The organism is Pseudoalteromonas sp. SG41-5 (genome assembly GCF_014164495.1).
In the GTDB taxonomy this organism is placed as follows: domain Bacteria; phylum Pseudomonadota; class Gammaproteobacteria; order Enterobacterales; family Alteromonadaceae; genus Pseudoalteromonas; species Pseudoalteromonas rhizosphaerae.
This window is the reverse complement of sequence record NZ_JACJFH010000042.1, coordinates 1-41809: the sequence shown is the minus strand read 5'-3', so window position 1 is coordinate 41809 and position 41809 is coordinate 1. Positions and strand designations below refer to the sequence as shown.

The following is a 41809-nucleotide window of genomic DNA, read 5'->3' as shown; positions in this document are numbered from 1 at the left end:
GTGAACATGTAGCTAAAGATAATCACTCATTAGTATGCAGCGATAAAATCGCGCATGCTGGTTATCAAGAGCTTGTAGAGATAATGGCACCATTTGGTTTGCAGCCAGATAACCGCGATTTGCTGTGGGAAACACCATTTGGCAAGCAGGCGTTGCTCACTGATCGCAGTTATACCCAATGCGCGCAGAATGACCAATCACGTTGTAAGCAAGTACCCGATACCAGCTATTTAGTTGAACCTGTTGCAGGACTTTGGTTATTGGCTATTGATGCGAACGTGTATATCCCAAAACTGGAAAATGGCCATTTGATCTTTCAAGGCTCGGGCAATGCAGGCTATAACAAAGTGCTGACTGAAAAGCCTTATTTATTAAAGTGGATCACACAAGTAGTGCAAAGGGCAAAAGCACAAGGTAAAACCTTAGTCGCGTTTAGCCATTTTCCGATGGGGGAGTTTTACGATGGCCAAACGCAGTCGATTAAATCACTGTTTGGTGATACGGCTTTTCAGTTAGCCAGAGAGCCTAGTCGTGATACTCGGAAATTACTCGCCGAAACTGGTTTGAAACTGCACATTGGCGGGCACATGCACATGAACGACACATCGGTCATTGAGAGCGAGCATAACACCCTATTTAATATTCAAGCACCTTCTATCGCGGCATACCGCCCTGCTTATAAGTTAGTCACACTTAATAAACTGTCAGCAAAGGTGGATACGATTACGATTGATAACGTTGCCCAGTTTGACCAACTGTTTAGCGCCTATCAAAAAGAGTATGACTATCTAAACAAAAATGCCCCAGAGCAGCTGTGGAATAACCGTATTTTGACAGCCAAAAGCTACCACAGTTACAGCAAAATGCACTTACAAGCTTTGGCAAAGTGGCGGTTTATTCCTCGTGAGTGGCCACAAGACTTTCGTGAGCAAGTATTGAATATGTCGTTATTAGAGATCACGGCTCTGTTTAACAATAATAGCCAGCTATCTAAAGTACAGCGCCAAGGCTTACAGGCTAAAACAGTGCTCGATTTTATCGCCGACTTTTACTTAGTGCGTAACGCTGGAACGCTTGCGTTTGCTGATATTAGCCAAACAACTCAGCAAACTTATCAAACAATGGCAAACTTATTAAATAACAACACAAGGTGTGTTGTAAGTAGTGACAATAAAGGTAAAAACATTTGTCAGCTAAAATCAGCCCTAACTCAAGCATTTAGTATTTACGATAACCTTAATCATGCGCTGCCAGATAAATGCTTGATTATTGATATGTCAGAAAATAAGTCGTTGCAAAACTGTGCCGCGGATACTGCATCACAATAACTTAGGCGTTAATAATTTGTATTATGTAATGGGGGTTTACAGCGGCTAGACAGCTCAGTAGTTGTATTAGTTAGATAAAAGCGCGAGCATAAAATATGCTCGCGTCTTCTAGTGCTTTACTTAAATATCAAAGCGGTCGGCGTTCATTACTTTAACCCATGCATTTACAAAGTCTTGCACAAAACGCTGTTTGTTATCGTCTTGAGCGTAAAACTCGGCAAGGGCTCGTAAAATAGAGTTAGAGCCAAATACTAAATCTACGCGGGTTGCGGTCCATTTAGTATTACCAGAGCTGCGCTCAACAATGTTGTACGTGCTTTTACTTGCCGGTTCCCAGCGATAGTTCATATCGGTTAGGTTAACAAAAAAGTCATTGCTTAATGTACCCACGTTATCGGTGAATACACCATGCTGGCTGCCACTGTGGTTAGTGCCTAGTACACGCATCCCACCAAGTAGTACTGTCATTTCAGGGGCTGTTAACCCCATCAGTTGTGCTCGCTCTAAAAGTAGCTCCTCGGCTGAAACAGCATAATCTTTTTTCTGCCAGTTTCTAAAGCCATCATGAATTGGTTCTAATACATCAAACGACTCTGCATCGGTCATGTCGTCGCTCGCATCGCCGCGACCTGCTGCAAATGGTACGGTGATATCGACACCCGCAGCTTTTGCTGCCTGCTCAACGGCTGCTGTACCGCCAAGTACAATTAAGTCCGCTAAACTCACCGGTTTGCTTAAACTTGCTTGTGCTGTTTCAAGGGCCGTTAACACCTTAGCAAGTTTTTCAGGCTCGTTACCTTGCCAATCTTTTTGCGGGTTTAAGCGAATGCGTGCACCGTTGGCACCACCACGGTGATCAGAGCCACGATAAGTACGGGCGCTATCCCATGCAGTGCTGATCAAGTCACTGGCGCTAATGCCTGCATTTAGCAGTTTGTCTTTAAGTTCGCTAATTTCAGCATCAGATAATGTGTAATCTACGCTTGGGATGGGATCTTGCCAGATCAAATCTTCGCTTGGTATATCTGCACCTAAATAGCGAGATTTAGGGCCTAAGTCACGGTGAGTGAGTTTAAACCAAGCCCGTGCAAACACATCAGTGAAATAGTCAAAATCATTATAAAAACGTTCAATAATTTTGCGATAGCTTGGGTCCATCTTCATTGCCATATCGGCATCGGTCATAATCGGGTTTAAGCGAATTGATGGATCTTCAACATCAACAGGTTTATCTTCCTCTTTAATGTTTACCGGTTCCCATTGGTTTGCACCCGCTGGACTTTTGGTAAGCTCCCATTCGTAATTTAACAGTAGATAGCAATAACCGTTATCCCATTTAGTTGGGTGAGTTGTCCACGCACCTTCAATGCCTGATGTCATAGTATCGCGGCCTATCCCGCGCGTTTTATGGTTGTTCCAACCTAGGCCTTGCTCAAATACATCTGCGGCTTCAGGCTCTGGGCTAAGATTCTCTTCGCTGCCATTGCCATGGGTTTTACCCACCGTATGGCCGCCCACCGTGAGCGCTGCTGTTTCTTCGTCATCCATCGCCATGCGAGCAAAAGTTTCGCGTACTTGTGCCGCAGTTTTGAGTGGATCTGGTTGGCCGTTTACGCCTTCTGGATTAACATAAATTAACCCCATTTGCACTGCAGCTAACGGGTTTTCCATGGTGTCTGGTTTTGCTACGTTGTCGTAACGTTCATCACTTGGCGCAAGCCATTGCTTCTCCGCGCCCCAATAGACGTCTTTTTCTGGATGCCAAATGTCTTCACGCCCGCCGGCAAAACCAAAGGTTTTTAAACCCATTGATTCATAAGCCATATTGCCGGCTAAAATAATTAAATCGCCCCACGATAACTTATTACCGTATTTTTTCTTGATAGGCCAAAGTAAGCGACGTGCTTTATCAAGGTTAGCGTTATCAGGCCATGAGTTCAAAGGAGCAAAGCGTTGGTTACCTGTACCGCCACCACCACGGCCATCAGCTAAACGGTATGATCCTGCTGAGTGCCACGCCATACGGATCATCAAGCCACCATAATGACCCCAATCGGCAGGCCACCAATCTTGGCTTTGTGTCATCAGATTTTTTAAATCGGTTTTAACGGCTTCAAGATCTAATTTTTTAAATTCTTCAGCGTAATTAAAGTCATCGCCATAGGGATTAGGTTTAGTATCGTGTTGATGAAGAATGTCTAAATTTAAGGTCTTTGGCCACCAATCAGTATTGGAATTAGACGATTGTGTATTGCTACCATGCATGATTGGGCATTTACCCGCACCTGAATTGCTCATTTTTAGCTCCTTTATCGGAATATAAAACTCGGTCTATAAATCGCTATGTTGAAAAGCTTAGTTCATAACAATTAACTTGCTACTGAATGTAATACTTTGATTGATAAACCTTGTTGAAGTTCACCCCTTATACCAATATAGAATATTAACGATTAAAAACTAGATCTAGATCAATACTTTAAAACGATTGCAGCCATCTATAAATTAGATGCAGTTTCCTAAAGTAAGTTAGCTACAGCCATGCAAAACCCTTTTTTAATGGTGGGCCCTTTTGAAAATTAACATCAGTACTTAAGCTATAAATATAGCGCGCTAATCAACTGTGGCAGTTTGCTTATAAATATTTAAAATTAATCCAATTGTTTAAATTAAAATGTTACTTTCTATACAGCTGTTAAAATAGGGTGGAAAATGCATGATTGACTTTATTGCTGTTTTTATTACTTTTTTTGCTGTTATTGACCCCATAGGCACGGTGCCAGTATTTGTTGCCGTGACCGAAAAGTACGATGCAAAAACGAAACGGCGCATTGCACTAATGGCTACATTGGCTTCGGCCGCAGTGCTGATATTTTTTGTCGTGATTGGCGAAATAATCTTAAAAGCCTTATCTATTCCCTTACCTGCGTTTCAAATTTCAGGGGGAATTGTTTTATTTTTATTTGCATTGAGTATGATATTTGGTGATAGCAAACCCGAAGAAGAGCTCAAGCTGCTTGTTAAATCGGATAAAGAAACCGCTATTTATCCGATTGCTGTTCCCTCGATTGCCAGTCCTGGCGCTATTTTAACGGCTGTATTGTTAACAGAAAACGCTATTTTTAGTATTTGGGAACAACTGCAAACAGCGTTAGTTATGCTATCTGTTTTGATTGTGGTTTATATATTAATGCTGTTATCGGGCTATATCAGTAAAGTGATTGGCAGTAGTGGCGCCAGCGTTATTAGCCGTGTGATGGGGCTAATTTTATCGGCAATTGCTACAACAAATATACTCACAGGGTTTACAGAGTATTATAAATCGGTGGTAGTTTAATGTATGGTTGATATTAAAGTGTAACATGGACTTATTGTGTACAAACTATTTTATTACCCGCTCAACGCCAGTATGGTGCCGCACTTTATTTTTGAAGAACTGCAAACCGATTTTGAATTAATTTTAGTGGATAGAAAAAACGAGGCTCATAAAGCAGCCAGTTATTTATCCTTGAACCCCGCTGGGCGAATACCTACATTATTGGACGCTCAACAAGTCGTTTTTGAAAGTGCCGCTATCTGTATTCATCTTGCTGAAGCACATCCTGCTAAGATGCTTATTCCGCAAATAGATTTGCTTTACTGGATGCCCAGCTGGAAAATCAAACATTCTTAGTTGGTGAGCAACTTAGCATCTGCGATTTTTACTTGTTTATGCTTGCGATATGGGCGGATGAACTAAAACAACCACCGCTTTCTTTTGAGTACCTCAACAAGTATTTACGTCGCTTAGCTAAGCGAGAGTCGATTATTAACGTGTGTAAAAAAGAAAATCTCAGTTTGGTTGATTATCAATAATAGGAATTACAATGAAAGTTTATGGAAGAACAACCTCGTTTAACGTGCAAAAAGTACTCTGGTTTCTGGATGAGCTGGGCATGAGTTATCAGCATATTGAAGTGGGTGGTCGTTTTGGCGGCCTTGATAGTGATGACTTTTTAGCATTGAACCCGTTGCAAAAAGTGCCGGTACTTGTGGATGGCGATAATGTTATTTGGGAGTCGCACAGTGTACTACGCTATTTGGCGGCAAGTTATGGCACTACAGATTGGTATTATGCATCGCCCTATCAGCGTTCGTTATATGAGCGCTGGATGGATTGGTCACAGGTGATTTTTCAACCTGCTTTTATGGCCACATTTTGGGGCTATTACCGTAAAACGCAAAAAAACCGTTGTATGGAGCAAATCACACGGAACATACAAGAGTGCGAGCAATGCTTACAGATAATTGAACAACAGCTAAGTCATGCCCCCTATCTTGCCGGTGGTAAAATGACCCTGGCTGATATTTGTGTGGGAGCCATTTTACATCGCCTAACATCTCAGGGGTTAGCAATAACATTGCCGGAGCGAGTGACTCAGTGGTTTGAATTACTAAAAACCAGAGCTGGCTATCAAAAATGGATTATGAGTGATTTTACTGAGCTCCAAGGGCGTGAAGACTTTTAATTTTGTTTTAACGCTTTTAACTAAACAAGGATTATAGTGAAATATTTATTATTAGCTGCGATGCTACTTATCACTTTTAGTAGCGCGGCCGAACAGGCATTTGAAATACCCAGAAGCTCGGTGGTTAAACTTATCGATCAGCAAAGCAAGCTGAGCTATCCAGTATTTATAAAGCTCCCGCGAAGCTACAGTCGAAATAAGGATAAAACATACCCTGTTGTTTACTTGCTCGATGGCTCGTATGCGTTTCAAGTGGCATCGGGAGCGACACGTTTTCCTATGAACAGCGGTAAAATGGATGAAGCAATACTCGTTGCCATTGGTTATTCGCAAGGATCTAAAGGCTCATCAAGCCGAATACGTGATTTCACCCCAAGTAAAGCCAAAGATTGGCAGTTAGAGACCGGTAAAGCCGCGCAACATATCGATTTTATAGCTGATGTGGTGTTTGAACATATGAAAGCTAACTACCGAATAAAGCCAAAGCAACGTACTTTAGTGGGAAATTCTCTTGGCGGTTTATTTGCCGCTTATGTGCTTTTTACTCAGCCTAATATGTTTGAAAGTTACATTATCGGTAGCCCGTCGGTGTGGTTTGATAATGAGAGCATACTATCTCAGCCGATTACTAAAGCTAAGCAAAACGTTAGGGTTTACTTATCGGTAGGTAGTAAAGAGACACCTGAATTTGGCGAAGGGCAAGATATGGTAACGGGAGCGAACAAGCTTGCTGACAAAATACGGCAAAGTAATGATCAGCAGGTGCAATTGCAGTTTTCTATAATAGATGGCGCAAAACATGCGACGGCATTTCCAACCACGCTGATCCAAGGTTTAGATTGGCTTTATGCAAAATAGCGCAGACATTAAAAAGCCCACTGATAAATTAATATCAGTGGGCTTTTAATACGTTAAAACGTATTAACTAAAACAATCGTTTAGATACAAACGATGTTTTCAGCTTGTGGGCCTTTTTGACCTTGAGTAACAGTAAACTGTACACGTTGGCCTTCAGCTAGAGTTTTGAAGCCGTCACCGCTGATAGCGCTGAAATGAGCGAAAACGTCAGGACCTGACTCTTGCTCGATAAAACCAAAACCTTTTGCTTCGTTGAAAAATTTAACTGTACCAGTTGTAGTTGTAGACATAATAGATATCCTAGATATTAATAAAAGTGTGCCTAAAATCAGGCGGTTTAGCTGAAAAAACAAGTATTTAACTGAGGATAACGCGATGAATTATTACTAATAACAACGTGGTACGTACAAATAAACAGAATTTCTTTCAAACTTATAGTGCATTAACGGGTTATTACTAACCCATTAATTAAAAATTAGATGCTAACGATATTTTCAGCTTGCGGGCCTTTTTGACCTTGAGTAACAGTAAACTGTACACGTTGGCCTTCAGCTAGAGTCTTAAAGCCATCGCTTGAGATTGCGCTGAAATGAGCAAAAACGTCAGGGCCTGACTCTTGTTCAATAAAACCAAAACCTTTAGCTTCGTTAAACCATTTTACTGAACCAGTTGTTGTATTAGACATAATAGTATCCTAAGAATTAATAAAAGTGTGCCTTAATTTAGGCAATTTAACAGGAAGAAAACAAGCATTTAACTGAGGATAGCGCGAAGGATTATTACTAATAACAACGTGGTACTTACAAATAAACAGGGCTTTCTATCAACCCGATGCAGAGCAGGATAACAGTAACTTAAACCATATAACAAGCTTTATTTACTTTTCTTTTTAAAGCCAAGTTAATTTTGTGAACATATATTGATTAAATAAGAAGAGTCGTAGCCATGCTTACCGTCTCTGCATTCGCTTTGTTAAAGTGATCTAGGTATGGAGTGTAGACTTATTTTTAGTGGGATTAAATTTAGTTGAATGAGATAATATTTTTAATTGGGGAAGTGCGAAATCCCACACTCCCCCCCACGAAAAAAAGGAACTCAGCGCTCATTTGAACAGCGACAGACTCCTTATTTATTCAGCAATTGCGATCGCTATTTCTACTTCAGTTGCGGTTTTATAATATTCATAGTCGCTGGTATAAGTACGAGTGTAACGACAATCATCTGAGCTAAAGTATTGCCAAATTTCACCCCATAAATCAATTATAGCGTCGGGCATTTCGCCTTCGCCACTAAAGACTAAATAACTCCCTGCGTGCGTTGTAACTGTTACTGAATCACGAAGGTTAATTGATTGCTCATCGCTACAGGCAATGACATCAAAATCACCGGTCACATCGCTCTCGTAGTTAGTGTAAACACCAAAGACTTTACTGTCTTTTGTGAGTTTTGAGGTATATTTTTCGCCAAATTTTTGCCAAAGCTCAGCTATCTTTGCTGTGCCAGTATTCATTTCATTGGCATTGCATGTTCTTACTTTTAAGCCGGTTAAGGTCTTACTTGCTAGCTGTTTTACTTCCATTGAGACTATCCTTTAGCATTAATACTCAGTATTAACTTAACAGAAAAAGCATGAAGTATTTAATAAATACGCTATAAAAAAGGTTTATTTTTTGTTGGTGATTAAACCTTTTGTTGCAACGACTTCACTTTTTTGCAAACAGTTACAGCCCAGCTTTGATCACCTCGATCACTTTACTCATTCGTTTTGCCAAAGGCCGATTACGGTGATAACACACATAAATAGATTCGCTGATCGGGTGCTGTAATGGATGGACGTTAATCAACTGTGGTTTACTAAATGCACTCACAGCATGTGCTGGTAGCACAGTAAAACCTAGACCAAGGCTGACAGGTTCAAGAATTAAATTAATTTGGTTTGAAAAACCAGAGCGCTTTATTTGCTCAAGGTGTTCAAATTCCGCGTAGTTTTCGCTTAATAATAATTGCGCATGATGCTTTGCATCAGGGTGAGCAATGAAGCCAAGTTCGCATAAGTTTTGCCAGCTTGGAGTTTGGTAATCGATTGGTGTAATTAATAATAGTGCATCTTGGCCGATTTTATGGCTGGTAACCTCGCTGAGTGTTGGGGCTTGAGTTAAAAAACCAATATCAGCATTGTGATTAGCAACGGCCTGTTCCACGCTTTCGTTTGGGGCAAAGCGATAATCAATAGTGAGTGCTTTATGTTGCCCTTGTAAATCAAGTAATTGATTATAAAACTTAAGCCCGCAACTGCCTGGTGATTGAATCTTTATATTGCCACTGTAGGGTGAGTCGTCATGCAGTTGTTGCTCTAAAAACTGCCACTCTTTTAGTAACTGACTTCCTTTTTGATATAAGCCTTGCCCTTGTGCGGTAAGGGTAAACTGCTTGCCATGGCGTTCAAGCAATGCGCAATTAACCTGCTGCTCTAACTTTTTAATGTGTTGGCTTACGCCTGACTGGGTCATATAAAGGCGTTCTGCAGTTTGGGTAAAGTGATTTACTTCCACTAAGGTGCAAAAGGTATGTAACCATGTAGGATTTATCATTATAAAACGTACTCAAAATGATGATTAATGATAATTTTACTTAATACAGGTCGGTTCGTAAACTAACTCCATCAACTAAGCATAGTTAAACAGGAGCATTATTATGAGTCATACCTATCCACGTAGTTTTTCGCACATTGGAATTTCGGTCCCCGATGTTGAAAAAGCCGTTGAGTTTTACACCAAAGTAATGGGTTGGTACACCATTATGGAGCCGACTTTAATTACCGAAGACAAAAGCCCAATAGGCGAAATGTGTACTGAAGTATTTGGTGAACAATGGGAAAAATTTAAAATAGCGCACCTTTCAACAGGTGATCGTATTGGTGTAGAAATTTTTGAGTTTAAAAATCAAGAAAACCCAGCTGACAACTTTGAATACTGGAAAACCGGTATATTTCATTTTTGTGTTCAAGATCCAGATGTAGAAGGCCTTGCTGAGCGTATTGTTGAAGCTGGCGGTAAAAAGCGTATGGAAGCACCCCGTTACTACTATCCAGGTGAAAAACCGTATCGCATGATCTACATGGAAGACCCGTTTGGTAACATTCTCGAGATTTACAGCCACAGTTATGAGCTTATTTACAGCGCAGGTGCATACTAAATTAATTGGCATCAGTGTTAAATTGTAACAGCCGCAGCTTAGTTACTGCGGCCTCTGATACCGAAAATGCACTACTGGGTTAGTAGTGCTAAGCGTTATAACCACACATGTGATTCATTTGTTTTCTTATGCTGGCTCTTCTATGCTATTGCGAGCATTTGTGGTTAAGGCAACAAGCGCTTTTCGCACTGCTTGTGGTGTCTCGCACACGTTTTCAAAGCTAATAAAATAATTACGTTGTTGGCTTTGAATATAAAACCCCTGTGGCAGTATGCCACTCATAACCGGTGCATTATCTGATACGCAATAATGCTGAGCTAATATTAGCGCCATTGCATTTTGATGATCTTCATTCATGTGGGTGATCATGCTTTGTTCTTGATCTTCGTCCCAGCTTTTAGCAGCGCTTTGCCACTCATCTTTTTCAAGCCAAAATATTTTCCCAAAGCCGCCAATAAAGCGAACTCGCACAACATCTAATTGCCATAATTTAAAGTCGTGGGCGTTCCGATAACTGTCAGCTTCTGGGTATAACGCTATGTATTTGTTAAGCAGTATTTCGGCCTGAGGGCCTGCAACTTCACAACCATCGCCCACCAATGTGACTCGGCCATGCTCGTTTTGGTCGCCACGGTCAGCGGCATCAAAAATAGTTAAGCTCATTCGAGAATCGTGCTTTAAGTTTTTAGTGTGTTGGGCTATATCGCTAATAAAAAAGTAGATGCGGCCTTGCTCATCACACATATAAGGGGTTACCGAACCAAACGGATAACCTCTTAAGTTGTAAGAAATAGTCGACATAACACCAGCATGGGTTTTAAAAACCAGCTTTTGTGCATCGCTTAATGCTTGCTCTCTCATGAAAACTCCTGACGTTGAGAAAAAACCATGGGTGCATTGTTATATGGATGAGAATTAACATGCAGTTTCATGGCGTACATTTGTTGTAAATTAGATTCTGTAAGTACTGTGTTTATTGGCCCGCTATCGAGTACTTTTTGATCGTGTAATAAAATAGCGTCGGTTGCGTAAAGGCTGGCCAAATTTAAATCGTGAATGGCTATAATGGCACTGTTGCCCTGCTCTACAAATGCTTTAACACAACTCAATAAAGCATGTTGATGGCGCATATCTAGTGCTGATGTAGGTTCATCAAGCAGCATCAATTTAGGCTTGGTATGAGTAGAAAAAGCATCTAATTGAGCCAAAGTACGCGCCATATGAACGCGCTGTTGCTCACCGCCTGAAAGCTTACTGACACGGCGGGATAAGTACTGGGTTAAGTCCATGAGTGCGGCATACTTGTGGACTTTTTCAGCTTGCATTTTAAGAGACTCGGCATAGGGGTAGCGTCCCATTGCAATGAGCTCAAATACACTAAAATCAAAGCCAACAAGATTGCTTTGCATCATTACTGCTCGTTGAGTGGCTAAGTGTGCTTGAGACAATGTACTCAGAGGATAATTGTTAAACCGTACTTCGCCTTTAAAGTCATAATGCCCGGTTAAAGCATGCAGCAGTGTTGATTTTCCTGCGCCATTTTCGCCTATCAGTGCTACTAGTTGAGCTTTTGCAATGTGCCCACTTATGTTTTTTAAAACACTGTGATTGCCAAAACCAACACTTAGGTTATTAAAAGTAATCATCATTACCCTCGCTTAGTTTTAATGGTCAGATAAATAAACAAAGGTGCGCCAAGTAGCGCGGTAATAATACCAATGGGTAACTCTGCAGGCATAACAACTAAACGTGCTAACCAGTCAGAAAGCAGCAGCACAACAACGCCTAATAACATGCACAGCGGTAACATTTTACGTAAATGCGGGCCAACCATTAAACGGGCAATGTGTGGCACAACTAAGCCAACAAAACCTATCAAGCCAGTAAGGGCTACAACGGCACCAACACCTAATGCCACGAGTATAATTACATACAGTTTAAGCTTGTCTGTGTTGACACCTAAATACTGTGCTTGAGACTCGCCAATCAATAGTAAGTTCATCGGTTCTTTGAGTCGCCACAGACCAAGAATACTCAGTAGCAATAATGGTGTTGCTTGAGTTATGGCATCCCAATTGGCACCACCTAATGAGCCCATCGTCCAGTAGTTAATTAATCTAAGCGCACTATCGTCAGCGAAATAGCTTAATAAGCCAATAACAGCAAAGGATAAAGAATTGATCGCAACCCCCACTAAAATTAGTGTGGTTATATTGACCTGCCTATGCTGCTTAGCAATTAAATACACTAAAGAGGTCACTAACAATGCCCCTAAAAATGCGGCATAAGGTAAATAGTATTGAGCATTAAAATTAAACTGGGCGCTAAATGCTATAAAGGCGACCGCGACCATCGCTGCGCCTGCGCTAATACCAATAATTGATGGATCAGCCAAAGGATTACGACACAAAGCTTGCGTTGCAGCGCCAGTTTGGGCAAGCACTAAGCCAACCAATACAGCTAGTACAAATCGAGGTAGACGTATTTGCGTGACCACATTGATTTGTAGCGCATCAAATTGATTAAAATACTCTGGGGCAATCCATGCGATGGCTAAACGCCAATCCCAGCCTGCGGGGCCATATCCTATGCTCAGTAGTGCTAGAGCAAAAATACACACAGTAATTAGCAGCATCCACTTTTGGTTTGCAGTTATAGAAACAGGCTTAAAACGGCTCAAAGTTAATGTGTTCATAAGGTAGCTTTATAGTCGCTTAATTCTTTAATACCCGTGGCTATGCGCGGCGACATTCCCAGTGATAGCAGGCTATCCATCACCAATAATCGGCACTGCTTTGCAGCTGTTAATAAGCGCAGTGTTGGTTGATTACAAAAAGCCTCTTTACCGCCAAGGCTATAAACAACATGGGCTGGTGCGATTAAAAAATCGGGCTGTTTTACGGCAAGTACTTCGTTATTTATTACTTTAAAACCTTTGTGCGTAGCGCCTAAATTAGTGACTCCAGCATAATCAAGTAATAAGTCAGCAACCGTGTCAGTGCCCGCAGCAACAAGCCCGCGCTCATTAGCTGAGAGTAAAAATAAAGCGCTGTGTGTTTCGGTGCTCGCTTTTGGAGGGAATGAATTTTTTATTTGTGCTACGAGGGCTTGGGCTTTGTCGTTCGCATTTAAGTCTTTACCAAGGCGTTTAACAAGATTTAGTAAGTCATTAATTGAGTTGGGTTTTTTATAGTGGATAAGCTCTACACCAGTGGCTTCTATTTGTGCAAGCGCTTGTGCTCGTCCTGCTCCTTCAAGTGCTAAGAGTTTAGTTGGGCGCACCGAAAGTACACCTTCTGCGGCTAAATCACGGTAATAACCAATTTGATCGAGCTGTGTCGCTTGTTTTGGATATAGGCTCGATTGATCCACCGCGACAAGGGTATTTTGCTTATCTAAGGCAAAAATAATTTCAGTTAATGTACCGCCAGCACTCACTATACGCTCCTGCGCGCTTAGGGGGTGAACAGTCAATAAAATCAATATAAAAAGGTATCTCATAAAAAACTCCAATTATTATTTTCGATTATTATACTCAACTAAATGCAAATGAAAATGATTATCATAAATAATTGATCTTGTTTTTAGTTAGTTGTAACATCCCTTTCCTACTAAATAACAACAATTATCATTTGGAGTTAATGTGAATTTTCCTTCTTTTCAACTTACTGCTTTAGCAACGTTACTACTTGGTTCGGGCTCTGCCATTGCCGAGGAGATAATTGGTGAGCATATTGTTGTCAGCGGTTCTCGGTTTGAACAAAAACTTGAAGACGTAACAGGCTCTGTAACTGTGATTACAGGGCAAGACATAGAACGTAAATTGGCTGTTGATTTACAAACAATGTTTCGTTATGACCCCAGTATATCAAGCACGGGCAGTGGTTCTGCGGCTCAAACGCTTTCAATTAGAGGAGTCGGTGGTAACCGCGTGGTGTTTATTAAAGATGGCCGTCGAACTAACGATGGTTATGCTGGCGGAGATGGCTATTTGGTTGGTCGTAGCTATTTTGATGTCGCTGGGATAAAGCAAGTTGAAGTCGCCAAGGGAGCCGCGTCTTCATTGTATGGTTCAGATGCACTGGGTGGTATTGTGGTTATCACCACTAAAGATCCGAGCGATTATTTATTAAACGAAAATAGTTTTGCTCAAGTGGCGCTTGGATATCAAGGTCAGAGTAATCAAATGTCGGTAGATATTACTGCGGCTAAAGATTTGGGAGATTTAGGTGTTAGTGCCGTTTATAGCCACCGAGATAGCGAAGAAGTACAAAACTTTACTGAAAACCTACCTGGTTATGATGCTAAATCAGATTCGTTATTGGTTAAACTAGAGCAGCAACTTGATGAAAAGCGCACGTTAAAATACACCTTAGATTATTTTAATCAAACTACTGAACAAGTAATCACCAAAGCGAGCCAAGAAACTAAAGACGAAAATACTAATTGGTCGCTAGCACTGGATTACGACTCAAAAGCGGCCACAGCAGCGTTTGATCAATGGCATTGGCAAGTATCGTTTAGTCGTTATGAGCAGCAAAGTGATCAAATTAGTGCTACAGCAGCGCATACCGATTACAACGACTATGGCTTTGAACAAGATATTTTAGGGTTAAGGGCTGTATTTAATAAAAAAATAGCCTTACAAGATGCGACCCACAACTTTGTTTATGGTGCTGACGTAGATATATACGATACAACACGTCCACGTTATAAAACACGCTTATTGGCTGATGGAACAGTCGATTTTACAGATCAAAAACAAAAAGCTTTTCCTGGCGCTGATACCTCTTTAGTGGGCGTTTTTATGCAAGACAATATTAAATTTGCAAATAGCGCGTGGTCTTTGATTGCAGGTGTACGCTTTGATTATTATTCATTAGCAGCTAAAGATGATGAGCTTTATAGCGATGCTGAGCTTGATGACATTACCGAATCTGCGTTTTCACCAAAACTTGGGATGATTTATCAAGTTAATGATAATTTATCTTGGTATGGGCAATATGTACGTGGTTTTAAAATTCCCCCGCATGATCAAGCTTATCAAAGCCATGGTGTTGAACCATTTTATCAAATATTACCAAACGCAGATTTAGCACCCGAAAGCAGCGACTCATATGAGCTTGGCATGCGCTTTTCTGGTAATGATATCAACGTTACTTTAAGCGCATTTTACGCCGCTTATGATGACTTTATTGATGTTGCAATTGCAGGTGTTGAGCCAACGTTCATACCGAATGTAAATAAAACTTTTTACCAATACCAAAATATTAGTGAAACACAGATCAGCGGTGTTGAAGCGAGCTTGTTGATGCATGTAAGCGATAATGTTTTAGTTGAGGCAAATGTTGCATATGTTGAAGGCGAAAACAAAGAAACAGACGAGCCGTTAACCAGTATCAGTCCATTTAACGGTTCAATACAGTTAACAACAGCACTTGGCGATATTGATTGGACCGCAGCATGGCGCTTTGCTAAATCACAGTCTGATGTAGTGCGAGATGCAAGTGGTGATAAAACAACGCAAGGATATGGTTACGGTATTGTGGATTTATACGCAAGTTATGAATGGCAAACATGGCAGCTAAATGTGGGCGTAATTAACCTGCTAGATAAAAAATATGTACCCTTTGAACTGATTGCAGGGCAATCTCAGGGGGCTGATTTTAGCCAATATACTCAGCCCGGGCGTAACTTTTCTGCCCGCGTAAGTTATCAGTTTTAAAACGTAATCAACGCTGCGCGTAAGTGCAGCGTTTTAAACTTACTACTTTTTTACTTATTCATTGAGTCTTTGCCTAGATGATGTAAAAAGAGTCGTGGTTTTAAAGTTAATAAAGACTGTAAAGGGGGTTAACAGTTGCTAAACAACATGCATCATATTTGGCGCATTAATACTTTGCAGGCTAGCGAAATTAATCCCTATTCTATGATGGCTGACTTTATGTTGCCCCATAACTAAAGTGAGACTGTCTTGGTTTATAAAAGTAGCTTTGAGTTATGTTAGCTCGATTAATTATTACACTGGCGGCTATGTTTACATCACGTTAGTATAGTGCTTCAAATAAGTTACAAAATGATAATTACATGACTTTAAAAACCAATGCTTTAATTTATTTTTTAGCCTTTAGTAGCGGCTTTAGTATTATGGGAATAGAACTACTTGGCGGGCGAATTTTAGCGCCTTTTTTTGGTAGTAGTGTGCATATTTGGGGCAGTATTATTACTGTGTTTATGCTCAGCTTATCGTTTGGCTATTTATTGGGAGGAAAGCTTTCAATTCGCCAGCCTTCGTTAACCAAATACGGTTTAATATTTTTAGTTGCCAGTATTATGGTGCTGCCCATTGCATTATTTGCCCAGCCAATTATGGCGTATATTTTTTCTCACATAGAAGACAGCCGTTATGGCTCGTTATTGGCCTCTACAGCGTTGTTTTTTGTCCCTACTATTATTTTAGGCATGATTTCGCCTTACTCTGTGCGTTTATTAGTGACCGATAGCGAGCACAGCGGCCAAGTCGCTGGCGGCTTGTATTTTGTCAGCACCTTAGGCAGTGCCTTAGGGACTATTATTACCTCGTTTTACATGGTGCTAGCGTTTGATGTGAATACCATTATTTTGGGTTTCGCGACGACATTAGGGCTATTAGGTTTATTGGCAATTGGCGTAAATCAATTAGCTAACAAGGAGAAACACAATGTTTAAGTATTTACTCGTGACCTTACTGTTAATTGGGTTTAGCAGCCAAGCTAAGGTGATCCATCAAGAGCGGTCGCTTTATCGTAATATTTTAGTTGAAGAGACCGGCGATTTACGCTGTTTAAAGTTTGACGAAAAAGCCCGTAAAAGCAGTCAAAGTTGCATATATAAAAGCAACCCACAAAAGCTAGTGTTTAATTATACCAAACTCACTTTTGCCAGTTTACTACTGATAGACAATCCAAAAAATGTACTCATTATCGGGCTTGGCGGCGGCACCTTATCAAATGTGATCAGCGAGCTATATCCTGACGCAATGATTGAAAATGTTGAAATTGATCCCGCAGTTATAAAAGTGGCGCGTGATTATTTTGCTTTTAAAGAGAACGATAAAGTTACTTCGAAAGTACAAGATGGGCGTATTTTTATTAAACGCGCAGCAATCCAACAAGCCAAGTATGACTGGATTATTCTTGATGCATTTAATGGTGATTACATCCCTGAGCATTTACTTACTAAAGAGTTTTTTGCGGAAGTGAAAAGTGTACTGGCTGATGGTGGCGTAGTGGCGGCAAATACCTTTTCATCAAGCAAACTTTATGAGCATGAATCTGCCACTTATGAAGCGGTATTTGGTGACTTTATTAATGTGAGCACTGAGAAAAATAGTAATCGAATTATTTTAGCTGGCTTTAATAAATTTCCAAGTCCTGTGCAGCTAGCACAGCGAATAGAAAAGCTAACCCCGTTATTAGCCCCCTATCGCGTTGATATCAAAGCGGTGAGCGAAGGGATGATTTCGACCAAAGATAATAAAGACTGGCCTAGCGATACAAAAGTACTCACTGATCAGTACTCACCCGCAAACTTACTCAATTTCTAAAGTTTACGGCCATTTGTTACTACACTTAGGCCAGCTTGCTGGCCATCAAAGCTAACTGCTAATTCCCCCTTTTTAAGTTAATACCCGATTAAATTTCTAATCGAGTCTTCCCTCATAGATTAGTTTAAGGTTCCTGCTGCTGCACTGATAGATAGTGTGCTTTGAGCGAAAGTTATAGTTAGGCTTGTCTTAAGTATTTCTTAAGAATTGCCTGCTATTGTTAAACTAATTATTTTTAGGGGCTTAAAAAGTGGTGATTATTTCTCGGTCTGTATCACGGTTTATGCTTGTGACGGCACTTTTTACTGCTATGGCGAGTGCGCCAGTGTTAAGTAAAGAAACCGTTGTTCCAGTTATCTCCAGTCAGCAACAACTAACCGATAAGTTAGCAGAGCTTAAAGGCCAAGTGATATTTTTAGATTTTTGGGCTTCGTGGTGTACACCTTGTCGTAAGTCTTTTCCTTGGCTTAATGAAATGCAAACAAAATACCAATCGCAAGGCTTTACGGTGTTGGCAGTTAACTTAGATGTTGAGCATCAAGATGCGGTTGATTTTTTAGCACACACTCCCGCTGATTTTCCTATTATTTATGATCCTGATGCACTAATAGGCAAACAATTCGATTTACTCGGTATGCCAAGTAGTTATGTGTACGGCCGTGATGGCAAAATAAAATATCGCCATATTGGCTTTAAGAACAGTAAAAAAGCGCAATATGAGCAAGAAATAACTCAGTTATTAGCCGTTCAGCCTTAAGAAGAGGTAACGATGAAAAAATTAATAAAATAGCCTCCTTATAATGTTACTTGGTTCACAATTCCTCCCCCATTGGATTATTCGCTAATTTGCTCAACACAGTGATATTAAATCGTTTTTAAAGCCCTCTTTGCCGTTATTTTTTTAGAGCGTTTCAATATTTACTTAGCATGCTAAGTAATGTTAAACTAGTTAGCATGCTAAGTAACTAGGTACTATTATGATTTCATCACCTCCTTTTCATGAAACTTTAGATTTAAGTTTATGCGGTAGCATGGGGCGCGTTTTCCGACTCTGTCGCGATGCCGTTACTCTCGCTGTTGAGCCTTTAGGGTTAACACAATCTCGTTGGACTGCGATGATCCATATCCATCATTTAAAACAAGGTGTTACACAACAAGAACTGGCTAGCAGTTTGGGGATTGAAATGCCTTCACTAACGCGAACAGTTAAACAGTTAGAGCAACAAGCGATTATTGTCCGTCGCATTGACAGCGATGATAAACGTAGTCGTAAAATCTATTTTACTGAGCAAGGATTACTATTATTAGATGCGCTTAGAGACATTATGGCTGAAGTTAAAACACAACTTTATGCAGAACTTACAACGCAGCAGCTTGATACTATGGCCTATGGTTTAGTGCAAATGGAAGCCAATGCTCGACGTTGTATTAGCCACTTTTCTGGAGAGAAATAATTCATGACACCGGATCAGAAATTTGCCCGCTATGTAAAAATATCATTAGTTGGGTTTATTTTATTGTTCGCTTACTTTGTCGTTGCCGATATGTTTTTACCGGTTACTCCGCAAGCGCGCGTATATCACCCTGTAGTACAAGTAACGCCACAAGTAAGTGGCCGCGTGAACCAAGTATTGGTGAATAATAATCAAGCGATTAAAGCGGGTGAAGCGCTATTTTTAATAGAAGCAGCTCCTTTTAAATTAGCACTAGAGCAAGCACAACTGGCTTATGCTGATGCGCAGTTGCAAAACCAGCGCTTAGACAGCAGTGTTAAAGCGATACAGGCTCAGCTAGCCGCTGGAAATGCCAAGCTGCATGAGCAACAGTTGTTATTTGATCGCAGTGAATCGTTATTGAAAAAACGGTCTATATCGGAGCAAGAGTACGAAACAATTAGCGCTAATTATCAATCAAGTAAAGCGAATGTCGCAGCTATTGAAGCACAGTTAACCGAGGCAAAACTGGCACGTGGGCAATTAGGCGAAGACAACCTAGCATTACGCCATGCGCAAAACCAACTGGCACAAGCGAAACTCAATTTATCATACAGCATAGTGACTGCTGATGCTGATGGTAAAGTCGCAAACTTGCAAGTAAGCACCGGAACATTTGCTAATAAAGGTCAACCGATGTTAGCTGTTGTGGCCAATAAAGCTGATTTAGTGGCTGATTTTCGTGAAAAGTCGTTAGTTAATATTAAAGTGGGCAGCAAAGCAAAAGTAACGTTTGATGCTCTGCCAGGCCAAGTATTTGCTGCTACAGTGAACTCTTTTGAAGCTGGCGTAAGTAATGGGCAGCTCAATGCTAATGGCTTATTAAGCAGTACTGAAAGCAGTAATCGCTGGGTTCGTGATGCGCAGCGCCAACGTATTCACATTGATTTAGAGCAAGCACAGCTATTAAGTAAACTACCTAGTGGTGCACGTGCAACAGTGCAGCTACTGCCTGAGTCAGTAATTGGGCAATGGTTTGGTGTCATGCAAATTCGCTTTATCAGTTTACTGCATTACATTTACTAATAAGGCTTTATTATGTCTGCATCAGTCCCTGTAAAACTAGACCAGAATGACCTTCGGCAAGCATTACGTATCGCTGGCGGCAGCGCGTTAGGATTTAGTTTATGTAAATTGATGAATTGGCCAAATGGTATTTTCTTCACCGTTTATCCTATGTTGTTATTAGGATTAGTGCCGATTTTAAATGCACATATCATTCGTCAGTTTTTTGCCAGCGCGGCATTTAGTGGGTTATTTGTATTAATAGTACAGGGGTTATTTTCTCATTTACCAGTGGCGATGACCTTGCTGTGCTTTTTAGCGTTTGCATTTTTGTTTTATCAAATGAGCTGCGGTGCTAACTTTTTGTTTGGTGCTTTAAGTGTCGTTAGTTTATCTATTCAACTGCACTTTTCTAGTTATGTTGGTAATGGCACAAGTATTTATCCGTTGATCATCAGCAATGGTTTAGCAGTCGTAGTGACCGTGTTAGCGGCGGTATTAATGCACTTTGTATTTCCTGATGTTGCACCACGCCAAGGTCGGGTGATGCCAACAAAAGCAAAAGAGAGTATTCGCCACGAAGTACTGTTGTGCGCTACGGTTGCTACACTGTCGTTTGTGATTTTTCAGGTATTTGATTTACAAGATTCAATTTCAGCACAAGCGGCATCGATCTTAATTTTGTTTCCATTGTGCTGGAAAGCCGCTGGCATGGCTGGTTGGCAACGAGCAATTGGCACATTAATTGGTTGTAATTTAGCGTTAGTATCGCAGCTGTTTTTGTATAATCACACCGATATTCTGATTTTTCCGGCGCTGATCTTGTGGGTTTTAACCTTTATATTTAGCCGTTATCATATTTTAGGTGGCGGTATCCCTGGTGTTGGATTTGGGGTTATTACCACATTTGGAATTTTATTTGGTCAGTCTCTCGGACCTGGGCAAGACTTGGTTTACAGTGCGCTTTATCGGTTTTCGTCTGTATCGGTTGCGATAATCGTGAGTTTATGTGCGGTGTATATTATGCATCATATTCTTAACCGGTTTAGTGTCACCCGTCATCATACTTTCGACTAATATAATAACCGCCTTAGTCAGTTCCTTATGCACTAGGGCGGTTATTACTTTGTTATACTAACAGTGTTTAAATAATGATCACTTTAGGCGTGAGTTTATAAACCACTAATTAACACAATCGCTACTCAACGATGCGTTAAGCTGATTTATTGCGAGTGTTATTTTCGCGGGATCAACCATAAAGTCAGCGCGCCTAACAATATCCCCCAAAATGCCGAGCCAATAGAAAATAAAGTAAGATCAGAGGCGGTGACCAAAAAAGTGATCATTGCCGCTTCAGTGTAGTAACTATCAGACAAAGCTTGCTGTAAGCTCGAGGCAATGGTGGTGAATAAAGCAATCCCCGCCAAGGCTAAAATAAGTGCTTGTGGCAAACTTGCCACTAAACCCACTAGAGTCGCTGCTCCAATCGCCATCAGGATATAAAAGCCACCGCCCGCGATACTTGCCCAGTAACGCTTTTTAGGGTCGCTGTCGGCATCTTCACTCATGCAAATTGCCGCAGTAATAGCTGCTAAATTAATGGCATAACCACCAAAGGGGGCAATAAGGATATTACTAAAACCAGTGACATTGAGCGCTGCAGAGATGGGGGCTGGGTAATTATGTGCTTTTAACACTGCAATGCCTGGCAAGTTTTGTGAAGTCATAGTGACGATATAAAGCGGAATACCTACGCTGATCATCGCTTGTAAATTAAATTCAGGAGCGATAAACGCAAACTCGCTCATTTTCCATTGCCAACTGCTGGTATCTATTTGTCCTGTAACGCCTGCCATTACAAACCCGGCAATCAGTACTATAAGCATTGAAAAACGTGGCATTAAACGCTTACAGACTAAATAAACCAGCACCATCGCACCAATTAGCAATGGTTTTTCACCCATAAAGTTAAATACATCTATGCCAAAAGTCACTAAAACACCGCCAAGCATTGCACAGGCAATTTGACTCGGGATACGTTGCATTATTTTTTCAAACCAGCCAGTGATCCCTGAAATAAATACCAGTAAAGCACTGAACATAAATGCGCCTACAGCTTGATTTAAACTATAACCTTGGGCACTGGTAATGAGTAAAGCGGCACCGGTTGTTGACCAGGCAATTAAAATTGGGATTTTATAGTAGTACGATAAGCCAATTGAAGTGACACCCATCGCAAGACCTAACATAAGTACCCAACTTGCAACGAGCTCCGCTGTGCCACCTAGCACAATAACGACTTGGTAAATAAGTGCGATAGAGCTGGTAAAACCGATGATCACCGCAACTAAGCCCGCAGTTAAACGGTTTAATAGTTGATTTGATAGTTGCATGTGGTTCCTAAATCGTTGAATTCAATCGTTCTATTTATACACAAATATTACTTTGATGCTAGGGCGTGTTTATCTTTCAAGGTTACTTATGACTAAGGTCTTACTGGTTGGAGAAAGTATTGATGTTCTGAGGTAGTGATAAAGTGTTAGATTTGTAATGGCGACGGTGTAACAGTTTTCACACGTCACCAATGACAGCTTAGTATACAAAGCAATAGTCGTTATTTACGACTAAAATTTTATTGTACTACAGCGCTTAATTTGGGGCTTGGAGTTGGCTGTTCCATCGCTGCTTTACTGTCTTCATCCAAGGCTAAGCTTAAATTCTCTGGGCGGTCAAAAATACCCAAGCGAATGCGAATAAAATGCAAGATTTCACGAGCCACATTGATCCCCAGTGCAGCTTCTAAGCCTTCAAATCCAGGGCTTGAATTTGCTTCGCAAATTTTAAAGTGATTATCATCAAATAATAAATCAATACCAGCAACGTCTAAATTGAGTACATTAGCTGTTTGTGTAGCTAACCATTCAATCTCTGGAGTAATTGGGTGCGGTTTACCAGTGCCACCTGCACTCACGTTCGCTTTAAAGTTTTTACCGCCAGAGTTTCGCTCCATACATGCGACAGCACGGCCACCAATAGTGAGTACTCGCAAATCACGACCATGGCTAGATTTAACAAACTGTTGCAAGATGATATTAGCTTGCGGGTTGGCGGCTTCAATTAATTGCATTAAATCGTCAAATTCGCTTTTTGACTTTGATAAAAATACGCCACTGCCCTGCGAGCCTGAAAGTGTTTTAATCACCACTGGAAAGCCTATTTGCCTATCTACTAAGTCGATATTTACTGGAAATTTTACCAGCATAGTATTTGGTGTAGGTAAGTTACGCTCAGCTAAAATTTGCTGTGCAAACAGTTTATCTTTTACCGTCTCAATTGATTGTGAGCTATTAACGCAGTACACCCCTAGTCGCTCGAGATGGCGAATAATTGCTAGTGCAAAATAGGTGGTGCTGGCGCCCATGCGAGGAATAACAAAGTCAGGCAAAGTTGTGGTTACACCGTCAATTAGAATGCTTTTGCCATCTTCGCGGGTGATAGTTAAATCAAATTGATCGGGAGAGAAAACTTGTAAATCGATACCTTCTTCTTTTGCTGCGGCCAGTAAACGCTCTACTTCGTAGGTCTCTTGTTTTAGTAATCCAGCACTGTCTTTATAAATGATCCAGCCACGCATGGTATTTCCTCTTGAGTATTGATCCGCAGCTCACAGAAAAAATAGGCTCACTACGTTATAGATGTTCACAGTCACTTATGATGATGAGAGTCTGCGGCAAAAGACGCGGAGTATGAGGTTCATCTGATGTGCAGTAAAACAAATAAATTTTATCGTCACGATAATATTATTTTTCAGATCTCATTTTGGTTAATCAATAGTCGGTGTTTTTTTATTGCAATAAAGTATGTAACTGTAAAAGGTATAATTGATAAGTTAATGTTAACTTAAAAGGTTGTGTTATGAGGGTGAAAGTTAGCTTTTAATAGGTTTTGTTTGATGAAATTATTAACCATAAGATTAATATGATAAATATTTAAAAAGACTGTTTTTATTTTCGGTAACAAATTTATGCTTGCGCTTTAATTTACCCTGATGTAAAAATAACAATATATTAACTTTTAGATCTAAAAGAGAGACAAATGAAAAGGGCTATTGCATTTATAATTGTCGTTCCGATCAGCGCTTTTTTGCTATATGAGTTTGTTATCTACAAAGAAAGCAATGTCACCCATTCGGTTGCTGCGAGTGACGTTCAGTTATCGGGTATAGCGCCTAAGAAGCTAGCCGCTAAAGTATCAGCTGATATATCGTTGCCAAGTGTGTCAGCTACACAGCCAGCTGTAGTAGATCATACGTATGATGAATTTGATGCTATTAATCGTCTCTCAGAGAAAGCAGAGCAAGTTCTCAAAGCCTCAGGATTATTGCCTACAGATTTACATAACGAAGCTTATATCGAGTTCGATTTAGTGGCGCTCAGAAAGCTCAAGCAAGGTGATAATTTTGATCTAGCTATTCCACAAACTGCTGAAACTTTTAGTGCAGAGGTGACTAATATTATTGCAGCAAGCAATGGTGATAAAAGTATTTTTGGCCGAGTGCTTGGTGCTGATGGGCGATTTCACACCACCGTAATGACTATTGGCGAAGACGCTATATATGGTCAATTAACTGCACCAAGCGGTAATTATGTATTTGAAAGTAAAGGTCAATATGGTTGGCTTGCGGCAAAGCGAGATCTTTATAAAAATCATATGGAACATCAAGTAACGAAACAACCAACCCCTCAACCAAGTAATGGTGAAGATCCATTTGCGCCAAAACCTACGGGTAATAATTTATAGAAATTTAGCAAAATAAATTTTTATAAGGCAATAAACACAACCAAAAAGGAACTAACATGAATAAACGACTAATTCCCTTAGCTGCATTTTGTGCATTAGGTATGACAGCAACTAGCCACGCTGCGACAATTGATATTGCGATTTTATATACAGATCAAGCGGCGGCTGCCACTGCAAACATTAATACTAAAATTAACCAGTATATTGCCTTTAGTAACCAGGTTTACAGTCAAAATGGTATTGATATTACGCTTCGATTAGTTGGTAGCGAAAACTTAGGAAATCATGCGATTACACCTTCAAGTAGCTGGTTAAATTCAGTCACTAACAGTAGCTATATTCAAGGCTTACGCAATAGCTGGGGTGCTGATATGGTCGCGGTACTTGGCACCGGTCAAAGCGCTGGCAGTAACTTAATTTCGTGTGGTATTGCGTGGGTTGGCAGTGGCAGTAACGGCAATTTATATAGCTCAGTAAGTAACAGTATGTACAGCATTACAGCGGTAGATTGTGGAGCAACAACCTTCGTACATGAATTGGGCCACAATCAAGGCTTAGCGCACTCTCGTAAGCAAGGCGATACCGCCGGTGGTGTTTATGTTGATGGTATGGGCCATGGCGTACAAAATCAGTTTGCCAGTATTATGGCGTACCCTCATGTGTTTGGAAGTGCCACGCAATACGATTACTTTTCTAACCCTAGCTGGGATGTTAATGGTATCCCCTATGGTGTAACTGGTGAGTCGTTTGCATGGCGTACAGTAAATGCCACTAAAGACAGTATTGCTAACTTTAAATAGCGTTTATTTTTAGTACATAGTTTTTTCCCTTTTGAGCGCATTTGCGCTCTTTTTATTATTTAATTAAACCAAACCTAATTATGATAGATTTATTACTCAAAGATCAGCTTAGTTAGTTTAAAGCAGGCCAAAGTGTTGCACCATCGCCATCGATTGCATTGAGCACTTTAATTCCCAGTACTTTGGCAATAAGTGGATATATATCTAAATTATTTACTTCATCGATTACTAATGAATTTTTAAATGCTGGGCCATTGGCAATAAAGGTTGCCGCCATATCTTCGCTATACGCATAGCCATGGGTACCTAAATAGCTTACTTTACCGGTATCAGCAAAACTTCTTGGTGCTGTGGTTTGTAAAATAATATCACCAGTTCGGCCATTGTTAGCATAGTGATAAAGCTTACGTTGTTCATCACTTAGCACGGTATAGCGCCCTTTTGCTGCTTTCGTTAAGTGTTGTTTATATGCTGTGATCTCAGCTTTTGTAGTGCCCTTATTAGCATAGATCAATACTCTCGGTCCGGTATTTTTAACCATAAACTTGTCGTCTTTCGGTAAGCTGCTGATAGCAATACTTTGGTTTGGCTCAACGGTACTCATACCATGATCGGAGACAATCACTAAGTTAACATTTTGCTCTAGTTCATTAAGACGTTGCTGTAATTGCCCCATTAATACATCTACTTCTTTTACCGCTTGCTTGGTTTGCTCAGCATCAGGCCCATATTCATGGCCCATACTATCTACCAGTGAAAAATAACTAACAACTAATTGCGGGCGCTGCGCTGCTGGCAATGTTAGCCATTGAATAATTTGATCAACACGATTTTGATAATCACTGTGTTTTGAATAATGGTAAAAGTAATCCGGCAGCATGCCATTAAATCGCGCATCCGATTCTGGCCAAAAATAAGCGGCTGATTTTAATCCCTGCATCGACGCCAAATTCCACAGTGGAATACCGTTGAACCATGTGCTGTCGTCTTTCCCTTTTCCCATGCTATAGCATTCATTTCTTTGTGTATCGCAAAAGCGGTTATCTACTACCCCATGATTAATTGGCAATAAACCTGTAATAATAGATATATGATTAGGAAACGTTTTAGTCGGATATACCGGGCGCATTTTAGTTGCGCGAACTCCCGATTTAGCTATTGCGGCTAAATTTTTAGCACCGTGTTTTTCGATGTAATCCCAGCGGAATCCATCAAGAGAAACAAGTACTACGGTATTACTTGCAGAGTTTTTATCGTCTTTAGCGTGGCTAAAAGAGCTATAAATGAGCAATGCTAATAACAGAAAACTTAAAATAGGCTTCATTGTATTACTACCTTTGTTGGGCATTATTGGTAATCAGAAGATAAACAAATACGTTACGATATGCTTATGTTTAATATGCAGTGTACCGCTATTTTATGACCGTGATAATTATTAATAGATAAATTTATGTGCGAACAGCAGTCATGGATATTAATTTAGTAAACAAGCTGTTAGATTAAAAGTAGACAATAAAAGGAGCGTCTATGATCGATTTCAGCAAAAAAATAACGTCAGCGCGTGAGCTGCGCTCAACCCCTAATTTACAGATGGCGTTAGAAAGCGATCGTGGCCGTATCATCAATAGTGCTGCAATTCGCCGCTTACAACAAAAAACGCAAGTGTTTCCGTTGGAGCGCAATGCTGCGGTACGCTCGCGGTTAACTCACTCTCTCGAAGTACAACAAGTTGGGCGTTTTATAGTGCAACGCATCTTTGCGAATTTAACGGCCAAACAACAAGCTGAATATGGCCTAACAGGATTAGAGAGGCCGCTAGAAAGTCTGGTTGAAATGGCCTGCTTGATGCACGATATAGGTAATCCACCGTTTGGTCATTTTGGTGAAGCTGCGATTAATCACTGGTTTAACGCAAATTTAGCAACGCTTACCCCTCAGCGCTGCGCCGATCCACACACGGGAATTGGCTTAATATTTAAACATTTAGCACAAGATATTTGTAACTTTGAAGGTAATGCGCAAGGTATCCGTATTGTACACTCACTATTATCACTTAATTTAACCTATAGCCAAACGGCTGGTATTCTAAAATACACGCGTCCGGCAAGTATGGCGAAAGAAGATATACCGCGAACTAAAAATTATTTGATGAAAAAAGTAGGCTTTTACTACAGTGAAAAAAACTTTGTTGAAAGATTGCAAAAAGAGCTATTCATCGAACCACAATGTCGCCATCCCGCCAGTTATATAATGGAAGCGGCTGATGATATTTCATATTGCTTAGCTGATATTGAAGATGCCGTAGAAAAGGGCATCATTACTGTTGAGTTATTATGCGATAAACTCAAACAGCATTATCAAAAAGTGTTAACTAATCTTACCATTGACGATGTAGAGCATCAGCACGTGGTTGAAAAAGCAGTTAACTATGCCCTCGATAAGGCCGCTCAGCAACCTTATAACTTTAATAGCGAGTTTTTTATTTATTTACGGGTAACTCTACTCCACCCTCTGGTTAATTATGCGGCCAAACGTTTTATAGATAATATTGAAGCGGTTTATCATGGTGATTTTAATCAAGCCTTGTTAGAAGACCGCAGTCATTTACATGCTATAACCACCACTTTGAAACAAGTGGCGTTTGAATATGTGTTTTCACATAAGGAAGTCGGTAAACTTGAATTACAAGGCTATCGAATTATCAATGGATTACTTGATTGTTATAAGCCATTACTGCTGCTAAGTCATGATGACTTTAAACGGGTGCTCAAAGGGGATGGTCGTTTCTTAATTGAAACACGGTTACTCAAAAAGCTTTCGAAAAAGCATTTAAATAGCTATTTACAAGCCATTGAAGCGATGCAAGCAGAACCCGATCATGTACTCGCTTATGAGTTTTATTATCGCTGTCGATTTATTCAAGATTATATCAGCGGCATGACAGATCAATTTGCTTACGATGAATACCGTACCTTGATGGTAATTGATTAGCAAAACACACTGCTAGATAAATTTGCGCACAACTATTAAACTGGGTTTATTGTGTTATTTTGTTTAATAGATTTATGATGGCTCACGTATTACGACTTTGCTTATTTATTTTATTTACTTTTAGTTTCAATAGCTTTGCTAAATACAGTGAAGCTATGTGCATTTTGTATAAACAACAAATGCAGCAATACAGCGATAATACAAGTAGCCGTAGTTATCGAAATGCGGCAAAAGATTATAAAAACAACTGCAGTAACCCACCTCCAGCAGCGTCTCAAGCGCAACCAGCACCTGTAGTGGTTGCACCAAAAACACATGTTGATAATAAAATAAAATCTACATTAGAGACGCAAAACTCGACTGTAAACCCCCTTGACAGCAATTCGTCAGTAGCCAAAAATGAGCCAGCAGAAGTTCAATGGGAGGCGTCTGTAATTGTTGAAAATGTTGAGAATGTCCAAAGTATTGAAGTTGAGCAAAAGAGCAGCGCAGAAACCACAGTCGAACAGCCGCTTGGGCAAAACAATGATGTAGTTGATGCTACACCCGAAGCAGTAATAATAAGCGAACCTGCGACGATAAAGGTAACAGCCCCAGAACCAGTGCGCACTGAGTCGGATTCGTTATTAATGCCAAGTTTATTGTTGTTAGTAGTTTTATTATTAGCTGCAATGTTGCTGCTGCGCTTACGCGCTAACAAAAAAGCAGCAGTTGAAACTGCACCGCTAATTCCTGCAACTGATAAGGCTTCAAGTACAGAAGCCGCTGAATCAAAACCAACCTCCGCAAAGGCTGAGCCCATAGCAAGCGAATCCACTGTTGCGCCAAAAAAAGCGGTTATAGCAGAGCAAGTAGCGATTGCAACTCCACAAACTGAAATGATAAATTCAGACGATGTAAACGTAAAAGTTGAGTTAACGCAGCGGCTTTTTAAAAATGAGCATGATTTTAAAGAGCCTGAAGTGCGTATGTTTGATCCTGATGCGCCATTACCAGGTCAGAAACCACAACAACCTAAAGATGTCATAAAGTCTGCGACGATAAATGTTGAAGCTGATCTTGATACTAATTTAGAACCACACCAAACGACCACAACAGAGCTCGATAGCGAAGCTGAGCAATTACCTAAAATGGATGATGAAAACGTTATTCATTGCGCAACGAATGAAGTAGCAAATGAAATTGTCCATTCGGATGCTGTTAATAGTAGTGGCCAAGTGCTCACATCAGGCTTTTCGCAAATGAGGGAAGTTAAGCTATCAACGACCGTGGATGTTCAACCACAAGCTGATACTTTAACGGTAACTGACAGTGATGATGAAATAGCACAGGCGCTTGCGGCATTAAACGATGAATTAGCTGCAGAGCAGCATAGTGCATCAGAGCACGATGAAAGAGATGATATATCTGGCGCATTTGTAGCAGATCCAAATCAGAGTAAAGCTAACCCATTTGCTAATTTATCACTCGACCCTACTTGGGATCCAAATTCAAAAGAAAAGCCGACGATTGTCCCGAAAAAAACAGTGCCAAAATCAGCCAAATTAATTGCAGCACAAGAGCGTGCAAAACAGTTAAAAACCGACGATTAATTTATTAATTGTCGCTGAAGATTGATTCTCCAAAGCTCAGACTATTTCGTTTAGTAGCAGCCTGCTCTGGGCTGTTACTTGCTGCTATAAATTACTTTATTGGTATGAGTTAAGATTACGAACCGCTTCACCCTTTTAGCATGTCGCCAACTAAAAAATAAAATCACAACGGTAATAAACAAACAAATACAGACAATCCCCATTAATGAAGAAGCATGTTGTAATAAGCTTGTTTGGGGGAGTGACTTTACGTTTTGAGTAGCTAAACTAATCGATTGCATGCCTTTTCTGGGTAGGATGATTTCATAGACATGATCATTAGGTTGTACTTCGGCACGTTGTAAGTTGCCCGCTGTTTGCCATTGTAATTCAAACTGTTGGCGTTTTTTTCGCTGATGCTCCGTACACCAAAGTGCATTAATGGTGGCGTTTTCTTTAGTTTTACAGCGCGCTGGCAACTCATAAAAATTGCGCCATGCAGTCTGTTTTGCCGTGTTGTTATATGAGTGTAGATAAAAACCAGCTGTTATTGGTGATTCAATTATATTCGCGAAGCTGTCTTTATCGGTTGATGTTGTGATGTTTTCTCTGCGATTACAAAAATCAGCTAGTCGAGTTAATAGTGTTGTGTCAGGTTGTTCTAATTGCGGTTGTGTCAAAGGGGAGTAAACAGCGGATGCAGTACATAGCGGGCTGAAACTGAGGGAGATTAATATAAAAATCCATTTTTTCATTAGTTACGTCCTGTAAAAGATGAACTTACAGCCTACCATTATTTTTTGTTATTGCAAACTTTATAGGTACAAAAAAATAAGACGGTAACCGTTAAAAGCTTATATTTGGCTTGAAAGCACATGAAAAAATTATTATTGATTCTAAGTGTGTCAGTACATTGTTGTTAGTGGGATGATACACAATCCCAAGTAATGGTGGTTTTATTAGACCTAATACGAATCTATTTGGTTAGGGTAATATATTGAAAAATAAAGTGTCAATATTAAAACCGTTAACCAGCGTTGGGTAAACGGTTTTAAAAATGCTTTAATGCATGTCTAGGAAGTAATAGAGCATTGTGAAAGGTAAATTATTAGTTTACGTTTAGCGTTTTTGTGCCACATAACCACTAAAACCAAGTGTTTTAAAATACAACTTGCCACTATTGAAGCCTGTTTCATCGAGTAAGTCGGCAAGACGAATTCTATCAAGTGGGAAAAACTCATGCTCAAAATTATGCTGCATGCGCTCTACCCCTGTTTCAGTTAAGCCTAATTGTTTGCTGAGTATCAATTGGGCATCACGCTCAAAAAGTGTTTCTGGACGCATTAAATCGGCTAAATATAATTGCCCATGTGCTTTTAGCTGTGTGCTAATTGCTTGCAACATGGCTTTTTTATCGCCGTTATCTGCCACAAAGTGCATCACTAATAAGCATAATGCGGCATCCGCTTGTTGTTTAAGTTCGGATGGCGAGCCTAAGTGTAAAGTAACCCGTTCGCTGATCCCAAGCTCAACAAATCGTTGCTTTGCGATATCGAGCATGTCTTGTGAGGTGTCTTGTGCAGTGAAATGCCACTTAGGCTGCAAGGCAGCAAGGAGGGCGACTTCTTTACCGGTACCGGCGCCTATTACCAAAATATGCGCTTCATCGCCGAGCGTTGCTTGTAGTTGCGCTGCGGTACTGCTGTGCAGTAATTCATACCCCGGTACTAAACGAGGAATGCGAGAATCATACTGCGTTGCTTCGTCTTGTGTAAATGTTGGCATTACTATTCCTTAAATAATTGTAACAGTCGAATAGCCACCAGGTTTCTTGGCGACATGAACTTGGGTAGCAACCCGTTCTGTCATTTGAGATACATGGGAGATCACGCCCACTTTGCGCCCCTGCGCTTGTAATGAATCAAGTGCATCCATGGCAATGCTTAATGTTTCACTGTCTAACGTACCAAAGCCTTCGTCAATAAACAAAGAGTTAATACTTACTTTATTGGATGACAAAGATGCAAGGCCCAGCGCAAGTGCCAACGAGACTAAAAACGACTCGCCGCCAGATAAGGTATTAACTGAACGTTGCTCATCGGCCATGTCCTTATCAACAATGGCGATATCCAAGGTTTGCTCAATAGCTGTAAGTTCATAGCGTTTGTTTAACGTTCGTAAGTGGCTGTTTGCATAGTGTAATAATATTTTTAGCGTTTGCGTTTGTGCTAAGTTACGCATGGTTTTACCCGTTGCATCACCCAACACTTTATTAAGTACATGCCATTGCTCGACGTGTTTTTGCAAGGTTGCCAAGTCAGTTTGTTTGCCTTGCAGCGCCTGACGGTTTTGATTGTGCTGTTCAAGTACAGTATTGGTTGCAAGCTGTGCTTTGTGCTGCGCAGCTTGCTGATCGTTTAAATTGGCTAACTGTTGAATAAGCTCAGCATGGCTTTGCTTAGGTTTATCGCTGTTTTGATGCTGTAAGTAAGCGTGTTTGTGCTGCTTTAACGCGGCATTTTCATCTATTAAAGCTTGCGCTAATTGTTCATGTTGCTTTAAATGCGTTTTAATTTCATCGCTACTTAGTGTTAGTAAAATTGTGACCTGTTCGTGGCTTGCATCGCTGTAGCGGCTTTTAAATTCAGCAAACCATTGATTATAGCGAGTATCGAGGTCGGCTTGTTCTTGCGTATTTTCAAGTAGCCGTTGCTCGAGGCCTTGCAGCGTTATCGCGTGCTCGTCGCGTTGTTTTATCGCGTTATCGTGCGCTTTTTGGCTGTGCTGAAGCTGTGCTTGGCATTGCTCTTGTTGAGCAGCTAGCTTCGTTTGGTAGTCGTCAGCACTAATGTGTTCATTATTAAATAGCGCTAAGCGCTCACTTTGCGAGCTGCTATGTTGTTGCTGTGCTTTGGCTAAATCATCATTTAGGTTTTTTAAGATTAGCTCAGCATCACTGATCAGCGGTGTAAACTGCTGCATCTGTTGGTCAGCGCTATCGAGTTGTTTTTGCGCTTGCTCAAGCTGCTCTTGGTTGTGCTGATATTGCTCAACTTGCTGGTTTAACTCAGTTAAATCAAGTGTATTATTTTGCAGTTGTTGCCAAAATTGAGCCTCTTGAAATTGTGAACCAAGGGTCGCGGTTAGCTCATTAATTTGTGTGCTTAGCTCACTTAGCTTGCTATTGAGCTGGCTTTGTTGATTGCTTAGTTCAAGGTGGCGTGTATGTAACTGTTGTTGAGCTTGCTGCTCATTTTTAAAGATACTTTGCAGTTGGTTTACCTGCTCTTGCAAGTTGCGCTGTTGTTTTTGTGTTGCATAATACTGTGTTTTTTGTTCATTGAGCGCAATGTAACTGGCCTCCAATTGCTCTGAGGTTAAGTCATTAAGTTCAGTGCGGGCCGCTTGCATGGTATGTTTTATTTCAAGCTGTTTAGTCTGTGCAGCCTGTACCGCTTGGCTGTGTTGTGTGTGTTCAGCAACGAGCACAGCATGCTGAGTTTGATGCGAGTGAAGCTCTGCTAGGGCATTCTCGTAGTGCTGTTTTGCATTTTTATAGTCATTTTCAAAAGCAGCGATTAAGTTAGTTAATTGCTGATCTGCGAATGGGTGTTCGGTTGCCCCACATACCACACAAGGTTCATTTGGCGTAAGTTGAGCACGTAAATGTTCGATACTTTCGCTGGCACGCAAGCGAGCTTGATTTAGTGCGTATTCACTGTGTTTAATCGTTTGTTCTCGTGTTACAAGGTTCTGGGTTAGCGTTGTTTTTGTTTGCTCGCCCTGACTTAGTTTGCTTGCAATAACACTTTGTTGTTGCGTGCTTTGCTTTAGCTCTTGATTAAACTGTTTGTAACGCTCGCGTTGCTCTTTTAAGTAATCGATACTTTTAAGTTTGGCATCACATTGCTCAATATTAAATTGGCCGTGTTGCTTGTTGAGTTGATCAAGCTTTTGTTGTTCGCTTAAAAGTGTTTGTTCGCTTAGCGTCAGTTTTTTAGTTTGTGTTTCCAGCTGCTCGTTTTGCCTTATAAGCTCAGCTGCTAACTGTGTACTTTGTTCAGTCGTTGTTGCAAATTGCTGCTTAGCGTGCAAAAACTGATTGAAGCTATGCTGATAGTAATTCCAATCACTCGCTAGTTGCTTTAGTTGACTATGCTGGGTTAGCCATTGCTGGTGTTGCTCGGAATGTTTTTTTGCTTGTTGATGACTTGCTTGGCTTTGTTTAAATTGCTGCTGTAAATGAGTAAGTTGTTTTTGCTCTTTTTCATTTTGCCTTGTAATGCTGGTTATTGTTTGTGTTTGCATCGCAAGTTGATTGTCGAGCTCACGCGCTTTAGCAATGATTGGTTCTGCGCTTTTTTGCTGTTGTTTCGCCGTTTGCAAGCTCTCGTTGTGCTTTTCAAGTGCGCTGGCAAGATCAGTAATGAGTGCCGCGTGATCGATACTCTTTAAATCATTTACCTTGGTATTTAGTTCATTATTTTGCGCCGTTAAGCTTTTAAAACGATTGCGATTGTCTTTAATTTCCAGTGCACTTTGCGCTTGTTTAGCCTGTTCACTTTGTGTTGCAATGGCTTTAAGCGCTGTACTGGCTTGTTGTTGATTTTGTTGTGCTAGATTCAGTGCTTGCTCTAAGCTATTGGCTTGCTTATACCAGTTTATACCCTGCTCGATGCCAGCTAAGGTTTTTGTAGTATCTTCAATTTGCTGTTTTAAATCATCAAGTAGTTGAGTTTTCGCGGCAAGTTCTTCGTCGGTGAGTAAGGTATAACTGGCTAAACTGGCTTTGAGCAATTCGAGTTTATTTAGCTGTTCTTTATGGCGCTCAAAAATACGTTTACCAATCAAGCTAAATTTATCTGTGCCAGTTAAGCATTCTAAAAGCTGGGCTCGTTCATCACCCGTGGCCTTTAAAAATGCCGCAAACTCATGTTGCGCTAATAATACCGCCCGCGAGAATTGTTCAAAGTTGAGCCCTATTTTACTTTCGACTTCTTTTATGGTGTTGCTTTTATCAGCTATTAGCGTTTCGTCTGGCAAAGTATAGAGGCTGTGCTCAGCTACTTTTAACTTGCCGGTTATTTTTTTATGAGTTCTTTGAATGGTATAGCGCGCGCGATAGAGCTGTTTATCTTGGCCTAAAAAATCGACCTCGGCAAAACCTTCCCATTTACCCTTACGTAATAAGTTACGTGGGTCATTTAACTTTATACTGTCGCCATTAAAATCTATTAAGTTACCTTTATCACCTCTTAATCGAGCTGTTTTGGTATAAAGGGCTAAGCAAATCGCATCTAAAAAAGTGCTTTTTCCTGCACCGGTGTCGCCCGTTATGGCAAATAAACCAGCATCCCTTAACGGTGCTTTGGTAAAGTCGATTTCGGCGTCAACAATTGAGGCTAAGTTATGGATGCGTACTGCGGTTATTTTCATAGTTGTTCTTGCTCCGCAAGTTCGCTTATTACATCGTTTAAAAGGGTTTTTAGCTCATCCGGGACAGCTTGCCCCGCCATGTCTTTGTTATTGGCAAACGCTTGCTCTAATAACATTTGCGGGTTGAGCATCTCGACTTGGCTTAAATCTTCAAAGACAGTTAAACGCTGCTCTTTATTTTGCTGACGAACGCGTTCTATGCCACAAAAGCGCACTTCTTTGTTCTCTAGTGCTTTTTCAATTTGCTCTCGAAAAGTTGTATCGGTATCACCTGCACTAAGCTTTACTCTTACATACGGAGCTTGGCTATATTGGCTTAGGTCTAGGCTCGATAGTTGTTGGCATAATTGTTCAAGAGGTACGCACTCTCCTTCAGGTAATAAAATCACTTCTGTTGGGCGAGGAATGTAAAGGGGGTTTACAGTCACTGCAATCGTATCATCAGTGGTGGTTGTAAACTCAGCAACACATACTTGGTGTTTATAGTTGCGCTCTGAAAACGACATCGGCATTGGTGTACCGCTATAGCGGATTGTCTCGGACTTTGCGACTATTTGCGCTTTATGCAAGTGGCCCAGGGCAACGTAATCAGCATGATTGCTAAACACGTTTGCTGTGACTGATTCTTCTCCGCCAATTATCAAATTTCGCTCAGAATCACTAGAGATATCGCCGCCCTTGGCATGTAAGTGCCCCATCACTATTAGCGGCGTTGTTGCAGGCTTATCAATGAGCGCATGCTCAATACTTAGCTGGTACGCCTTAGCTATGCCTTGAGCGTAATCGTGACCGTTTTCAGTGTGACTAAGTGAACTAACATCACTGGCACGTAAAAATGGCATTGCAACGATATGAGCTGTTACAGGGTTGCTATTTAAACGCAGTACCACATCTGCTGGACTATTCGCATCAAAACGGCCTACGACCTGAGTATCAAACTGAGCAAGCAGCGGCTGGGCGGCCATTATGCGATTTGCAGAATCATGATTACCGGCAATAAGCACTATTTGTAATGCAGGGCAGTGTTTTTTGGCATCTTTTATAAATTGGTAGAGTTGATTTTCACTGCTAGCAGGTGGGGTAGCTGTGTGATAAATATCACCAGCGACTAACAGCAGATCTATTTGTTGTGTGACGAGCGTGTCTATGATCCAACTGAAAAACACCTGATGCTCTTGGCAGCGATTGTGTTCGTAAAATTGTTGGCCTAAATGCCAATCTGAGGTATGTAAGACTTTCATGTCACGCTCTTAAAAAACAGTTAAGAGCGTCAATATACCCAAGCTAAATTAAGATGCAAGGGCACAAGCTGAATCTTTAACTTGTTAGGTTATACCAAGCAAAGATCACCATGGGTAAAGCTAACAATGCCAGCACTAATGGTACTTTGAGAGCTTTGGTTTGTTTGGCCTGCAGTACTTTTAACGCATTCGTTTCGTTACAAGCAGCTACTTTATCAATATAAAAATAACCTGAATCTAAATACTGTTTACAACTTTGTTCATCTGCTGGAATTGCAATTACTTCTTGTTGTTTTTTTAGGATATAAAAATCCATATGCCCACCGCATTTTACTAGTATGTTGAAACACTTTTGAGGAGAAAAGCGATGCTTTTAACCCCCTCAAATCAAAAAAGTGGGCGATTTTAAATACAAATGACTATAAAGGTCAACTAAAGAATTCATTATTTAGCCATTAATATAAAAATAGCCGAAATTAAGCTAAAAGTTATGCTTATAACCAACAAACTACTGCATAAAACAAGCCACTTTTTACGTTTTTTACTATGTTTTGGAAAGCGAGCGAGTGCGTCGTTTTTATCGCAAGCCGCAACGAATTCAACAAACTCAAAGCCCCGCTTTTGATATTCATTTAGTTGCTCAGTCTGAGCTGGAATTGCCGCAACACTATTATCTTTTTTTACAATGTAAAATTTCATCGGTTACCCCTGCAAGCTGTCAGCTAACTTATTCAATACTATGGTAAGAGGGTTTACTACTCATCGTTTAGGTTAACGTGTTTACAAACTGTAAAGCTAACTGTAATTGACTTGCATTAATTAAGCCTGAATTTCGTACAAAAGTTGCTGTAAACCCCCTTTACAATAATTGCCTTGTTGTTAATCATCAGTATTTAAGAATAAGTTATTTTTTACCCTATAAATGCGGCGGTTTATCGCTATTTCATTGAATATATCTCACTATTTTGACAAAGTATGCTTACGAAAAATTAACAGGATTAATTATGAAAAAAGCAGTTGTAACTTTAGGGGCTATATTTTTACCGTTAGCTCTCTCAAGTACTGTTATGGCTTCTGCAGTTGAGCAAACAAAAGGCAGTTATGTTGATAAGTTTCGCCAACTTGATGAAGTGCTGCCTACACCGAATGTTTATCGTAGTGCAGCAGGTGAGCCTGGTGAAAAATATTGGCAGCAGCATGTTAATTACGACATCGATGTAAAGCTTGATGAAAATGCACGTCGCTTAACAGCAAGTCAAACCATAGAGTATAAAAATAATTCACCGCACACACTCAAGTATTTATGGTTGCAACTCGATCAAAATATTTTTAAAAGCGACTCTATTGCAGAACGTACTGCTACATTTAACGGCTCTGCCCTACAGGGAGATCCACAACCAAAAGCAACTAAATTAAGTTTAAGTCAGTTACGTCGTCAACAATTTATGAGTGACAATGAACTTGGCTTTACAATTGCTAATGTTAAAGATGATAACGGTAAAGAATTAAAAGTCACAGTTGTTGATACACTAATGCGTATTGACTTAAATGAACCACTGAAACCAGGCAAAGACACTGAATTCAGCATGGACTTTGCTTTTAACATCGTCGAAGAAGATGCCGTTGGCGCTCGCTCTGGTTACGAGCATTTTGAAAAAGATGGCAACGACATATTCTTACTTGCTCAATGGTTTCCGCGTTTAGCTGCTTATACAGATTACGAAGCATGGACTAATAAAGCCTTTTTAGGCAGTGGAGAGTTTACGCTAGAATTTGGTGATTATGATGTTGAGATCACTGTTCCTGCCGATCATATCGTCTCTGCAACGGGTAAGCTTGATAATGCTAGTAGCGTGCTGACCCGTACTCAGCGAAACCGTTTAGAACAAGCCAAAAATACAAAGCGCCCAGTATTTATCGTTACTGAAGATGAAGCCTTAGAAAATGAAAAAGAAGGCACAGACAAGACCAAAACATGGCACTTTAAAGCTGAAAATGTGCGTGACTTTGCATGGGCGTCGTCGCGTAAATTTATGTGGGATGCAAAAGGTTATCAACAAGGCGGTAATGATCAGCCATTAGTGATGGCTATGTCATTTTTCCCCAAAGAAGGTGGCGATCTATGGAAGAAGTATTCGACCGAAGCAATCGTACATACAATGGAAGTTTATTCACGCTTTTCATTTGATTATCCATACCCTGTTGCGCAGTCAGTCAATGGTCCAGTAGGCGGTATGGAATATCCAATGATCACATTTAATGGCCCTCGAACTGAGTTACAGGATGACGGTTCGCGTACTTATTCACAAGCTGAAAAGCGCTTTTTAATTGGCGTGGTGATCCACGAGGTTGGTCATATTTATTTTCCTATGGTGGTGAACTCTGATGAGCGCCAATGGACTTGGATGGATGAAGGTTTAAACAGCTTTTTAGATGGTGTTGCTGGGCGTGAATGGGATCCAACTATTCCATGGGGGGTTGAACCACGTGACGTTGTTGCCTACATGAAGTCTGAAAATCAAGTGCCGGTAATGACTCAGTCAGACAGCGTACTGCGTTTAGGGCCTAATGCTTATACCAAACCTGCGGCCGCACTGAATATTTTGCGTGAAGTGATTTTAGGTCGTGAGCTGTTTGATTTTGCGTTTAAAGAGTACGCCCAGCGTTGGAAGTACAAGCGCCCTACCCCTGCTGATTTTTTCCGTACTATGGAAGAAGCATCAGGTGTTGATTTAGATTGGTTCTGGCGTGGCTGGTTCTATAGCACTGATCATGTTGATATCTCGCTCGATAAAGTCTATCAATTACGTTTAGATACTAAAAATCCTGATATAGATTTTAATCGCCTACGTGATATTGAAGCGGCTAAACCTATGCCACTATTTGTGGAACGCAATAAGGCTGAAGCTAAAAAGCTATGGGTTGAAGAAAACTCCGACGTAACTGATTTCTACGATGAAAACGACCGCTTCACTGTTACTAACAAAGAGCGCAACTCGTATAATAAATTCTTAAAAGGCTTAGAGCCATGGGAGCGTAAAGTACTCGATCGCGCAGTTGCAGAAGATAAAAACTATTACGTGCTTGAATTTTCGAATTTAGGCGGCCTAGTAATGCCAATTTTACTTGAGCTTAGCTATGAAGATGGTACTAAAGAAGAGCGTATGATCCCTGCCGAAATCTGGCGTCGCAACCACAAACATGTGCAAAAACTTATTATTACTGATAAGAACAAGCCTTTGGTATCAGTAACGGTTGATCCTCGTTGGGAAACTGCAGACGTAGATGTTGAAAATAATAACTACCCTCGTCGTATTATCCCTTCACGTATTGAAGTGTATAAAAAAGAGCAAAGTAAAGCCAAAGTCAGCCGCGATATCATGCACGATATTAAAACTGAGCTAAAAACAGGTGACGAAAAAGACAGCGATAAGGAGCAAGAATAATGCGTTTTATGCTTATTATTCTTGCTTTTATAGTTGCTATGCCAGCGATGGCGCATCAACTTAAAGCATCAGTAACTACAGTTTTATTTAATAAACGTACTAGTAATATTGAGCTAATGCATCGTTTTTATTTACATGATACCGAGCATGCTGTGGAGCATTTATTTGCCGGTGGTGCAGATATTATTAGTAATAAAGAAGATCAACAACGCTTTGTAGATTACATCGAATCACATGTTGCTTTACAAACACTCGATGGTGAGCCGCTAGTGCTGAAGGAAGTGGGTGCGCAAGTTGATGGTAAGTTTTTTTGGGTTTATCAAGAAGCACCGATCCCAAAGGATATTAAAGGTATCCGTATGAGTCACGGCGCGCTGCGCGATTTATGGCCTGCGCAAGTGAATATGGTTAATGTTGAAGGTAAAGGCAAAGTGAAAACACTGCACTTTACCCAAGATGACACTTGGCTAGAAGCGCGCTTTGAACCAGCTAATACAGCGGTAGAGCAAACAAAGTAGGCAAATTTAAAAGTCCCCCAACCGACGCGCACAGTAGTTTTGTGCGCGTTTTTTATTAATTTTTATATTAAATACGAATATGTTCCTTTTCATATCTAATTGCGTAAACTATCTTAAAGTAAGTAATTTGGATGAAAATTAAATCATATACAAGGAGTGGTATGAATATGTATCAAAGTACAGTAGCTGGGGTAATTTTTGATTTAGATGGCACCTTAGTATCATCTGAACTTGATTTTACTCTTATCAAAGCTCAAGTTGGTTGCCCTGACGAGCATGATCTACTTAGTTTTATTGATGGTCTTCCTTCGCCTTACATGCGTGAGGAAGCAATGAATATTGTCCATCAGCATGAGCTTATTGATGCTCAACATGCAACGTTGTTACCCGGTGTAGCGCAAGCTATCGCGCGTTTAAAAGAGCAAGCAATACCAATGGCAATCGTGACACGTAATTACGACCGCGCTACTGCGCTGAAATTAAAAAATAATCCGTTGCCAATTCAAACTGTACTCACGCGTAGTGATGCCCCCCCTAAGCCAGATCCGAGTGCTTTGAATGCAATTGCAACGTTATGGGGAATAGATCAGCAACATATACTTTATGTTGGTGATTATCTTTATGATATCCAGGCTGCACATAATGCCAATATGCGTGCTTGTTTATATGCACCGAGTGATGTTCCTGCATATGCAGAACAAGCTGATTATATTCTGCACCATTTTTCTGAATTGCCTAAGTTAATAAATAATTTAGGGCAAACACGACAATCTCGACTTATAAATGCTTCAGTTTAAGTAGAATTTTAGTGTTATGTTAAATAGCGTGTTGTTTAACTTTTATAAGCGTAAGTACTGTTAAGCGAAATGTCATAATTGTGATTTTGCAGTCATTTAATCACTAGCTCAATACTGCGCAAATTGTTAAAATGTTGCCAATATCGAGTTTCCAATAGAGGCATAAGATGGGCAGAGCCTTTGAAGTACGTAAAAGCTCCATGGCGAAAACAGCCAATGCTAAAACCAAAGTTAATTCTA

At 40.5% G+C, this 41809-nt stretch carries 38 protein-coding genes and 2 pseudogenes; 22 read left to right on the top strand and 18 right to left on the bottom strand.

The window, feature by feature from the left end; translation table 11 throughout:
• A pseudogene (locus H5232_RS12605) lies at positions 1-1328 on the top strand (metallophosphoesterase); the annotation flags it as partial.
• A gap of 120 nt (positions 1329-1448) precedes the next feature.
• Here H5232_RS12605 and katG read toward each other — a convergent pair.
• A complete protein-coding gene (gene katG, locus H5232_RS12600) occupies positions 1449-3626 on the bottom strand; it encodes a catalase/peroxidase HPI (protein WP_182830959.1) in 2178 nt (725 codons plus the stop codon).
• 415 nt (positions 3627-4041) lie between these two features.
• Between katG and H5232_RS12595 the strand changes: the two genes are divergently transcribed.
• Genes H5232_RS12595 through H5232_RS12580 form a run of 5 tightly spaced genes read left to right on the top strand, consistent with a single transcriptional unit; the run spans position 4042 to position 6691 of the window.
• Positions 4042-4662 (top strand): MarC family protein, encoded by a 621-nt coding sequence (locus H5232_RS12595; protein ID WP_182830958.1) that lies wholly within the window; start codon positions 4042-4044, stop codon positions 4660-4662.
• Between the two features lie 36 nt (positions 4663-4698).
• Positions 4699-4998, top strand: coding sequence for a glutathione S-transferase N-terminal domain-containing protein (locus H5232_RS24630; RefSeq protein WP_310736876.1), 300 nt, complete (start codon positions 4699-4701; stop codon positions 4996-4998).
• Entirely contained in the window at positions 4965-5180 is a 216-nt protein-coding gene (locus H5232_RS24625) for a glutathione binding-like protein (protein ID WP_310736877.1), read from the top strand. Before H5232_RS24630 ends, H5232_RS24625 begins: the two co-directional genes overlap by 34 nt.
• A gap of 11 nt (positions 5181-5191) precedes the next feature.
• Positions 5192-5833, top strand: a complete 642-nt coding sequence (locus H5232_RS12585) for a glutathione S-transferase family protein (RefSeq protein WP_182830957.1) — start codon at positions 5192-5194, stop codon at positions 5831-5833.
• 36 nt (positions 5834-5869) lie between these two features.
• Complete coding sequence (locus tag H5232_RS12580) at positions 5870-6691, top strand: alpha/beta hydrolase-fold protein (RefSeq protein WP_310736693.1); 822 nt, start codon at positions 5870-5872, stop codon at positions 6689-6691.
• An 80-nt stretch (positions 6692-6771) separates the two neighbouring features.
• Here H5232_RS12580 and H5232_RS12575 read toward each other — a convergent pair whose 3' ends face one another.
• The 4 genes from H5232_RS12575 to H5232_RS12560 form a co-directional block, all read right to left on the bottom strand.
• Positions 6772-6981, bottom strand: a complete 210-nt coding sequence (locus tag H5232_RS12575) for a cold-shock protein (protein ID WP_016706518.1) — start codon at positions 6979-6981, stop codon at positions 6772-6774.
• Between the two features lie 185 nt (positions 6982-7166).
• Positions 7167-7376, bottom strand: a complete 210-nt coding sequence (locus tag H5232_RS12570) for a cold-shock protein (RefSeq protein ID WP_145238950.1) — start codon at positions 7374-7376, stop codon at positions 7167-7169.
• A gap of 444 nt (positions 7377-7820) precedes the next feature.
• The gene (locus tag H5232_RS12565; protein WP_145238947.1) at positions 7821-8270 is read right to left on the bottom strand and encodes a GyrI-like domain-containing protein; all 450 of its coding nucleotides are present in this window, start codon (positions 8268-8270) and stop codon (positions 7821-7823) included.
• A 142-nt stretch (positions 8271-8412) separates the two neighbouring features.
• Positions 8413-9282: a LysR family transcriptional regulator gene (locus H5232_RS12560; RefSeq protein WP_182717314.1), complete on the bottom strand. Its 870-nt coding sequence runs from the start codon at positions 9280-9282 to the stop codon at positions 8413-8415.
• Between the two features lie 103 nt (positions 9283-9385).
• Here H5232_RS12560 and H5232_RS12555 point away from each other — a divergent pair, with 103 nt between their 5' ends.
• Entirely contained in the window at positions 9386-9886 is a 501-nt protein-coding gene (locus tag H5232_RS12555) for a lactoylglutathione lyase family protein (protein WP_149980329.1), read from the top strand.
• Between the two features lie 126 nt (positions 9887-10012).
• Here the strand turns inward: H5232_RS12555 and H5232_RS12550 are convergent, their stop codons facing one another.
• The 4 genes from H5232_RS12550 to H5232_RS12535 are packed head-to-tail and all read right to left on the bottom strand — an operon-like array spanning position 10013 to position 13387.
• On the bottom strand, positions 10013-10747 hold the full coding sequence (locus H5232_RS12550; RefSeq protein WP_182717315.1) for a HugZ family protein: 735 nt from the start codon (positions 10745-10747) through the stop codon (positions 10013-10015).
• Entirely contained in the window at positions 10744-11535 is a 792-nt protein-coding gene (locus H5232_RS12545) for a heme ABC transporter ATP-binding protein (RefSeq protein WP_259400128.1), read from the bottom strand. The genes H5232_RS12550 and H5232_RS12545 overlap by 4 nt, the downstream gene beginning before the upstream one ends.
• The gene (locus tag H5232_RS12540) at positions 11535-12581 is read right to left on the bottom strand and encodes an iron ABC transporter permease (RefSeq protein ID WP_182739337.1); all 1047 of its coding nucleotides are present in this window, start codon (positions 12579-12581) and stop codon (positions 11535-11537) included. The genes H5232_RS12545 and H5232_RS12540 overlap by 1 nt, the downstream gene beginning before the upstream one ends.
• Positions 12578-13387, bottom strand: coding sequence for a hemin ABC transporter substrate-binding protein (locus H5232_RS12535; RefSeq protein ID WP_182830956.1), 810 nt, complete (start codon positions 13385-13387; stop codon positions 12578-12580). The genes H5232_RS12540 and H5232_RS12535 overlap by 4 nt, the downstream gene beginning before the upstream one ends.
• A gap of 142 nt (positions 13388-13529) precedes the next feature.
• Here H5232_RS12535 and H5232_RS12530 point away from each other — a divergent pair, with 142 nt between their 5' ends.
• The 7 genes from H5232_RS12530 to H5232_RS12500 all read left to right on the top strand — a co-directional run bounded on the left by H5232_RS12530 (position 13530) and on the right by H5232_RS12500 (position 21046).
• Positions 13530-15611, top strand: coding sequence for a TonB-dependent hemoglobin/transferrin/lactoferrin family receptor (locus H5232_RS12530; RefSeq protein ID WP_182830955.1), 2082 nt, complete (start codon positions 13530-13532; stop codon positions 15609-15611).
• Positions 15612-15973: 362 nt separating this feature from the next.
• Entirely contained in the window at positions 15974-16594 is a 621-nt protein-coding gene (locus tag H5232_RS12525) for a fused MFS/spermidine synthase (RefSeq protein ID WP_145238924.1), read from the top strand.
• A complete protein-coding gene (locus tag H5232_RS12520; protein ID WP_149980333.1) occupies positions 16587-17471 on the top strand; it encodes a spermidine synthase in 885 nt (294 codons plus the stop codon). Before H5232_RS12525 ends, H5232_RS12520 begins: the two co-directional genes overlap by 8 nt.
• Positions 17472-17754: 283 nt before the next feature.
• Positions 17755-18228 carry a TlpA disulfide reductase family protein gene (locus H5232_RS12515; RefSeq protein ID WP_179959137.1) on the top strand — a complete coding sequence of 158 codons (474 nt, stop codon included), beginning with the start codon at positions 17755-17757 and terminating at the stop codon, positions 18226-18228.
• Positions 18229-18448: 220 nt separating this feature from the next.
• Positions 18449-18925, top strand: coding sequence for a MarR family winged helix-turn-helix transcriptional regulator (locus tag H5232_RS12510; RefSeq protein WP_182731992.1), 477 nt, complete (start codon positions 18449-18451; stop codon positions 18923-18925).
• A gap of 3 nt (positions 18926-18928) precedes the next feature.
• Positions 18929-19990, top strand: coding sequence for an HlyD family secretion protein (locus tag H5232_RS12505; protein ID WP_182830954.1), 1062 nt, complete (start codon positions 18929-18931; stop codon positions 19988-19990).
• Between the two features lie 12 nt (positions 19991-20002).
• Positions 20003-21046, top strand: coding sequence for a DUF2955 domain-containing protein (locus H5232_RS12500; RefSeq protein ID WP_182830953.1), 1044 nt, complete (start codon positions 20003-20005; stop codon positions 21044-21046).
• A gap of 158 nt (positions 21047-21204) precedes the next feature.
• Here H5232_RS12500 and H5232_RS12495 read toward each other — a convergent pair whose 3' ends face one another.
• A complete protein-coding gene (locus H5232_RS12495) occupies positions 21205-22362 on the bottom strand; it encodes a benzoate/H(+) symporter BenE family transporter (protein ID WP_182717321.1) in 1158 nt (385 codons plus the stop codon).
• 239 nt (positions 22363-22601) lie between these two features.
• Positions 22602-23603, bottom strand: coding sequence for a RimK family alpha-L-glutamate ligase (locus H5232_RS12490; protein WP_149980338.1), 1002 nt, complete (start codon positions 23601-23603; stop codon positions 22602-22604).
• A 461-nt stretch (positions 23604-24064) separates the two neighbouring features.
• Between H5232_RS12490 and H5232_RS12485 the strand changes: the two genes are divergently transcribed.
• Both H5232_RS12485 and H5232_RS12480 read left to right on the top strand, forming a co-directional pair.
• Positions 24065-24769 carry a hypothetical protein gene (locus H5232_RS12485; RefSeq protein WP_182830952.1) on the top strand — a complete coding sequence of 235 codons (705 nt, stop codon included), beginning with the start codon at positions 24065-24067 and terminating at the stop codon, positions 24767-24769.
• Positions 24770-24825: 56 nt separating this feature from the next.
• Entirely contained in the window at positions 24826-25569 is a 744-nt protein-coding gene (locus tag H5232_RS12480; protein ID WP_149980340.1) for a zinc-dependent metalloprotease family protein, read from the top strand.
• Positions 25570-25681: 112 nt separating this feature from the next.
• Here the strand turns inward: H5232_RS12480 and H5232_RS12475 are convergent, their stop codons facing one another.
• Positions 25682-26893, bottom strand: a complete 1212-nt coding sequence (locus H5232_RS12475) for an ectonucleotide pyrophosphatase/phosphodiesterase (protein WP_182717323.1) — start codon at positions 26891-26893, stop codon at positions 25682-25684.
• Between the two features lie 203 nt (positions 26894-27096).
• Between H5232_RS12475 and dgt the strand changes: the two genes are divergently transcribed.
• Positions 27097-28560 (top strand): dGTPase, encoded by a 1464-nt coding sequence (dgt, locus tag H5232_RS12470; RefSeq protein ID WP_182767376.1) that lies wholly within the window; start codon positions 27097-27099, stop codon positions 28558-28560.
• 74 nt (positions 28561-28634) lie between these two features.
• Positions 28635-30152: a hypothetical protein gene (locus tag H5232_RS12465; RefSeq protein WP_182830951.1), complete on the top strand. Its 1518-nt coding sequence runs from the start codon at positions 28635-28637 to the stop codon at positions 30150-30152.
• A gap of 74 nt (positions 30153-30226) precedes the next feature.
• Here the strand turns inward: H5232_RS12465 and H5232_RS12460 are convergent, their stop codons facing one another.
• From H5232_RS12460 to H5232_RS12435, 6 genes are all read right to left on the bottom strand, one after another.
• On the bottom strand, positions 30227-30886 hold the full coding sequence (locus tag H5232_RS12460) for a hypothetical protein (protein ID WP_182739343.1): 660 nt from the start codon (positions 30884-30886) through the stop codon (positions 30227-30229).
• 364 nt (positions 30887-31250) lie between these two features.
• On the bottom strand, positions 31251-31916 hold the full coding sequence (locus tag H5232_RS12455) for a class I SAM-dependent methyltransferase (protein WP_182717327.1): 666 nt from the start codon (positions 31914-31916) through the stop codon (positions 31251-31253).
• 9 nt (positions 31917-31925) lie between these two features.
• Positions 31926-35567 carry an AAA family ATPase gene (locus tag H5232_RS12450; RefSeq protein ID WP_182830950.1) on the bottom strand — a complete coding sequence of 1214 codons (3642 nt, stop codon included), beginning with the start codon at positions 35565-35567 and terminating at the stop codon, positions 31926-31928.
• Positions 35564-36808: an exonuclease SbcCD subunit D C-terminal domain-containing protein gene (locus tag H5232_RS12445; protein ID WP_182830949.1), complete on the bottom strand. Its 1245-nt coding sequence runs from the start codon at positions 36806-36808 to the stop codon at positions 35564-35566. Before H5232_RS12445 ends, H5232_RS12450 begins: the two co-directional genes overlap by 4 nt.
• Before the next feature lie 76 nt (positions 36809-36884).
• On the bottom strand, positions 36885-37124 hold the full coding sequence (locus H5232_RS12440; protein WP_145238872.1) for a hypothetical protein: 240 nt from the start codon (positions 37122-37124) through the stop codon (positions 36885-36887).
• A gap of 128 nt (positions 37125-37252) precedes the next feature.
• Positions 37253-37507 (bottom strand): hypothetical protein, encoded by a 255-nt coding sequence (locus H5232_RS12435; protein ID WP_182830948.1) that lies wholly within the window; start codon positions 37505-37507, stop codon positions 37253-37255.
• Between the two features lie 305 nt (positions 37508-37812).
• Here H5232_RS12435 and H5232_RS12430 point away from each other — a divergent pair, with 305 nt between their 5' ends.
• The 4 genes and pseudogenes from H5232_RS12430 to H5232_RS12415 all read left to right on the top strand — a co-directional run.
• Complete coding sequence (locus tag H5232_RS12430) at positions 37813-40254, top strand: M1 family metallopeptidase (protein ID WP_182797653.1); 2442 nt, start codon at positions 37813-37815, stop codon at positions 40252-40254.
• A complete protein-coding gene (locus H5232_RS12425) occupies positions 40254-40772 on the top strand; it encodes a DUF6702 family protein (protein ID WP_149980350.1) in 519 nt (172 codons plus the stop codon). The genes H5232_RS12430 and H5232_RS12425 overlap by 1 nt, the downstream gene beginning before the upstream one ends.
• Positions 40773-40933: 161 nt before the next feature.
• Entirely contained in the window at positions 40934-41569 is a 636-nt protein-coding gene (locus tag H5232_RS12420) for an HAD family hydrolase (RefSeq protein ID WP_182739346.1), read from the top strand.
• 167 nt (positions 41570-41736) lie between these two features.
• Positions 41737-41809: pseudogene (locus tag H5232_RS12415) on the top strand (YebC/PmpR family DNA-binding transcriptional regulator); the annotation flags it as partial.

What these genes read in the sequence shown, in the direction of transcription:
- H5232_RS12490 (WP_149980338.1), bottom strand. Translation starts at nt 23,603, where the DNA reads ATGCGTGGCTGGATCATTTATAAAGACAGTGCTGGATTACTAAAACAA.
- dgt (WP_182767376.1), top strand. Translation starts at nt 27,097, where the DNA reads ATGATCGATTTCAGCAAAAAAATAACGTCAGCGCGTGAGCTGCGCTCA.
- H5232_RS12475 (WP_182717323.1), bottom strand. Translation starts at nt 26,893, where the DNA reads ATGAAGCCTATTTTAAGTTTTCTGTTATTAGCATTGCTCATTTATAGC.
- H5232_RS12570 (WP_145238950.1), bottom strand. Translation starts at nt 7,376, where the DNA reads ATGTCTAATACAACAACTGGTTCAGTAAAATGGTTTAACGAAGCTAAA.
- H5232_RS12425 (WP_149980350.1), top strand. Translation starts at nt 40,254, where the DNA reads ATGCGTTTTATGCTTATTATTCTTGCTTTTATAGTTGCTATGCCAGCG.
- H5232_RS12535 (WP_182830956.1), bottom strand. Translation starts at nt 13,387, where the DNA reads ATGAGATACCTTTTTATATTGATTTTATTGACTGTTCACCCCCTAAGC.
- H5232_RS12585 (WP_182830957.1), top strand. Translation starts at nt 5,192, where the DNA reads ATGAAAGTTTATGGAAGAACAACCTCGTTTAACGTGCAAAAAGTACTC.
- H5232_RS12550 (WP_182717315.1), bottom strand. Translation starts at nt 10,747, where the DNA reads ATGAGAGAGCAAGCATTAAGCGATGCACAAAAGCTGGTTTTTAAAACC.
- H5232_RS12525 (WP_145238924.1), top strand. Translation starts at nt 15,974, where the DNA reads ATGACTTTAAAAACCAATGCTTTAATTTATTTTTTAGCCTTTAGTAGC.
- H5232_RS12510 (WP_182731992.1), top strand. Translation starts at nt 18,449, where the DNA reads ATGATTTCATCACCTCCTTTTCATGAAACTTTAGATTTAAGTTTATGC.
- H5232_RS12560 (WP_182717314.1), bottom strand. Translation starts at nt 9,282, where the DNA reads ATGATAAATCCTACATGGTTACATACCTTTTGCACCTTAGTGGAAGTA.
- H5232_RS12595 (WP_182830958.1), top strand. Translation starts at nt 4,042, where the DNA reads ATGATTGACTTTATTGCTGTTTTTATTACTTTTTTTGCTGTTATTGAC.
- H5232_RS12515 (WP_179959137.1), top strand. Translation starts at nt 17,755, where the DNA reads ATGCTTGTGACGGCACTTTTTACTGCTATGGCGAGTGCGCCAGTGTTA.
- H5232_RS12440 (WP_145238872.1), bottom strand. Translation starts at nt 37,124, where the DNA reads ATGGATTTTTATATCCTAAAAAAACAACAAGAAGTAATTGCAATTCCA.
- H5232_RS12430 (WP_182797653.1), top strand. Translation starts at nt 37,813, where the DNA reads ATGAAAAAAGCAGTTGTAACTTTAGGGGCTATATTTTTACCGTTAGCT.
- H5232_RS12465 (WP_182830951.1), top strand. Translation starts at nt 28,635, where the DNA reads ATGATGGCTCACGTATTACGACTTTGCTTATTTATTTTATTTACTTTT.
- H5232_RS12435 (WP_182830948.1), bottom strand. Translation starts at nt 37,507, where the DNA reads ATGAAATTTTACATTGTAAAAAAAGATAATAGTGTTGCGGCAATTCCA.
- H5232_RS12450 (WP_182830950.1), bottom strand. Translation starts at nt 35,567, where the DNA reads ATGAAAATAACCGCAGTACGCATCCATAACTTAGCCTCAATTGTTGAC.
- H5232_RS12480 (WP_149980340.1), top strand. Translation starts at nt 24,826, where the DNA reads ATGAATAAACGACTAATTCCCTTAGCTGCATTTTGTGCATTAGGTATG.
- H5232_RS12455 (WP_182717327.1), bottom strand. Translation starts at nt 31,916, where the DNA reads ATGCCAACATTTACACAAGACGAAGCAACGCAGTATGATTCTCGCATT.
- H5232_RS12520 (WP_149980333.1), top strand. Translation starts at nt 16,587, where the DNA reads ATGTTTAAGTATTTACTCGTGACCTTACTGTTAATTGGGTTTAGCAGC.
- H5232_RS12420 (WP_182739346.1), top strand. Translation starts at nt 40,934, where the DNA reads ATGAATATGTATCAAAGTACAGTAGCTGGGGTAATTTTTGATTTAGAT.
- H5232_RS12505 (WP_182830954.1), top strand. Translation starts at nt 18,929, where the DNA reads ATGACACCGGATCAGAAATTTGCCCGCTATGTAAAAATATCATTAGTT.
- H5232_RS12460 (WP_182739343.1), bottom strand. Translation starts at nt 30,886, where the DNA reads ATGAAAAAATGGATTTTTATATTAATCTCCCTCAGTTTCAGCCCGCTA.
- H5232_RS12495 (WP_182717321.1), bottom strand. Translation starts at nt 22,362, where the DNA reads ATGCAACTATCAAATCAACTATTAAACCGTTTAACTGCGGGCTTAGTT.
- H5232_RS12540 (WP_182739337.1), bottom strand. Translation starts at nt 12,581, where the DNA reads ATGAACACATTAACTTTGAGCCGTTTTAAGCCTGTTTCTATAACTGCA.
- H5232_RS12555 (WP_149980329.1), top strand. Translation starts at nt 9,386, where the DNA reads ATGAGTCATACCTATCCACGTAGTTTTTCGCACATTGGAATTTCGGTC.
- H5232_RS12485 (WP_182830952.1), top strand. Translation starts at nt 24,065, where the DNA reads ATGAAAAGGGCTATTGCATTTATAATTGTCGTTCCGATCAGCGCTTTT.
- H5232_RS12575 (WP_016706518.1), bottom strand. Translation starts at nt 6,981, where the DNA reads ATGTCTACAACTACAACTGGTACAGTTAAATTTTTCAACGAAGCAAAA.
- H5232_RS12565 (WP_145238947.1), bottom strand. Translation starts at nt 8,270, where the DNA reads ATGGAAGTAAAACAGCTAGCAAGTAAGACCTTAACCGGCTTAAAAGTA.
- H5232_RS12445 (WP_182830949.1), bottom strand. Translation starts at nt 36,808, where the DNA reads ATGAAAGTCTTACATACCTCAGATTGGCATTTAGGCCAACAATTTTAC.
- H5232_RS12545 (WP_259400128.1), bottom strand. Translation starts at nt 11,535, where the DNA reads ATGATGATTACTTTTAATAACCTAAGTGTTGGTTTTGGCAATCACAGT.
- katG (WP_182830959.1), bottom strand. Translation starts at nt 3,626, where the DNA reads ATGAGCAATTCAGGTGCGGGTAAATGCCCAATCATGCATGGTAGCAAT.
- H5232_RS12500 (WP_182830953.1), top strand. Translation starts at nt 20,003, where the DNA reads ATGTCTGCATCAGTCCCTGTAAAACTAGACCAGAATGACCTTCGGCAA.